The organism is Actinacidiphila sp. bgisy160 (assembly GCF_057707815.1).
This window is the reverse complement of the sequence record NZ_JBYIQW010000057.1, coordinates 1-48,389: the sequence shown is the minus strand read 5'-3', so window position 1 is coordinate 48,389 and position 48,389 is coordinate 1. Positions and strand designations below refer to the sequence as shown.

Below are 48,389 nucleotides of genomic sequence, written 5' to 3'. Positions count from 1 at the left end.
GTTCCGATGGCCGAGACCGGTTGTCTGCGCAGTGACAGCCACGTGGGCACGAGAGCCGCTCCGAAGGCGAGTGCCCCGGTTCCGCAGGTGATCGCGCAGGCCGGCGGTGGTGTGGGACAGCAACTGCTGCCTAGTGGTCATGGATGGTCCTCCCAGGGGTGAGCGGTGCGTCCCGCGCGGTGTCCCGGCCCTGGTTGGACACCTCACTCCTTCTCGGGGACGAGCAGTACGGCGATACGCGTGTGGTGCACCACCGCGTCGGTGACGCGCGGAGAGAGCCAGGCCCCCAGGCGCGTGCGGGAGTGCGGGCCGAGGACGATCAGATCGGCGTCGTACCTGCGTGCGGCGGCGGCGATCGCCCCCGGGACGTCCGACAACAGCGCGTCGACGAGTTCGCCTTCGGCTTCGACGCCGTGCCTGCGCAGGGTCGCCACCGCCTCCTCGAGGACCTTGTGGGCGGTGGCGTCGTCCTCCATGCCGACGACGGTGTCGTAGACGACGTCCGAGGGGTCGACGTGCAGGACGCGGACCGACGCGCCGGTGCGCGCGGCCAGTTCGGTGGCGGTGCGGACGGAAAGGTGGTCGGTGCTGCTGCTGTCGACGGCGACCATGATGCGTCGGAACACGGTAGGACTCCCTGTTCGGCCCGGGCCGGTCAACGACCCTGGGCGGGCTGGACGGATTGGGCGGATCGAGCGGATCGGGTGGCGGTGGCGCCCGCGTGATCGTCGTGCCGCTGGGCGACGTGCGCCCGCTCGCGTTGGGCCAGGGCGACCACGGCAGAGACGGCGAGGAGGATCACCGACAGCCACAGTCCCTTGGCGATGCCGCCCGAGGTGTCCGACATCAGGCCGGAGATCAGCGGGCCGACCGCCTGACCGACGCTGAATGCCACGGTGAGCAGGGCGATGCCGGACGTCCAGGCGTGCGGGGGCAGTGTCCGCCGGGCGATGACGGTCACCGCGGTGGGTCCGGCCATGAAGCTGCCGCCGAAGATCACTGCCGAGATGATCGCCGCTACCTGGCCGTGCCAGAGCAGGACCGGCAGCACCCCGACGAGCACCACGGCGGAAACCGCCGCCGGGGCCAGGCCGCCCTTGAGCCGGCCGATCACGCGGCCCCACACCAGCAAGGTCGCTGCGGCCGAGGCGGCGCCGAGCACGATGAAGAACGCCGCGGTGGACCACGTCCCCAGGCCCTGGCTGTGCAGCAGGGCGATGACGAACGTCATGTACGAGACGTAGCCGGCCCCGAACAGCACGTACCAGGCGAACGTCGGGGTGAGGAACCTCAGGCCGCCACGCTCTTTGCCGGCCGCGGTCGCGGCCGCCGCGGGAACGTGCCGGGACGCCCACGCCGCCGGCCCCGTGGCGAGCAGCGCCAGGACGCCCATGAGCAGCCAGCCGCCCTGCCAGCCGGAGGCGCCCCAGGCGGTCAGCGCCGAGGGCACCACGACACCCGACAGGACGACCCCGATGCCGACTCCGGCCATGTAGGTGCCGACCATCGTGGCCGAGCGGGCCTGCTTTCCGCCGGTGTGGACCCGCGACGCGAGTGCCGATCCGACGACGAAGGTCACCGCGGTGGCCAGGCCGCCGACGAAACGGAAGACGGACAGCGCGGCGAAGCCCCCAGTGGCGGCGGACGCCAGCAGCGCGACTGCGCTGAGCGCCATGCCCCACACGAACACCCTCCGGGCACCGAAGCGCCGCGACCACCAGGCCGCCGTGCCGGCGCCGAGGATGTAACCGAGCGCGTTGGCGGTGTTCATGGCGCCTGCGGCAGCGTAACTCCAGCCCAGCGTTTCGCGCATGGCGGGCAGGAGCAGGGCGTAGGCGAACCGGGTGAAGCCGAGTGCCACCACCGGCCCGGCCGCGAGGCCGAGCGCGATGAGCGGTTCGGGTACCGCTCTGCGGGGCTGGATCGAGGTGTCGGTCATTGCACACTCTCCCGTGTGACGAAGGGGGACGTGGTGCCCGCCGCGGCAGGCGTGCCGTGGGGCGGGGGCGCCGGGGAGCGCCTGATGGGAATGTCAACCGGCCCAGTGCGCGGGCCGATGCCTGCCGGAAGGGACCACTGACCCTCGAATCGGGTCATCGCGGTGCCTGCCCGAACTCCATCCGGGGAGGGGGGGGCGCCCCGGGCAGGGCGGAGCGGACCGCGGCGAAGAGCACGGCGGCGATGAGTGGCGCCGGCGCGTACACCCACAGCCACCCGGTGTCACCCGCGAGGAGCCCGGGACCGAACTGCCGGGCCGGGTTGAAGCTGCCGCCGGCCCATCCTCCGGTGAGCAGGATCAGCACCGTCACGGCCGCGCCCGCCACCAGTGGGACGCGTGGGGCCGGGCCGGGCCGGGCGGCGACATGGGTGACCGCTGCCAGCAGCAGCGCGGTGGCCACGGCCTCCGACAGGAACACCAGGGGAACGGGGACGCCTTGGGCGGCACGGACGGCCGCGAAGTCCGGTCCGGGCCCGGCCAGTGCCCCACCCCACAGCAGCCGGCCCGCGGCCACTCCCGTCACGGAACCGGCCAGTTGCGCCACCGCGTAGGGGGCGAGGTCGCGTCCGGGCAGCGCGCCCATCAGCCAGAAGGCCACCGAGACCGCCGTGTTCATGTGCGCGCCCGAACGTCGCCCGAGCGGGGAGAGGATGAGCAACCCGACGGTGGCACCGCTGACGACGGCGTCCACCACCAAGCGGCCCCCCTGTGACGGCACCGCTTCGGCGAGAGGGCTTCCGGGACCCGCGAGCCACCGGAACAAGGTGGCCATGACGAACAGCAGAACGGCGGTCGCGGCGAACTCCGCGAGCCAGGCTTGCCAGTGCGCGCCTCCCCCGCGGGTGTCGCGGTCGGCGCGGGAGGCCATGCCGTCCTGCGACGTACCCGTGCCGTTGTCCGGCGCCCGTGCGCCCATGCGGTTCCTCCCGGTGATGCGGTGCGGGCGGGGGCGCCCACGGCTTCGCGGCCCGGCAGCGCGCCGACCGCTCGCTCCCACGATCCACCGCGGGATTGCACGGGTGTTGCACACCGCCGACCGCCACCGGGCTGCAACGCGCGTGCAAGCCGGCCGCGAGCCTGGATCCCGGGGCGACGAGCCCCACGGACCGAGCGGCGGCCGCATGCCGGTTTGCCGGCCGTGAGGAGAACCGTGGTGCCGATCTCCGCGACGCGTACGGGGAGTCGGTGATCGTGCGGCGCAAGCCGACCGCGCTGGGCATCGACCACGACGATGTGGCAGCGGTCCTGGAGGCCGAGGGCGTACGGCGGTTCACCGAATCCTGGCCGGACATGGCCAAGACCGTGCGCGCGGAGCTGGAGGAGGCCTGCTGACCGCACCGCGTGTCCCGATGCGTGGGAGGTCTGTCCCATACTCCGGTGGTGCCTGTCGCGGCGCCCGCCGAAGGTGGGGCCGGGTGGTGACGTCCCGCCGCCCGCGTTCGACAGAGAGCCGTCCCATGACTTCCACCACCCGTGCGTTCGACCGGAGGCGGTCCGCGGGCCCGATCCGTCTGCGGTTGATCGGCCCCCTCGACCTCGTGGATCCGGGAGCCGACCGACGCCCCGTGATTCCCCGGGGCCGGGCCTCCCTTCTGCTCGCTTTGCTCGGTGTCCGCCGCAACCGGGTGGTCGCCCTCGCCGAGGTCGTCGACACTCTGTGGCCGCAGGACCCGCCTCCGGCGGCGGAGCAGATCGTCGCCTCGCTGATCAGCCGGCTCCGCAAGATCACCGGTCCCTGCCTGGAACGCGTCGGTTCCGGTTACCGGCTGGACACCAGCGCCTGGCAGGTGGACGTGGACGAGGCCGCCCGTCTCGTGTCCGTGTCCGAACGTCACCTCGGGGCTGGGCAGAGCGCCGTCGCGGACGTCGCCGTACGCCGCGCACTCGAGATGCTGACCGCGGGCCAACCCCTGGAGGAGTTCCCCGCCGAGGAATGGACCGAGGAACTGGTCCGCGCCGTCTACCAGCAGTTGCGCCGCGCCCGCGAGGCCGCGTGGCTCGCCGCCGCGCGGCTCGGCGACCACCGGCGCTGCGCCGAGGTGGCGTGCGCGGCGATCGCTGTCGACCCGTACGACGAACCGGCCTGGAGGGCGCTGATGGCCGCGGAGTACGGCCAGGGCTCGGCCGGTGCCGCGCTGCGCACCTTCGACCGGCTGCGCCGCAGGCTGCGCGCCGACCTGGGCACCGACCCCGATCCGCGGACGGCCGCCCTGCACGAGGCGATGCTGCGCGGCGGCGAGACGATGTGCCTGCTGACCCGGCCCCCGGTCCGGTCCCTGGGCGTGACTGCGCCCCGGGGCCGGCTCGTGGGGCGCGACGCCGAACTGGGCCGACTGGAGCGGGCCTGGCGAGCCGCGCTGGGCGGCCGGCCCGCGGCCCTGGTCGTCCGGGGCGCCTCGGGCATGGGCAAGACCGCACTGATGGCGGCGGTGCGCCGGCATGTGGAGGACCACGGCGCCGTCGCCCTGACGGCCGCGCACCCCATCGCCGGGCAGGCGTCGGAGGCACCCGCTCTCGTGCGCGCCGTACGGGCTCACTGCCTCACCGCCCCGCCGGAGGAGGTACGCGCCGCGGCGGCCGGTCTGGAACGGCCGCTGCGCCGGTTCCTTCCGGAACTGGACGTCCTGCTCGACGGCGGCTGCCACGCCTTCGCCTCGGGCTCCCAGGCGCCGTCCCAGGACGAGGCGAGGCTCGAGGCCGTCGCGTCCTTCGTTCTTCGCATCGCCACCCGACACCCGGTGCTGCTCGCGCTGGACGACGCGCACCATGCCGATCGGGAAAGTATTGAGGCCGTCCGGCGCCTGGCCGGCGCGACGCCGGTGGCCGGCGTGCCCCACCGTCTGATGGTGCTCCTCACCATCGGCGCCGAGCACCGGCCCCCGGGCACGGTTCCGCTGCTCGGGTACCAGGCCGAGCAGCTCAGTCTGGAGCCGCTCCTCGCCGCCGACGTCGGCGAACTGGCCTGCCACCGCGGGTTGCCGAGCACAGCCGCTCACGTCCATCGGCTCACCGGCGGACACCCGGGGCTGGTCACCGAGGCCCTCCGTGCGGCCGCGCGGGGCGCCGACCTCACCGGACGCGGGCGGCTGCCGGTGAGCCTGGTCGAAGCGGCACTGGCCCTGGTGGACCGGGCCGGGCACGCCACCGCCGAGTTCCTCCGCTTCGCCGCGCTCGTCGGATCCCGGTTCCGCCTGCGGGAGGTCCTGGCTGTCAACGCCTTCGACGGCCGGGACGCCGCGGCCCACGTGGACGCCGCCTTGCGGGCCGGGCTGCTGGCGGTCGACGGTGACGATCTTGTCTTCACGGCCCCCGTGGTGCACGCCGCGCTCCGCACGACCGTACCCGCTCCGGTGAGGGCGGCACTGGACCCGTCACGGCAGGGCCGGGGGTGCGCCCGTTGCGGGGCACCGGCGGACCTGCTCGCGGGCTGAACGCGAGCGGGCGCTCGCGGCAGTCCGCCTGCCTCGGGCGCCTCGGGCCGCTCGGGTTCGGACGGTGGGCGCGGCGCGGCGGCCGGGACGTCGCCGCCCGCCGCGATGCCCGGTGGGAGGCGTGCCAGGACCCGGTCCGCCCGGGCCGTCACCTCACGCAGGCACTCGCCGCGGCGATCCGTCGGGCGCAGAGCGCGGTTCCCACGGTCGTACCGCATCGGAGCACCTCGCGGTCCTCGTCGGCGCTGTACCCCGCCTCGTACGCCGTGGCGCCGCCACGCAGCACCACTCGACCGCACCGGGGTCGACGTCCGGCCGCGCGCCGGCCAGTCGCGCGGTGGCGCCGGCTCGGACGGCCGGGCCGCACAGGACGCGCGCGTGGCGTCGTCCACCGCGGTGCGGGCACGACCGCCCTGTCGCGTGCCCGGGCGGCCGCCCGGTCTCGTCCCGCTGTACGGAGCGCCGCCCGCGGATCGCCTCGGTGCCGAGTGCGGCAAAGGGCGGTACCGCCTTCCGGCCGGTACCGCCCTTGACCACGGACCGCCATGGCTGCCCATGCGGCCTCGCGCGCCCTCGTCACGGCGCCGGGTCCTCGTCCAGCAGCCGTGTGAGTCGCGTGAGTCCGAGGACACGGCGCACCGGAGCGGACGCCGCCCCGATGGTGAAGCGGCGTCCCCGGTGGGCGGAGAGGGCCGCCGCCGCGACCAGGGGCCGCAGCCCGGAGCAGTCGATGAACACCAGGTCCCGCAGGTCGACGGTGATGTGCTCGCCCCGGTCCGCGCAGTCCTGCAGGACCGCGTGGACCCGGGGTGCGGCCGCCACGTCGAGCTCGCCGCACACCATCACCAGCGCACGGCCGTCGTCGTCACGCCGCACGGCGATCCCCACTTCCTGCAGTCGCGTGTCCGGCCCGAGTCCGGCGGTGTGCCGCACGGCCTTCGGGGACTGCGTCGGGGAGGGACAGTGCGTGGTGCTCATGGATGGCCTTTCCTGGAGGTCTGACGGTTTCGGCGCGGTGCGCCTACGCGCACCGCTGGACCGTTTCCAGATTCCGGTACGAAAGCATGTGAACCGTCAATCACCAGAGCGAATCACCTCGTAGTCCGCGGGGATGAGACGCCGGTGGGCTCCGCCTTCGGAACGGTGCCGTCCTGTGCGCGAGGGCCAGAACGCCCGGTGTCCCACCAGGGCCGTCAGCGCCGGGATCAGCAGCCACGACGTGACGAAGGTGGCAAGGAGGACGCCCATCGCCACCGGAAGCCCGACGGAGGCGGTGGAGCTGCTGAAGCCGAGGACGCCGAAGCTCGCGGCGAGGATGACGCCCGCGGCGGCGACCGAGGGGCCGGCGTGGGTGACCGCGTAGCGGGCCGCCTCTCGTGGGGTCGCCCCGCGCAGCAGTTCCTCACGGAGCCGGGCGATCATCAGGATGTTGTAGTCGGTGCCGATCGAAGCGACGAAGAGGTAGACGATCAGCGGCACGGTGAAGGTGACACCTGGCTTGTGCTGGAGGTGCTGGAAGAGCAGCACCGCCGAGCCCAGCGTGGCCGCGAAGCCGAGGCCGACGGCCGCCATCAGGTACAGCGGGGCGAGCACCGCCCGCAGCGTGAGCAGCAGGATCAGGCCGATCGCCACGGCCGCGATCGGGATGATCAGCCGCAGGTCGTGGCTGACAACCTTGCCGGTGTCCGCGTACGCCGCGGTGAGACCGCCGAGGGCGACCGAGGTGCCCGGTGGGGCGAGAGCGTGGGCCCTGGGGGCGAGCACCTCCTCGTGCCCGCGCAGCGCCTGGGTACCGGTGGGGTTGACAGTGAGCACCATGTCGATCTGCGCCACCTTCGCGTCGTCGGACACCCTCACGACGCGGGCGTCCCCCACGTCCGGCAGGTGCGTCAGCCGGGCGGCGTACGGTGCGAGCCGGGCAGCGGTGAGCGTGCCCTTCTCGGCGGTCACCATGACCTGCGTCGGGGTCAGCACGCCCTCGGGGAACGCCGACCTCAGCTCGGCGTAGCCCTGGGCGGCATGACTGCCCTTCTGGTACGGCGACAGGTCGTAGTCGGCCTTGTATCCGAAGGCGAACGTGGCCAGCGCGGCCAGCAGGAGCGTCGCCGCTCCGGCCACGGCTGCCGGCGCCCGCGCGACGAGAGCGGCCACCGGCCCTGTCACGCGCGGCGCGGGAGAGCGCCGCCAGGACGGCCTGCGCGCCAGTCGCTTGCCCAGCACCGTGAACAGCGCGGGGACCAGCGTCAGCGACGCGAGGAGCATCACCAGGACGGACACGCCGAGCGCCGGGCCCAGGACCCGGAAGTCCGGCATCTGCGAGGCGAGCAGCGCCACGAAGGACACCGCGACCGCCAGGGCGGAGGACACCACCGCTTCGCCCACCCTGCCCACGCCGCCGGCCATCGCCGGGCGGTGGTCCTGCCCGGTGCGCAGCCGCTCGCGGTAGCGGTGGAGCAGGAAGACGATGTAGTCCGTGCCGACGCCGAAGAGCACCACCGGCAGCAGTTCGGTGGCCGTCTTGCCGATCCCCACTCCGGCGAAGTGGGCGCCGATGGTGAGCAGCCCGGTCACACCGAAGCCGACCAGGGCGATCGTCACCAGGCTCAGTACGGCGATGAGCAGGCTCCTGAACAACGCGATCAGCAGCACGAACACCACTGCGATCATGGCGTACATGACGATGGCGCTCATCCGCGAGTCGTCGGCCGTCGCGGCGGTCTCGCCCGTCAGATGACCTCGCAGTGGGGTGCCCTCGGTCGCCTCGGTGACGTCCCGGTCCAGGTCGGTCGCCGCTTTCTGGGCCGCCTGGTCGTCCGACGGTTCGCCGAACACGGCCTCGGCCAACAACACCCTGTGGTCCGGCGACACCTGTCCGGGACCGGTGTCGACACGGACGGCGGCTGGGCGCGTACGCCGCGCGGCCCTCCGGTCCAGTCGCTCCACAAGGTGCTCGGCGCTCGCCACGTCCGCCCGGGTCAACGGGCGGTCGTCGGCCCTGGTCAGGACCAGGGTGGCCCTGCCGCGGTCGTCTGGCTTGCCGAAGGCCCGGTCGGCGATGCTCTGGGCCCTGGCCGATTCGTACTGGGCGGGCAGGCCGCTGCTCTGACGTGCGTCGTTGGTGTCGTTCCAGTGGTGGGCACCGGCGTAGCCGACGCCCACACCGGTCAGGGCCAGCAGCACCGCCGCCCAGGCAAGGATGACGAGGACGGGCCGCCGGGTGACGGCACCGCCGAGACGGTCGAACACGGAAGTTCCCTTCGCGGGGCTGGTACGGCTCCCGCGCGCCGCAGGAACCACTGTGGTCAAGCCTTCGGCCGACGCACGCCACGACCGTCGGTCGCGGTGCGGAACTCCCCGGTCATCAGCGCGAGGGAGCACGTTGTTCCGCTCGGTCCGAGGGACGAGCACAGACCCCGGCCCGGCACGGCCGCGCTCCTCCGGAGGGATGACAGCACTGCGGATGACAGAGGCCGCGGAACCTCGTGATCGGTGCCGAGGTGGCCCGGACCGGCGCGGACTACGGTGGGTTCATGACCTTCTTCGACGCGATCGCCAGGCGGCGGGTGCCGAGCTCCGTGATCGACACGGTGCTCGCCGTCCTGCTCGTCCTGGGGTCGCTGTCGACGGTGGTCAACACCGTCACGCTCCCGGGCGGTCCCGGCACGGCCCCGCTGGGGATCGCGCTGGCGGTGCTCACGGGACTGCCACTGGTCGTGCACCGGCGGTGGCCGGTCCCGGTGCTGGTGGTCGTCTCACTCGCGGCCGCAGCCCTCCAGGGGATGGCGTACGTACCCCAGCCGGTCGGGGGGCACGGCGTGTCGATCGGTCCCGTCTACCTCGCCGTCGCCGTGACGGTCTTCCTCACCGCGCTGCGGGTCCGCCGGTCGTCCTCGTTCGCGCTGCTGGCCGGGGTCGTCCTGGCGGCCAGCCTCGCGGAGATCGAACTCGACCCGGGGTACCGGCTCTCCGCTGCGGTCACGATGAACGTCCTGCTGGTCGCGGCGTGGGCGCTGGGCGAACTCGCCCGCGCCCGGCGCGCGATCGCCTCCGACATCGTGGAGCGCGCCGCCGCCGCGGAGCGGGAGAAGACCGCCAACGCACGCGCGGCCGTGGCCCAGGAACGCGCCCGCATCGCCCGCGAGCTGCACGACATCGTCGCGCACAACGTGAGCCTGATGATCGTGCAGACCATCGCCGCCGACCGTTTGCTCGACCGCGATCCGGGCAAGGCACACGAGCTGCACACGGGCGTGGAGCAGACCGGCCGGGCCACCGTCGTCGAACTGCGCCGGCTGTTGAACGTCCTGCGCACCGAAGAGGACGAGGAACCCGCGCGACGCCCGCCGCAGCCGCACATCGACGAGATCCCCGGCCTGCTGGCGGCGGTCGGCGACGCCGGACTGCGCGTGCGGTCCACCACCCTGGGCGCCCCGCGCCCACTGCCCGCGGGGACGGAGCTCACGGTCTACCGCATCGTGCAGGAGGCGCTGACCAACACCCTCAAGCACGCCGGCCGCACCCGCGCCGGCGTCACCCTGGACTGGCGGCCGGAAGAACTCGTGGTCACCGTCAGCGACGAGGGGCGCGCGGCGGACGCCGGCCTCGTCGCGACCGCCGCGTCGGCCGACGGCGGTCACGGACTGGTCGGCATGCGCGAACGGGTCTCCGCCGTCGGCGGGCGCTTGGAGACGGGCCCTCGTCCCGGCGGCGGATTCCTCGTCCGCGCCGTCGTACCCGCCCCGCTGAGGGAGGAAGGCTGCGAAGCCGAGGAAGGAACGGTGCGCCATGGGCGCAATTCGCGTACTGCTCGTCGATGACCAGCCGATGATCCGTACCGGGTTCCGGTTCATCCTGGAGGCCGAGCCGGACCTCAATGTCGTCGGCGAGGCGGGCGACGGGGCGAGCGCCGTCGAGGACGCCCGCGCCCTGCAGCCGGACGTCATCCTCATGGACATCCGCATGCCCAGGATGGACGGCGTCAAGGCGACCCGGACGATCGTCGCGGCCGGGCTGCCCACCAAGGTCATCATCCTCACCACGTTCGACCTGGACGAACACGTCGTCGACGCACTGCGCGCCGGCGCCAGTGGCTTCCTCGTCAAGGACGGCCCGGCGGCATCCCTCATCGAAGCCATCCGCGTCGTCGCCTCCGGCGAGGCCGTGATCGCCCCGCGCGTCACGCGACGGCTCCTCGAGCGCTTCGCCCGGCTCGACGACGGCACCGCGGACACCACGCCGCCGAGCCTGGAGCGGCTGACCGGCCGCGAACTGGACGTGCTGAGAGCCCTGACGCGGGGCCTGTCGAACGCCGAGATCGCCACCGAACTGGTGGTCAGCGAGGCCACCGTGAAGACCCACGTCGCACACATCCTGGAGAAGTTCGACCTGCGCGACCGGGTCCAGGCCGTGATCCTCGCCTATGACGCGGGCCTGGTCACCCCCATGGCCGACCGCTGACCGGACCACCCGCCGGGGCCGGTGCCCGTACCCCTCAACGACAGGCCGAGCCCGCGTCCTGCCCACACATCCGGTGCGTGCACGGCCTCGGAATGTGCAGGCAGCACCGCAGCAGCCGGTGCGCCCCCGCGCCGGCCACCGCGCCGGCCACCGCGCCGGCCATCGGGGCGAGCAGATGCGCCCACAACAACCCTGTCCCGTCGGCGAACAGAGCCGGGCCGAACTGCCGCGAGGGGTTCACCGAGGCGCCACTGCGCCCGCTCGGCACGGTGGTGATCAACGCTGTCACGGCCCCGACGGCGTAGGGCGGCAGCCGGCTCCGAGCGGGGCGGGCCAGGAGAAACCCCACGAGCACCACCTCCTCGACGATCTGGAAAGCCCAGTGCCCGGCCTTCGCCCGGCGTCCTCGCCCCCGTCCCGCACCGCTGGCGGTGGCACCTCGTACCGCTGGTCGACCCCACATGCGGCTGTTCGGGGCCAACCCTAGGCTTTGGTTAGGGCATCACGTGAGGCCGGGAGGTGGGCCTGATGGCGACGGTTCTTTTCATCGTGAGCGGTGCGACGTACTGGGTGCTCAAGGACGGCACCAGGTATGCCACCGGGTACTGGGCCGAAGAGTTCGCGGTGCCGTACAAGAAGGTCACGGAAGCCGGGCATGACGTGGTCGTGGCGACGCCGGGAGGTGTCGTCCCGAACGTCGACATGATGAGCCTGCGCCCCTCCATGGCGGGTGGCGAGGAAGGCGCCCTGGAACTCGAGGCGATCATCCGTTCCGCGGAGGTCATGCGGCGTCCGCTGGCGCTGTCGCATGTCCGCCTCGAGGATTACAACGCGGTCTACCTTCCGGGCGGCCACGGCCCGATGGCGGACCTGGCGTGGGATGCCGACGCCGGCCGCCTGCTGTCGGCGCAACTCGCCTCGGGCAAGCCGCTCTTCATCGTCTGTCACGCCCCCGCCTCGTTGCTGGCCACCCGGATCCACGGGGAATCACCCTTCAGGGGTTACCGGGTCACGGGCTTCACCAACGAGGAGGAGGAAGCGGTCGGACTGGCCCCCAAGGCGACGTGGCTGCTTGAGACAGCGCTCAAGGAACAGGTCGGCGTCGACTACAGCCGCGGCCCGATCTGGGAGCCCTACATGGTCGAGGACCGCAACCTCGTCACAGGCCAGAATCCTCACTCCGCCTCGGTGCTGGCCGACCGGCTTCTGGAAGTTCTCAAGTGAAACGACTGCGCGCGGTGCGGCGAGATCGCTGAAGCGAGAAAAGCGGCGCCGTCGTTGTCTCGGTTTGCTCGAGGTCCGACAATCCAGGAGGGCGGGCAGATGGACCCGCGTCACGCACTGGCGCTGTTCGACCTGGATGGCACCCTCGTACGCCGGCGGACGTCCTTCGTCGACGCGGTGACGGCGTTGTGCCTGGAGCACGGCTTCGGCACGGAGATCAGGGCCTGGATGCTCAGTGAACTCGCCGACCGCGCCAATGCCGACGACTTCGTGCGGCTGCGCCACGAGTACGCACTGGACACCGGGGTCGGGCCGTTGTGGGACGAGTTCGTCGACCGGATGGCGGGCGCCGTCACCTGCGACCCCGCGGTTCTCCGAGGACTGGAGCGCCTGCGGGCGGACGACTGGAGCATCGGCATCGTCGCCAACGGGGCCTCCGACGTGCAACGCGCCAAGATCGGCGCGACAGGGCTCGCCGACCTCGTGGACGGAGTGGCGGTCTCGGGCGACATCGACGTCCGCAAGCCCGACACCAGGCTGTTCGCCCTCGCGGCCGGACGCTGCCGCACGCCTCTGTCCGCCGAGGCGTGGATGACGGGCGACAGCCCCACCGCCGATGTCGCCGGCGGGCACCGGGCCGGCATCCGCACCATCTGGGTTCGGGGACGTTCGTGGCCCGAAGGCCTCCCCACCCCGCACCACACCGTCGACGGCGTCACCGACGCCATTGATCTTCTCCTGGCGCGCCAGTAGGCAAGGCCGGTTCGAGCGACAGCGCGACGCGCCGCATTCCTGGCCGGCCCCTCTCCCGGGGGCCGGCCGGGGACACTGGCCTGGAGCACTTCCTTGTTGCGGCTCGCGGTGCCGGCACGGAAATTCAGCCTGATCCGCCGAGCCGGCGTCAGACCGCCGACAGGGCTTGCGTCGGGGGCAGCCGCGAGGCGCGCAGTGCCGGGTAGACGCCCGCCACGGCGCCCACGACGATCGCGCCGGCCAGACCGCTTCCGAGCGCGAGGGGTGGCAGGACCGGCGGCCACGACTGCCACATCGCGTAACCGGCCGTCCCCACGGCGCCCAGCACGGTGCCGCTCAGTCCGCCCAGGACGGACAGCACGACGGATTCCGTCAGGAACTGCCCCCGAATCTGACGGCGGTTGGCGCCCAGGGCACGGCGCAGACCGATCTCGCGGCGTCGTTCCAGGACGGACACGAACATGGTGTTGGCCACTCCGATACCGCCGACCAGCAGGGCGACCCCGGCAAGACCGAGGAACAGGGCGGAGAAGGTGTGCTCGGTGGCGCGCTTGGCGGCCAGGGCGTCGGAGGGCCGGCTGACCTGGACGAGTCCGGGCAGCTCCGGATTGACGGTGGCGGGCAGGACGGCGCGTACGGCCTCGATCCGCGACTCCCGCGCCTTCACGTAGACCACGGTGGGGTGGCCGTCGAAGGCGAGTACGTCGCGTGCGGCGTCCCAGCCGACCAGTACGGAGCTCTCCAGATCGGGCGTGAGCGGCATCGGCCCGAGAACGCCGATCACCGTGAACCGGCGGGTGCCGATCGTCACCAGCGGCTCCCGTCCCGGGGTGACGCGGTCGATGCCCAGTCGCGCCGCGGAGCGCGCGCCCAGGACGGCCGTGGGGAAGCTCTCGGTGGCGTGGTCGAGGAACCGGCCGGATCGGATGGTGCCGCCGACCGTGGTCAGCAGATTGGTCCTGGCGGCCAGCACGCTCAGCCCGATCGAGTCATTGGGGTCGGCCAGGTCGGAACGCCGCACAGTGGTGTGGGTGTTGGCCACCGCGGTGGCGCTGGTGACGGGGCCGATCCGGGCCGCCATGGCGTCGGCGGCCTCCGGAAGAAGTGCCTTCTGTTCGGCGTCGGGCTGCGGCTGCGCGCGGAGCATGTTGGTGCCGAGCGCCGACAGCTCGTCCATGAGGGCCCGCTGGCTGGAGGCGGGGATGCCGGTGACGACGACCAGGGTGGCGATGCCGATCGCGATGCCCAGTGCGGACAGCGCGGCACGGGTCCTTCGGGTGCGCAGGCCGAGCAGGCCGAGCCTCAGGACGTCGAGGGGGGACAGTCTGATCGGTCGGTTCATGCCGGGCTCCAGGCGTCCGCGCGGGTGGCGCTGTCCGAGGCGATCCGGCCGTCGTGCAGTCGGATCCTGCGTGGCAGACGGGCCGCGATGTCCCGGTCGTGGGTGATGACCGCGATGGTGGTGCCTTCCTGGTTCAGCCCGGTGAGCAGGTCGAGTACGGCGCGCCCGTTGGCGCTGTCGAGGGCCCCGGTCGGTTCGTCCGCGAGGACCAGGGCGGGTTCGTTGACCAGTGCGCGGGCGATGGCGACGCGTTGCCGTTCGCCGCCGGACAGTTGCTGAGGGAGGTGGCGGGTGCGGTGCGCGAGGCCGACCCGGGCCAGCGCCTCTTCGGCGCGGGGGCGGCGCAGCCGTCGTGGGACGCCCGCGTAGAGCAGGCCGGTCGCCACGTTCTCCGTCGCGTCGAGGCCGTCGGTGAGGTGGAAGTGCTGGAAGACGAAGCCGAGCAGTCGGGCGCGCAGCGCGGACAGGTTCCGGTCGGACAGTCCGGCGGCGGCGTGTCCGGCGATCTCGACCGTGCCGCTCGTCGGCCGGTCGAGGGTGCCCATGATGTGCAGCAGCGTGGACTTCCCCGAGCCGGAGGGTCCCAGGATGGCGAGGAGTTCGCCTTCCTCGACGGTGAGCGACACCTCGTCCAGGGCGGTGACGTCTCCCGCGTAGGTCTTGGTGACCTCATGGACGACGAGGGCGGGGGCCGGCCCTGCGGTGTTCATGAGGCGGTCACCACCGTCATGCCCTCGCTGAGGCCCGCGCCGCTCACTTCCACCATTCCGTCGGCGAACACCCCTGTGTCCACCGGGATCAGGGAGGCATCGGGGCGCTGCAGTGCGTAGCCGCCTTCGCTCAGGGCGAGGAGCGCGGTGACCGGGACGGCCAGGACGCCCCTGCGGTCGGTCGCGGTGAAGCGGACCTGGACGGAGGCGGAGTCCAGCCCCTTCACGTCGGCGGCGTGCCGCGGCGTGATGGTGACGGCGACCGTGGGAGGTCCTGCCTGCGCGGTCTGGTCATCGGCGGAACCGCCCTGGACGGCGCGTGCGACGGTGGTGACCGTGCCGGGGATCTCCCGGCTGTCGGGCAGGGTGATCACGACGCTCTGCCCCTTGCGGAGGGCGCCGACCTCGGTGGCGTCCACGCTCACGGCCACCGACTTCGCGGTGGTGGTGTACGTCAGCACCTCACCTTCGACCGGGTCGCCCGGGACGGCGGTCACGGTGTTGACCCTCGCCGGTCCCGGCAGGACGAGCGCCCGGCCAGGTGTGAGCGTCCCCGTCGCCTCCTGGCCGGTGTCGCGCTGCCACCGCTTCAGGGCCGCGCTCAGCTCGGGTGTGAACTCGGTGACGCCGGGCGCGGGCGCGCGGCCCGCGGTGTGCCCGGTGCCGTAGCCGAGGGCCCGCAGGTTGTCCGCCAGGACGGTGACGTCCCGCCCGCGCAGCCCCGGCTTGTCCAGCGCTCTGAAGAAGGGGGTGTCGCCGAGGAAGACGGTCACGGGCTGGTCGTTCACCCAGTACAGGGGCTTGCCCCGGACGGCCTTCGCGCCGGGCGCCGGCAGCTTGGTGAGCACTCCGGAGCCCGTGCCCTTGAGGGTGCGCGGCGGGCCGTAGCCGAGCGTGCCGGGCAGGGTCCTGTCGGTGGACAGGTCGGTCCTGATGACCTTGACGGTGTCGAGCCGGATCGGGTGTTCCGGCGCGGTCTGCGGGCCGCCCTGCCGCGCGCTCCAGGCCGCGGTGGCCCCTCCGGCGCCGCCCGCGGTCAGGAGAACGGCCAGGGCCACGGTGAGCCGGCGCCGACGCCGCCTCGGGAGGCGGTGATCAGCGGTTCTTGTCACCGAAGGCCTCCATCGTGCAGCTCTTGTCGGCCTTGGTCTGTTCGGTGTCGCTCATCGTGGGCTGGCCGTCGTAGGTCCAGCCGGAGTTGTCGGGCAGGGCGACGACCTTGAGTCCGCGGTCGTTCAGGCACGTGATGTAGGCGCGGTAGTCGTCGTCGTAGTGCGGGTTGGAGTCGCGCCGCAACTCCGATGGCTGGAGGGGTAGTTTGCCCGCGCACGTCTTCCGGGCGGCCTTGGCGGTGGGGCTGTTGTCGTGCTGGTCGACGGAGTAGGGGCCGCGGGCCAGGATCATCTTGTGACCGTGGTCCTTCAGGCAGGCGGCGTAGGCGTTCCAGTAGCGGTCGCGCTCGGCGTCGGAGCTGTCCAGGCGCAACTGCGGACGGCCCTGCTCGCTGTCGGCCGGGGGCGCGGCGGACGGAGATCGCGGCGCGGCCGAGGGGGTGCCGGTCGCCACGGAGGCCACGTCGCCCTCCCCGGACTGCTTGCCGGACGCCGCGCCGGTGCCCCCGGCGGAGCCGCCGCAGCCGGTGAGCAGGACGGCACAGAAGACCGCGGCGGCCGTGCCGAGCACGCGGTACGGAGGGTACGGATGGGTCATGCCGCCTGATCATGGCCGGTGAATGTCGGAAACCTGTCAGGAAGCGGTCGGCCTCCCGTGGTCCTGCGCGGGCGGCCCGCCGAAGCCGCAAATACGCCACTTGGCGTACTTATACTCCCGGCCATGAGCGCACACATACTGGTGGCCGAGGACGACGAGAAGCAGGCACAGCTGCTGCGGGTGTACCTCGAGCACGAGGGGCACTCGGTCACCGTCGTCCACGACGGCCGCGCCGCACTGGAGGAGCTGCGCCGCGACCCACCGCACCTGCTCGTACTGGACGTGATGATGCCGAAGGTCGACGGGCTCGACGTCTGCCGCATCCTGCGCCGCGAATCCGAGCTGCCGGTGCTGATGCTGACCGCCCGCTGCACCGAGGACGACCTCCTGCTCGGCCTGGACCTGGGCGCCGACGACTACATGTCGAAGCCGTACAGCCCGCGGGAGCTGACCGCCCGGGTGCGCACCCTGCTGCGCCGCACCCGGCCCTCCGGACCGCCCGCCCCGGAACCCGACCCGACGCTGACCGTCGGCGGACTGCGCATCGACCCCGCCCGGCACGAGGTGATCTGCGACGGCACCACCGTGGACTGCACCCCAGGGGAGTTCCGGCTGCTGGAGACGCTCGCCGCCCAGCCGGGCCGGGTCTTCACCCGCGAGCAGATCCTCGGGCAGCTCCATGGCACGGGGCGCTACTTCACCGTGCGGACGGTGGACACCCACGTCATGAACCTCCGCCGGAAGATCGAGGCCGATCCCGCCCGTCCGGTGCGGCTGCTCACCGTGTACGGGGTCGGCTACGTCCTGTCCGACTCCGCATGAGCCGCCGCTTCCCCAGCAGCCTGGTGGTGCGGCTGCTCGCGCTGTCGGTGCTGGTCTCCGTGTGCTCGATCGCCGCCACCGCCTGGCTCGCGGTCCGTACGACCACCCGGGCGATCCGGCAGGAGCAGGGCCAGGCCATCTCCGAGGACGCCCGGATCTACGAAGCCCTCCTGGGCCGGGCCGCCACGCACACCGACTGGCGGGGTGTGCAGCCTCTGGTGGACCGCCTCGCCCGCGAGACCGGGCACCGCGTCGTCCTCACCACGCAGGATCGCCGGCCGATCGCCGACTCCGCCGACGCAGCCGGGGCCGGCCACCGGACCCCGCTGCCGGACCGGGCGTCGGCGACCGTGGACCCGCTCGCCGTCGACGCCGGCGTCTCGCGAACCAGGAGCGACGACCGCATCGACTCCCGTGCCGCCGGCCCCTTCCGTCTGACCCGGGCGGAACGGACACGGCTGACCGCCCTCGCGCAGCGCCGCGTCACCTGCCTTCGCAGCCTCGGCCTGCCCGCCGCCGTCACCACGGCTCCCGGCGGACGGCCGCACGTGGACTCGCCGGGCTACACCGGCGACCGCTGCGCCGACGAGGTACTGGACCGGCCCACCCGCAGCGAGTCCCGTGCGCTCGCCCGGCTCGACGCCCTGGTCGACGCGTGCCTCGGCCGGCGGGGCAGCGGACCCGTACAACTCGCCCTGGATCTGACATGGAGGGCCACCGCAACCCGCGACCCCGTGAACGAGGCGCTGGTCTCCTCCTGCCTGGACAGCGCACGCCGCGAGCAACTCGCCCCGTACGTGGCCCCGGCCGCGCTGCTCTTCATCGGCTCCCCGGACAACGCCGCCGCCGCGTCCCCGTTCGATCTCTCCGCGCCCAACCGGCTCCGCATGGCCGGGGTTGTGGGAAGCGTGCTCCTGCTGACCGTCGCGGTCACCACCGGCCTGGGTCTGCAGCTGGTCAGGCCACTGCGCGCCCTCACGGCGGCCGCCCAGCGCGTGAAGGCGGGCGACGTCGCCGCTCGCGTACAGGTGACCGGCAGGGACGAGATCGGGCGCCTCGCGGAGGTGTTCAACGAGATGTCACAGCAGCGAGCCAGGCTCGAACGGCTGCGCACCGAGATGGTGGGCGACATCGCCCACGAGCTCCGCACGCCACTGAGCAACATCCGCGGCTGGCTCGAAGCCGCCGACGACGGCGTCGTCCCGGCCGACGGCGCGCTCGTCGGCTCGCTGCTGGAAGAGGCACTGCTCCTTCAGCACATCGTCGACGACCTCCAGGACCTCGCGGCCTCCGACGCCGGAGCGTTGCGCCTGCACAAGGTGCCGTGCGACGTCGGGGAACTCCTCCAGCAGGTCGCCACCGCCCACGGCGGACGCGCCGACCACGCCGGCGTCGCCCTGTCCGTGGACATCGCCGACGGCATCGGCAGCGTCGTCGCCGACCCCGTACGCCTGCGCCAGGCCGTCGCCAATCTCGTGTCCAACGCCGTCCGCCATACCCCGCCCGGCGGCGCGGTCACGGTCACGGCACGCCGGGAGGACGACGCCGTCGTCATCGCCGTCGCCGACACGGGCGGCGGCATCCGGCCGGAGGAGCTGCCCCGGGTGTTCGACCGCTTCTGGCGTGCCGAGAAGTCCCGCAGCCGCAGCACGGGCGGCAGCGGTCTCGGCCTCGCCATCGTCCGCAATCTCGCGCACGCCCACGGAGGCACCGTCACCGCCGAGAGTTCCTATGGTGAGGGGGCTTTGTTCACCCTGCGGCTGCCCGGCGAAGGGCAGGGCCGGGAACAGGCGTCGTCGCGTCGCGGAGCACCGCGCTCAGGCGGGGTCTGAGCCCGGGGCGCAGGCGGGGCCTGAACCCGGGCCGGCTCCGTGAACGCGCCAGGCGCCGACTTCATCCGCGTCCGAAAGTGACGCGACCCCGGCCCATGCCGAAAGGGCGGCGCCCCCTCGGTTCGAGGGGGCACCGCCGTTGGGGATCAGCCTGCCCTGGTGGCGGCGCCGTGGAGGGGGCCGTGGCCGTCCCGGAGCGCGCGTGGTGGTGTCCGGGACGCATGTCCTGGACACCACCACAAATGCCGTGCGGTGCCGTGTGTCAGCGGTGGCTGTGAGGATTGGCCGGGTTCTGGGCGCTGACGTCGCCCTCGTAGACCAGCGCGGTGCGGTGGTTGTACTGGATCGTGTACATCTTCCTGGCGCCGAAGACGACCTTGCCGTCGCTCTTGAAGTAGTCGTCGGTCAGCGCCGGCGGCGCGGTGGCGACGTACGCCTGGCCGGACGGGATGTCGTACATGCTCAGCGGGGCCTGGGTCGAGGCGCCGTAGCCGGCCGGGTACTCAGAGGCGTCCGGGTAGCTGGAGCCGTACACCTTCACCGGCGGGGTGTCGGAGGTCCTGCCGCTCTTGACGATGGTCACGCCGTGGGCGGGGATCGTGTTCCGGCCCTTCGGGTTGTGGAACCACACCTTGCTGCCGCTGAACCAGATCGCGGTCCAGGCGCCCTGCTTGCCGGCGACGACGAACTGCTGGCCGGCCTGGGCGGTGCTGCCCCAGTCGTTGATCCGGGTGGTCCCGGCGGCGCCGGGGTGGATGGACTGTTCACCGAAGAGCGGCGCGGTGTCGCTCGGCGCGGTGCGCAGGTAGACGAAGTTGGCGGGCTGCTCGAGGTCCGTGCAGGCAGGGGTGGCGCCGGTCGGGTCGTCGGACGGGCAGATCCGGACGGTCTGCCGGTTGTCCGCGAAGCCAGGAGCGATGGTGACGACGCTGCCGGCCCTCCCGACGCCGTGCTTGCCGGTCAGCGGGGCGCCGACCAGGGCCATGAAGTGCTCCCAGTCCCAGGACGGTCCCGGGTCCCAGTGCATGCCCGACACCGTGGCGGACGTCGGACCGACAACGTTGTCGTGGCCGATGAGGTGCTGCCGGTCGAGCGGGATGCCGAAGCGCTCGGCCAGGTACTTCACCAGCTCCGCGGTCGCCTCGTACTGGGCCTCGGTGTACCAGGTCGCCCCGTGCGCGGCGTAGCCCTCATGCTCGATGCCGATGGAGTGCATGTTGGTCGAGTAGTTGCCCGCGTGGAACGCCAGGTCCTTCGTGGGGACCATCTGCGTGACCGCGCCGTCGGCGGACCGCATCACGTAGTGCGCGGAACTCCCGCCCGGGGTCTGGAACGTGGCTATCGCCGACTCGTACGAGGACTCGGTGTCGTGGATGACGATCGAGTCGATCCGGATCCCGTTGGCCGGACGGTCGGAGACCTGGCCGTTGGACGGGGCGGCCGGTACGAAGGTGCAGTCCACGGTGTCCGGGCACTCGGTGCCGGCCGTCGCCGCCGAGGTCAGGCGCAGTCGGTCCAGCTGGCCGGTGGCCGGCTTCACTCCCGTCGCGGCCGTCAGCGCCACACGCTGTCCGTCGGCGGTGGTGCGCTTCACGCCCTTCTTCAGCGTGGCGTAGACCCGGTCGGCGAACGCCCGGGCACCCTGCCGATGCGTGGACTGGCTGTAGCGGGCCACCGCGCCGTACCAGTCGTCCGGATCCGCGGACGCCTCACCGCCGGTCGCCTCCTGATACGACGCCAGCAGTGCGGCCCCGCCACGGATGTTGGCCTTCGGGTCGGTACGCAGGTCCTCCGCGGACAGGCCGGTGAGCTTCGCCGCCGCCTGGAGCGTGTGCAGCGCCGGGTCCGCGGCGAGTCCGGACACGTCCGCCCGGCCGGCCATGCCCGCGTCGCCGGCGGAGAGCATCGACGGCGTGACGTCCGTCAGATGCATCGGCCCGTAGCCGCCGTCCGTGCTGTGCTCCCCGGCATGCGCGTCCCATGCCGACTCCTGGTACGCCACCGCCAGCAGCAGTTGCTCAGGTACGTCGAACTCCGCCGCCGCGGCCGCGAAGTCGGCCTGCCGCGTCGATGCGCCGGAGGGCCTCTCGCCCGTCGCCTGCGCCACCACCGGCACCGCCACCGCACCGGCCAGCGCCAGTGCAGAGGCCGCGAGCAGCAGCGGCCGACGCCGTCCGGCGTGCCGCCGGCGAGCCGTTCTCTGTGTCGTCATCAATTGTTCCCGAGTGTGTCTGAGGCGGTCATGTCGCCTCGTGGGCGGCCTGACTGACACGGCATGAGCGTTCTGCGAGGCGCTCCGGAACCTCTACGGAGGTGTGCCTGCCGCCAATCGACCTGAGGACGGTCGGTGACGCTAGCAGAGAGGGCCGGACGGCATCAAAAGAAGTCGGCGCCAATGGGAGGATACTCGAAGGTTGTGAACGTGGCGTGGAAGTCCGCCATTTCGAGCCGCGCTCTCCGTCGCCGACTCCGGCGTCATGGCACAGGAATCACAAAATGTGGCACTGGCATTCCAAGCGCGGTCACGTCCGCAGCCGGGCCCTCGCCCGCCTGCCCCGCCGGCGGACCGGCCAGGCAGCCGCATCGCCCATAACGCGCGCCCCGGATCAGGGAATCACCCTGATTTCGGGTCCAGTCCGAATTCCACCTGAACATCGAAGAGACTCCGGCCGTCGATGCACCACGCACGCCCCATTGCCCTCGCGGCATCAAGTGCGCTCATTCCGGTGCGGCCGGGTGAACAGGCCGTCGGACCACACACGCGGCCCGATCCGGTACGCAGTGGCCGCGGCCGCCGGGACAGGCTCTCCGAGGGTCAGCACGCGGTGTACGTCTCCACACGCCAGGATCCGCGCCACCCTCCTTGGAGGTATCGCGGCAAAGCCGCGTCGCGCCCGGGCGGTGCTGGAGACGGTCGCAGCGACCCGGCCGACGGTGTCCAACCAACGACGGGCGGGTGGCAGTTCAGTGCGCCTCCACCCAACGGTGCCGTACGGCGTGGCCGCCCAGTTGCATCCGGGTCCGGACTCCGGCCATGTCCATGAGGTGACGCAGGCGTCGGTGCAGCGTGCGCGGTGACAGTCCCAGTTGCGTCGCGGCCGTCTGGTCGGTCAGTCCGGCGAGCAGCAGTGCGAGGATCCTTCGGTCGAGGTCGGTCGGGCCTTCCGCACCCGGCCCGACAGCGCTTTCCGCCTCTCCACCGGTGGCCGGCAGTTCGAGCGGACGGGCTGTGCGCCAGACCGTCTCGAACAGTGCGTCCAGCGCCGCCAGCAAGCCGCTGCGGTGCAGCAGCACAGCCCCTGGCTCTCCGGCGGGCGTGACCGCGAGCGGGACCAGGCCGAGGTCCGCGTCGGCCAGCACGAGTTTCATCGGCAACTGGTCGGCGACACGAAGTTGCACCCCATTGCGCAGTGCGTCGATCGCGTCGTTGATGATGCCCGGCTCCGCCAGCACGGCCCGGTCGAGCACCGCCCGGAATTCCACGCCGCGGCCGATGGCCTCGGGTTCGGCGGTGTTCTGGTCGGGGGGCACGGCGACGAACGGCGCGGTGATGAAGGTGCGGATCTGCGTGCGGGCCGCCTGCTGCACCTGCAGGAAACGATGGCGTATGGCATCGAGGCCCGTGACGACTTCGATCAGATCATTGATGCCGCGGCCGCTCATCGCCGCCCGGTGTTCCTCGGTCAGGGTCACGAGTGCCTGTTCGGCCCTGCGCAGCCCGTCCCGCTGCCGGGTGATGAGTGCCCCGAGCGCCATGGCCGGCGGCGCGGCGGTGAACCGGCCGTCGGCCGACTCGATCACCAGCCCCCACCCCACCAGGCGGGACAGCGCCTTGGCAACGTCGGTCCGCGCCAAAGCGAGCAGATCCGACAGCACGGTCACGGTGGAGTCGGGCCGTCCGAGCAGCACCCGGTAGACGCGCTCCTCGCCTGGTTCCATGCCCAGAACATCCAGCATCGGCGACTGGCTCCCTTCCGCTTGCCGCAGCGGGGAGAGTATGCGCCATGGCGGCAGGGGCTGAATAGTTCCTGCTGGGAGCAGGTGCGACGGGGAAGGCCCCGGGGAGTCCTCTCCCCGGGGCCCGACACTGCGGCTCATCGCAGGCCGTACGCCCGGATGATCTCGTTCTTGACGCCGAAGCCGCCGTCCGTCTCGGCGCTCGCGCGGATCGAGAGGAAACCGCCGGGTTTCTTCGCCGTGCGGAACGAACCCGTCCAGTAGCCGTCAGTGCCCTTGGTCAGGTTCACCTTCCGCCAGGTGGCGCCGTCGTCGTAGGACACGTCCAGCCGCACCGCGGTGACGTTGCCGGGCACTGTGCCGGAGTCCATCGACACCGGCTTGAGCGCGATCCGCCGGTTTGCATGGGCCTCGACGTCGCCGTGCAGGTCCGTCTCCGTCTTGTACTCCAGGTTCAGGACGGGGAACCGCTCGAAGAAGTCCGAGTCGACGGTGTCGGACATGAAGGTCCACTCGGTGTGGGTGCGTGTCGACAGGCGGAAGACGTCGGCGGGCCGCTCCGCGTCGAGGACGGCGCGGTAGGGCAGGTTGCCCGCCGGCACCTCCACCCACTGCATGTCCGTACTGCGCGGGTTCTCGTGGATCAGCGTATCGCCCTGGAAGATCCGCAGGCGGGTCGGCGTCTCCCCCCACGGCAGGTAGCCGCCGAGCCGCATGTTGTCGCTGGAGGAGGCCCATGCCTGCACGTTCCACGTCATGTAGTTCTGCCAGCGGGAGTTGTACACGCCGAAGGACTCGCCCTGGCCGGGCCTGGCCACCGGAGCGAACCAGTCCAGGCGGGTGGTGCTGCCCTTTGCGTAGGTGTTGTCGCCCGACACCATCGCCCACGGCAGGTTTCCGTCGACGCCCTGGGTGTGGAACTCCCGCCAGACCTGGCCCGGGGTCACCCATTCGGTCCGGGTGCCGGGATGCCACTCGAGCTCGGGGAGGTTGAACGACGGGTTGAGGGTGAAGTCGGACCGGTAGCCCTCCGCGGAACCGCCGCCCGTGGCCGCGTAGTAGCGGGCGTCGATCCGGGCGAGATCGGCCTTGGCCGGCTTGTAGACCAGGGCCCGGTCCGGCACCCGGCCGGGGTAGTCCCGGGTCAGGTCGTAGACGAACGGTGTGTACCGGGTCTGCTTCACCGTCAGCCTGACGTGGCCGGCCTTGGCCAGTGACACGAGGGTCCTGCCCGCGTCGCGGTGCACGGTGGCGACCGGAATGGGGCACTCGCCGACGTCCTCCACCAGGCCGCCCGCACCGTCGTTGACCACGATCAGCGCCTTCGCCCCGGCAGCGGCCGCGGCCGCGGCGCGCTCGTCGGACGCGACTTCGTCACTGCGCTCGACGACGGCCACCTTGCCCTCGGCGCCGGCCTTGGCGTAGTCGGCTGCCGCGCCCTTGCCCGCGTAGACCGCGGTCAGCCGGTCCGTGCCGGTGCCCAGGGTGCTGCCGGCCTGCACCAGCGTGTCGAAGCGGAGGCGGCCGCCCATCGCGCTCAGGCCGAGCAGCGGCTCGCCCTTGCGCCAGCGGGTGACCATCGTGAACTCGCCCTGCGTCATTGGCTTCGTGGGGGCGATGTAGACGTCGTCGTACGTCTGCGGCAGTACATAGGCCTGGCGGTAGTCCATGAACGCGTCGAAGCCGGTGTAGTGGACGTTGAAGTCGACCTTGCGCTGGCGGTCCTCGGTGCGCTGCGGCGCCTCGGTCCGCAGCAGGTGTGCCTTGCTCGCGTCCAGGACCACGTCCGCGGAGGCGTCCTTGAGCACGGTCTCCGGGGCGACCAGCACGGCCAGGCCCGAGCGGTCCGGCTTCTCGCCGGGCACGGGGAGGTGCGCCGCGACGGTGTACAGGCCGGGTGCCATGCGCATGGTGGTCGAGCCGTCCACGTAGACCGACCACGGCCAGAGGTCGCCGGCCAGGTTGATCGCGACCCAGCCGGCGGCGGGCTTGCCGTCCCGCCCGACCAGTTCGATGTTCAGGTCGTAGCGCTCGTCCTCCTTCAGCAGTGCGAGGGAGGTGCGGGTCACCGGCTGCCCGGTGGTCGCGTCGGTGCCCGTCACGTAGCCGACGTGGCGTCCGGCCGGGGCGGTTCGCGGGTCACCGGTCACCGGGACGGCTGCGGTACCGCCCGCCGGGACGGTCACCGTGGTGACGCCCAGTGTGAACGGGCCGTCGGCGTCGGTGAGCGCCAGATTCAGCGTGACGTCGGCGGTACCGGTGTTGGCGAAGGTCAGGTCCTTCGTGACGGCGACGTCGCTCGGCTCGTGCGGCCATGTGTGGTTGCCGAAGAAGAGCGATCCAGTGCCGCGAACCGTTGCCCGGACGGCGGCGGCGACGTCGACACGACCGGTGCCGACCTCGTACGGCGAGTACTGGTCGGCCAGGCCTTTCGCGGTGCTCATCAGGTGTTCCTTGAGCTGCGAGCCGGTCCAGTCCGGGTGTCGCTGGGCCAGGACGGCCGCCGCGCCGGCCACGTGCGGGGTGGCCATCGAAGTGCCGCTGAGGGTGCGGTAGAGGCCCTCACCGCCGTCGGTCATCCTCTGCGAGCGGGCCGCGGTGATGTCCACGCCGGGCGCCGCGATGTCCGGCTTCATGCCGCCGGAGTGGGCCAGCGGGCCGGTGCTGGAGAAGTCCGCGAGCTGGTCCTGCTTGTCGGTGGCGGCCACGGTCAGCGCCGAGCCAGCTGCCCCCGGGGCGGATATGCTCTCCGGCCCCGCGTTGCCGGCGGCGATGACGAACAGCGTGCCGTATTGCGCGGAGAGCGCGTCGACCATCTGCGACATCGGGTCGCTGCCGTCCGTCGCGTACGAGTCGCCGAGGCTCATGTTGACGACGGCCGCGCCGGATTCGGCGGCCCATTGCATGCCGGCCATGACCCAGGAGTCCTGGCCGTAGCCCTCCTCGCCACCGAGCACCTTGCCGACGATCAGGTCGGCTCCCGGGGCGACGCCCTTGTAGTCGCCGTCGGAGGCGGCGCCCGATCCGACGATCGTGCCGGCCACGTGCGTGCCATGTCCGTTGACGTCGGTGACGGTCTCACCCGGCACGAAGCTGGCCGCGTCGTCGACCCTGCCGGCCAGGTCGGGGTGGCCGACGTCGATGCCGGTATCGAGCACCGCGACCTTGACGCCCTTGCCGGTGAACCCGGCCGCCCAGGCCTCGGGCGCGCCGATCAGCGGCACGCTCTCCTTGAGTTCGGTCTTCACACGGCCGTCGAGCCAGAGCTTCGACACTCCCGCGCCCAACCTCGTGCCGCCCCGCGGGGCGAGGCTGGTCCAGAAGGCGCGGGTCTGCCGCTTCTCGGTGCTGAGCGCGGCACCGCGGATGCCCCTGAGCCTGCGCGTCAGCTTGCTGCCGCGGGGAGCCGTCGGCTCGGTGGCGGCGCGGGACTTCGCCTGGTCGTATGTCGCGATGAGCGGTACGGCCTTGGACTTCGTGTCGTCGTAGCCCATTGCGATGAGGTCGGTGACGTTGAACAGCCGCCGGTCCAGCTTCCCGGCGCCCAGCAGCGGCATGACCTCGTCCGGAACGACGAACAGGTCACCCCTGATCTTCCGGAGCTGCACGCCCCCGACGGCACCGTCCGGCCGGTCGACGTCGGCGGTCTGCTTGCCGTCGGCCATCGTGGTCACCGTGACGACGTCACCGGTGACCAGGGTGACCCTGTGGGTCGCCGAGGGCCCGGCGGGGATGGGTGGTTGGTTGGGAGCGGCTTGTGCGGGCACCTGCAGTGCGGTGAGACCCGTGGCCAGTAGCGGCACCGCCATGGCGGCCCAGAGCAGTCGCCGGCGCCGGAGGACGGAAAGTGGTGAGGGGGAGAACATGCCATGGATCTATAGGCCCGCGACGGCGGGGTGAAGGCCTGCCGACGACAAGTTATTGCCATGGCAATGACTTGCCTGCACGCGGGATGGGCGGGCCCCTTGCCGTGGTCCCGCCGGAAGCCGACCCGCCTGGCGCGGCGGAACCACCACCGCTGCCGGAGCGCGACGTGGCAGGCTGGTGGGCATGTGCGGCCGCTATGTCTCGACCCGACGTCCCGAGGACCTGGTGCAGCAGTTCCGGGTCACCGAGTGGAACCCTGAAACCCTTGTGGCACCCAACTGGAACGTTGCCCCCACGAACAGCGTGTGGTCGGTCGTGGAGGGCGTCGACCGGGAGACCGGCGCACTGGAGCGGCAACTGCGACCGCTGCAGTGGGGCCTGGTCCCGTCCTGGGCCAAGGATCCGGCGATCGGCGCCAAGATGATCAATGCCCGGATGGAGACGGTCCACGAGAAGCCCGCCTACCGCCGCGCCTTCTCCAAGCGTCGCTGTCTACTGCCGGCCGACGGCTTCTACGAGTGGGTCGCCGTCCCGGCCACCGAGGACAGGAAGGCGTACAAGCAGCCCTACTTCATCAGTCCGGAGGGCAGTGACGAGGGCATGGCCTTCGCGGGCCTGTACGAGTGGTGGCGGAACAAGGATGTCGCCGGCGACGACGACCCGGGCGCCTGGCTGGCCACGTGCACGATCATCACCACCGACGCCACCGACGCCGCCGGGCGGGTCCACCCCCGCATGCCGCTGACCATCGCGTCCGCCGACTACGACGCCTGGCTCGACCCCGAACACCAGGACCCCGACGAACTCCGCGCCCTCCTGACCGCGCCGGCCGACGGCCACCTGGCCGCCCGCCCCGTGAGCACGGCGGTCAACAGCGTTCGCAACAACGGACCCCACCTGCTGGACGCCCCAGCCTGACGAGGCCGCGCCGCTCCCCCGGGAGGAGGCGTGTCGTGCCGGCCGTCATGGCGTTCGTTCCGGCGAGTTCCTGGCGGTCGACTCGCCAATCGGTCACACGATGCGCCCGGGGGGGCTGCCTCCTTCGGGCCAGTTCCGGTCGCATGACCCGCGGCAGCACCGGGGGCGTTGGGCAACCACGACAGTGTCATTGAATTGCCGAGTGGGCATCCGTCCCTCGTTCCGACCGCCGAAAGGCGGCCACACATCTTGCCTCACGCCCGGCAATGCGCCCGCAGCCCGTCGCAACCGCACTGTTGATCCTGGCCCTTCCAGACAGTGTGATACGTTCATCCGGCATCGAGCACGAGGGGTACGCCGCGCACGGCGCCCAGTGGTACACCGAGGCGCAGTACCAAGCGACGGCCGACCCAGTGCGGTACTTGGCCGAGTGGTACGACATTCCGCTGAACCGTCAGCACGTCACGGCCATGGCAACGTTATGGCGCCGGCCGAAGCCGGGAGCGGCCGGCTGGACGTCGCGGCGGCAGCACGGGCCGGGGTCTTCGCGTCGGCGACCGCCTACGCGGCCCAGTACAAGGGCGGCGCCCTCCAGCGCCCGGTGACCTACACCAACGTCACCGACGCGCCGGTCGCGCTCACGCTGTCCGTCGACGCGGCGCACGCCCCGTCCGGGATGTTCCGCCTGTCGGCCTCCCACGTGGTCGTCCCCGCGCACGGCAGCGCCGACGTCACGGTGACCATCGACGGCTCCGACGGCACCGCCAAGAACCACTACTCGGGCCAGTTGCTCGCGACGGACGAGTCCGGCCAGGCCGTGGCGCACACCGCCGTCTCCCTCGGCTTCGCGACGATGCACAAGCTGACCCTGACGTTCAAGGACTTCGAGGGCAATCCCACGTCCGGCGAGGTCCAGATACTCAGGGCGGGCGACAAGAACCCCTTCGTGATTCCGGTCGGCCCCTCCGGCACCGAGGAGATCTTCCTGCCCGACGACGTGTACTCGGCGCTCTCCTACCAGGAGGTCCAGGGCGTCCACGGTCCCCATTCCAGGGGTCTGGCCTTGCTCGGCGACCCTGACGTGCTCCTGGACCGTGACACCACCGTCACGTTCGACGCGTCCAAGGCCGAGCGCATCGGCATGAGCACCCCGCAGCGCAGCGACGTGACGTTCCAGAAGCTGGGCTACAACCGTGTCATGAACGGCGTCAGGTCGGGTCTGTCCGCGGACAGTGTGTACTACGACAGCATCTGGGCGCAGCCGACCACACACGAGGTCACGCACGGGGACTTCCAGCTGACCGCCCGTTGGCGCGGCGAGAAGCCGGCGCTCGCGGTCTCCACCGGCACGACCGAGTACCCGGGCATCCTGCGTCAGGAGGGCATCACGCCGCTGGCCAGGGGCACCTACAAGTTGCCGCTGGTCTTCGCCGGCCAGGGTTCGGGGGCGGACTACGCCCAACTCGACGCACGCGGCAAGGCCGTGGTCGTCCGCCACAACGACGACGTCAGCGACATCGACCAGGCGGCCAACGCGATCGCCGCGGGCGCGAGACTCATGCTGGTCGTGGAGAACGGCTACGGCCGCCCGCTGCGCTCCTACGCGCCGCTGGGCCGGCGTCCGGTCGCGCTTGACGTCGGCCTGCTCGGTACCGAGGAGGGCGAGAAGCTGATCCGGCAGGTCAAGGACGGCGAGGCCAGGATCACCGTGGACTCCGAGACCGCGAGCCCGTACGTGTACGACCTCGCGCACGTCTGGCACAACGAGATCCCGTCGAAGATGACGGTCAAGGGCGACACGAAGAACCTGGCCAGGATCGACGTCACCTTCGCGAGCCCGAAGCCGGACGCTCCCGGCGGCGAGTTCCGCTTCGAATGGCTCGACGGCGTCGACTGGACCGCCGGTCCCGTCATGCCGGAGCCCTCGCACGGGAAGCGCACCGACTGGGTGTCCACCACCGGTGTCCGCTGGCACCAGGAGGCGTTCGCCGAGTCCATCGGGTTCGAGGAGGGAGCCAGGACCGCCTACCGGGCCGGCAGCAGGCAGTCCGAGGAATGGTTCAAGCCGATCCAACGGCCCTTCCTGAACGACACCTTCTTCAACAACCTCCCGCCCACCCGCAACGGCGACCGTCTGTACGTCGACATCCCGGCCTGGGGCAGCCGCGACCACGTCGGGTGGAACCAGGACCCGGCCGGCACCCAGCAGCAGACCCTGTACCAAGGCACCACCCAGTTGGGCCAGGGGAACTTCACCAACGTCTGGGGTGACGCGCCGAGCGCCGGCAGGCTGCCGTACAGGCTGGTCGTCACCAGTGAGCGCGACGTGGCCTACACTCCGTACTCCTCGCGCACGCGTACCGAGTGGGACTTCACGTCGGAGGCGCCGACCGACGCCGCCACCGTGGTGCTGCCGCTGGTGCAGCTCGACTACGCAATCGCCACGGACGCGGCGGGACGCGCGGGGCGGCACGACACCCTGTCCGTCACCGCCGCCCACCTGTCGCGCGCCGGCCTCGCCGGCGAGCTCGGCGCGGTCGGCCTTGAGCTGTCCTACGACGACGGCCGGACCTGGCACAAGGCCGCCTGCGGCAGCGACGGGCGGTTCCGCCTGGACGCCCCTGACAAGGCGTCCTTCGTGTCGCTGCGGGCGAGCGCCAAGGACTCGGCGGGCAACGCGGTGCACCAGACGGTGATCCGGGCCTTCGGCCTGCGCTGAGGCGCGGCCGTTCACGGCAGCCGCAACGGGTGCGGCCGGTCCGTCCGCGGTGGAACGACCACCGCGGACGGACCGCGCACACGTCCGTCACCGCCGCCCACCTGTCGCGCGCCGGCCTCGCCGGCGAGCTCGGCGCAGTCGTGGCGCTATGTGGCGGTCGGCTGCACGCGGGGCCGCAGGCGTTCACCTTGGGGCCCGTACATGATCAGGTATTCGACTGGTGCGCCGAGGCCGGCGTTGGCGACTCCATGAGGGGTGCGCGTGTCGAACTCGGCGACCTCTCCGGCGGTCAGGACGAGGTCATGGTCGCCGAGTGCCAGCCACAGCCGCCCGGACAGCACGCAGAGCCATTCGTATCCTTCGTGCGACGCCTGGCGCGGCCGTGGGGGCAGGTCGTCGATGGCCGGCAGGACGTGCTTGTGCGCGTGCAGCCCCCCGACATAGCGGGTCAGTGGCAGTACCGCCTTGTCGTCCGCCGCACGCGGCACCGGGCGGGACGGAGCAGGTGCCGGGGCCCGCGCGGTGCCCGCCAGCGCGTCCAGGGGGACGCCGTACACCTTCGCAAGGCGCAGCAACAGTTCCAGATTCGGTTTGCGCAGGCCCTTCTCGACCCGTGACAGCGTGCTGGAGGCGATCCCGGTGGCCCGGCCGACCTCGGAGAGGGTGTGTCCACGTTGCTCGCGCGCGGCGCGCAGGCGCGGCCCCATGGCGGCCAGGACCGCGGCGACGTCGTCCGCCATTCCGCTTCACCTCTCTCGCTGATCGCCCCTGACCTGCCATTTTGCCAGTTTGTCAACGCGGCTCGCATCCCCGCCCGGCCGCAGCGCATGATCGACGGGTACCGAGGTCCATGGGGAACCCGAGGGGAAGCCATGCATCAGCCCACGCCGTCCGGCGAACCGCGCCACCACACCGTCGACGCGCCTGCCGGACGGCTGCACCTGGTCGAGCAGGGCAGCGGGCCGCTGGTCCTGCTCGTCCACGGCTTCCCCGAGTCCTGGTACTCCTGGCGCCACCAACTCCCGGCGCTGGCAGCGGCGGGATACCGGGCGGTGGCACCGGACGTGCGCGGCTACGGCCGCTCCTCCAAGCCGACGGAGACCAGCGAGTACCGCATGCGCGCCCTGGTGGAGGACAACGTCGCCCTGGTGCACGCCCTGGGCGAGGAGAAAGCGGTAATCATCGGGCACGACTGGGGCTCGAACATCGCCGCCACGTCCGCCCTGCTGCACCCCGAGGTCTTCCGCGCCGTGGGCCTGCTCAGCGTCCCCTACGCCCCGCCCGGCGGGCCGCGCCCCAGCGACGTCTTCGCGCGGATGGGCGGAGACCAGGAGTTCTACGTCTCCTACTTCCAGCAGCCGGGCCGTGCCGAGGCCGAGATCGAGCCCGACGTCCGGGGCTGGCTCGCGGGCTTCTACGCCGCCCTGTCCGCCGACACCATGCCGGCCCAGGGACAGCCCGACCCGCACTTCGTCAGCGGCGGCGGAACCCTGCGCGACCGCTTCCCCACCGACCGGCTCCCGTCCTGGCTCACCGAGGCCGACCTCGACCACTACGCAGGGGAGTTCGAGCGCACCGGCCTCACGGGAGCACTCAACCGCTACCGGAACATGGACCGCGACTGGGAGGACCTCGCCGAGTTCCACGGATCCCCGTTGACCCAGCCGTCCCTTTTCATCGGCGGCACCCTGGACGCCTCCACCACCTGGTTGTCCGACGCGATCGACGCCTACCCGGCCACCCTGCCCGGCCTGGTCTCCTCGCACCTCCTGGACGGCTGCGGCCACTGGATCCAGCAGGAACGGCCCCAAGAGGTCAACAACCTGCTGATCACCTGGCTCGCGGCACTGCCTCAGCCGGCACAGAGCCGGATCGTTGCGGCCGCGCCTTCGCCTGCCTGAGGTCCGGGGGCGGAGCCGCCCGTCAACAGCGCGTCAGCCGGCCGTCGCGCGGGCACCGGGAGCCGTCGCGGCAGTCGGACGGGGCTGACGCTGGGCTCGCGCGGCGTGCTCGAGCGCTTCGGCGCGGACGCCGCACCGGGATCAGCGGCGTCCATGTGGGTCTCGGAGATGCCCGACGACCCGGTGGGCTGGCTGGCCGGGCACGGCTGGGAGGCCGACAGCCATACCCTTCGCGAGCGCGCTGCCGCCTACGGCCGCCCGATCAGCACCCCGCCGCAGCGCGAGGAGCGGCCCGGCGGGGTCATCTCGGCGGTCCGCCGGTAGAGCGCTTCCGGTTCGGCGGTGAACGATACGGTCCCTCGCCCGCCGCCCGGGATGCCCCTCAAGACGCCGGGGCCCGCCAGGGACTGTGCCTCGGCGTGGGAGCTTCGGGAGAGGAAGCCGCTTCGCCGGCCGTTGCCTTGCTCGGCCCCGTTTCAGCCGGCCTTGTCCGGGTCGAAGCCGTACCGGCGTTCGCGGACCGCAGCCACGGCCTTGGCGACCCGGGCGTCGAAGGCGTCAAGCTCTTCCGCCTCGGCCATGTCGGGAACGAAAACACGCCGGTCGCATGGGACGCCCGCTCGCCAGATCCGTTCGATGGCCCGGGTCGCGGTGATGTCGGTCAACGGGTCGCCGGACACGAGCACGAGGTCCGCGCGCCGGCCGGCTGCGACGAGACCGCGGTCGGCGAGCAAAAACACTCGTGCCGGAGCCGCGGTCGCGGCGTTCAGCGCCTGTGCGGGCGTGATGCCGCAGCGACCGAGCAGTTCCAGCTCCCGGTGGAGACTCGCCCCGAACGCCGTTCCCGGGCTGGGGGCGTCGGTGCCGGCCAGGATCGTGACGCCCGCGTCGACCAGACGACAGGCATTCTTCTCGGCACGGGCATAGGGCGGCAATCGCTGCCCACGCCGCCCTGGTGCACCGGAGGCCAGCCGCCGCACCTGTGCGTCCCCGAGTTTTCCGACCAGTCGCGGGTCTGCGACCACGGCGGCCCCGCCCGGTTCGCCCAAAAGGTTCTCGAGGGTTGCCAGCGTCGGGCCGACCGCGATCCCGGCCTCGGCCACCCGCTCGGCCAGGGCTCTGTCCAGTTCGCCGTCCACGGGCACATGCGCGATGACGTCGACGCCCGCAGACACGACCTGGCGCATCCCGGCCACGGAATTGACGTGCGCGACGACCACGAGCCCGCGACCATGGGCAGCCTGGGTCAGCGCGGCGATCGTCTCCAGATCCAACGACGGCGTCGCCCACGGACCCGCTGCGCCCGAGGGTCCGAAGATCTTCACATAGTCCGAGCCTTCGGCGACCCGTTCCGCGACGAACTGCTCGGCCTGTTCGGGGCCGGTCAAGGTCGGGAACGGGTCGTACATCATCGAAGGATGCCCGCCCGGCGCAGTGGCGCCGATCCCCGCAGAACGCACATCGGCCACGTCCGACCGGGCGCCGGCCTGTTCCTTGGCCACGGCCATCGCGCCGGCCTGGCTGAACATGTCCAGTGCCGTGGTCACACCGAAGGTGAGCCCCTGCGCCAGGGCGCCGGGCACGAGGTGGATGTGCGAGTCGATCAGCCCCGGCAGGATGGTGCCGCCTTCCGCGTCGATCACCACGTCGCCGCCTCGGGCAGTGGGACCGGTGGCGCAGTCGGTGATGATGCCGTCGGCGAACCGGACCGACGTCCAGTCCCGCAGCCGGGTGCCGTCAAAGACTTTTGCGTTGACGATCGCCGTTGCCTTGGGCACGAGGCCCCTCCCGAACGAATACACTTGATGGTCAGGGGCGGGACGGTACAACGTCACGCGAGGTCAGGCCAATGCGCGCCTCCCGGCCGGGGAGGGGCTCCCCGTCCATGGCGCCAGGGGTCGCACCCGCGCGCGGCACCGGCGACTTCACGTGGACGGGGCCCCGAACGTGGCCACGATCAGGGCCATTTCCGTGGAGTTCATGGTCCCGCCCTTCGCGTCCGTGGCACCGACGTTCATCACCATCGTGCGGGACAGGTCGCGGGTGGCGGCGATCACGCTGGTGTAGCCGTACCGGCTGCCCGTCTTGCCCCAGACCTCGCGGCCGCCGAGATCGATCCTGGACAGCCCCGCGCTGTAGGAGGCCGGGGCGCCCGAGCCGTACTCGCGCACCGACGCCCCGGGCAGGGTGAACATCTCCTCCAGTTGCGTACGGGGCACCACGCGACCGGTGAACAGCGCCCGCAGGAACCGTTCCAAGTCGGCGGTGGTGGAGATGATGTCGCCCGCCGCGTAGCCCTCCGTCTGGCCCCATATCGTCACGTCGCGGAGTTCGGTCGTGCCATCGGGGCGCGGAAAGGCCTGGTATCCGTGGTTATGGGGGCCCTTGATGCGCGGGTCGGTGCCGGGGTAGGAGGTGTTCTGAAGCCGCAGCGGCCTCAGGACGCGCCGGCTGACCTCCTCGGCGTAGGCATGGCCGGTGATTTTCTCGATCAGCAGTCCGAGCACGGTGTAGTTGATGTTGAGGTAGTGCTGCTGGGTGCCGGGCGCGAACTCGGGTGTCTTCGCGGTCGCGTTCCCGACCATGTTCTCGGGCCGGTAGACATCGAACCGGTGGGCGTAGGCCTCCTCGACGGTGTCGCCCGGCATGTCGGCCGCCGGGATGCCGCTCGTGTGGTTGAGCAACTGCCGTACGGTGACGGCCCCGTACTCCGCGGGTATCAGTGCCGGCAGGTAGTGACGTGCGGGCGCGCCCAGGTCCACCTTTCGCTCGGCGGCGAGCTGGAGAACGACCGCTGCCGTGAACACTTTGGTCACCGAGCCGGCCCGGAAGCGGGCCTGTGGATCGGCCGGGCGTCCGCTGTCCAGGTCGTGCACGCCCGCGCTGCCGCGCCAGGTGCCGTCTGTGCCGCCGACACGTACGAGCGCGGCGGTGGTGTCGGAGTCGGGCAGGGAGCCGAGCGCCGCGCACAACGCCTCGGTGTCGAGCCCGCCCGGGTGTGCGGCGCAGCTGTACGAGGACGGCGACGGGGGCGCGGTGGCCACCGCCGCCTGGGCCGTGGGGAGGGCCACGGTACTCAGGGCGAGGAGCGCGGCAAGGGCGGTACGGGTCCGGGCGTTCATCTCTTATCTCCTGACGACGGGAAACGGCGCGAGCCGTTGCCTGCCATCCTGTTGGATCACAGCCCCCGAGTGGATCACCCGCGCGAGCGGTCTTGGTGCGGAGGCCGGCTCGCCCGTGCGGGGGAGGAGGCGGGCCCGCCTCCCCCAGGCGAGGGATCGCGTGACGGCAGTCCGGCTGCGGCCGGTGCCCCCGTGGTCACGAGTCCGGTCTCGTACGCGCAGATGACGGCCTGGATGCGATCCCTGAGCCCCAGCTTCGCCAGCACGTTGCCGACATGGGTCTTCACGGTGTGCTCGCTGACTGTCAGCGCCGCCGCGATCTCGGCGTTGGACAGTCCCCGGGCGAGATGCAGCAGGGTCTCGCGTTCGCGGGCGGTCAGCACGTCGAGCAGATCCGGCACCGGCGCCCGGGCCGGGCCGGGCCGGCGCCTGTATTCCTCGACCAGTCGGCGCGCGACCGAGGGGGCGAGCAGGGAATCGCCCTCGGCCACCACCCGCACCGCGTGGACCAGGTCGTCGCGCCTGACGTCCTTGAGGAGAAAGCCGCTCGCCCCCGCGTGCAGCGCCTCGTACACGTACTCGTCGGAGTCGAAGGTGGTGAGCATGATCGTTCGGCAGTCGGTCGCCGTACTGATGGCCCGGCACGCCTCGATCCCGTCCGTGTCCGGCATTCTGACGTCGAGGAGCGCCACGTCCGCGCCGTGGAGCCGCGCGGCCTCGGCCGCCTCGGCGCCGTCAGCCGCCTCGGCCACCACCTCGATGCCGGGTTGGGCGTCGAGGATCATGGCGAAGCCGCTGCGCACCAGTTCCTGGTCGTCGGCCACCACCACCCGAATGGTCACCCGTCCACCTCCATGAAGTCATCAGCCAGCGGAAGCCGCACTCTCACCCGGAATCCCCTGCCGTCCGGGCCGGGGCCCGTCTCGGCGGTCCCGCCGTGCGCCGCGGCCCGCTCGTGCAGCCCGATCAGTCCGTGCCCCGTGCACCCGCCCGGCCGGCTGCCGGTGCCGACCGCGGCCCCCCTGCCGTTGTCGGTGACCGTGACCTCCACGGTCTCGACGCCCAGTTCCACGCGCACACTCGCGGATTCCGCGGACGCGTGCCTGACCACGTTGGTCAGCGACTCCTGCACGATCCGGTAGACGGTCGCCTCGGTGGCCGGCGGCAAGGACCCCGGAAGGCCCACGGCCACGTAATCGACGGCGAGGCCGCCCGAGGCCACCTGTTCCACGAGCAGCGGAAGATCGGCCAGAGCGGGCAGGGGTTTGCGGAGCGCGGGTTCGGGGGCCTTCATTTCCTGCCTGAGCACTCCGAGCATCCTGCGCAGCTGTGCCATCGCGTCACGCCCCGTCTCGGAGATGGCCTCGAACGCCGCCTCGGCACGCTCCGGCGCCGTACGGACCGTGACGGGGCCGGCCTCCGCCTGCACCACCATCAAGCTCACCGCGTGCGAGAGGATGTCGTGCATCTCCCGTGCGATCCGGGCCCGTTCAGCCGCCGCCGCCTGCTCTCCCTCGATGCGGTTCGCCCGTTCCAGCTGGGTTGCCCGGTCCTCCAGGGCAGCCGTGTAGGCCTTCCGGGTGTGCGTGAGGCGGCCGAACCCGTACGCCGCGCCGAAGAGGAACAACGAGAACAACAGCTCCCTGGCCTCACCGGAGTTGAGCGCCACCGACGGGAAGATCAGCGCCAGCGTCCCCGCGCCCACGGGGATGCGCCACCTGGCCGGGGTCAGCTCGGCGACGGTGTAGAGCGCCACCAGAGCGTTGTACGGCAGGGGCTGCCCCGGCCCGTCGAGCGTGAACCGGTAGAGCATTTGCGCGGCAAGGACCGCGGCGAGCACGGTCACAGGCGCCCGGCGACGCCACAGCAGGGGCACCACACCGAGCGTCGTGAGACCGTACGACGCCCAGGTGGCGGGCGGCAGTGACGGCGCGCGCGGCACGACGAACGGAATGGTCTCGGCTGCCAGCACGAGCAGCATCAGCCCCGCGTCCACCGTCCAGGAGTTGGTGAGCGGCTGACGGAAACGGGAGGCGAAGCGCCTCAGGTGGTCGGCCGGCATCAGGGTTTTCTGGCGACCAGGCCGAACTGCGCCACCTCCGGACCCTGTTCGGCCTGTCGGTCGGGACGCCGCCGCTCACCGCTCGCCGTGCCCTCGCTCAACTCTGCCAATCCGCACCCCCTGCACCGTGAGTCTCGCTCCTGACCTTGCCAGGCTCCGGCCCGGTACGTCGACTCTGCCCGGTGCCGATCGCGGGTGGGCAGTCATCTCCCCGCCCTTGAACTCGCGAAGGAGCTCGGCTCCCATGGCTCGGGCGGCTCTTCCCGGGGCATCAGCGGGAAAGGCCGATGCGCCGGGAGATCATGGGCCTCGGCTTGGCCGGAGTAGGCACCCGCGGCGGAATACTTCTCCAGCCGGTCGGCGGCGGTGCCGCTCCACTGTGCTCGCCCACCTTGCAGCGGCCGCCTTGGCCTGGTCGGTCCACGTGCACGCGGATCCAGCGCAGGCCGCCCCGGACACGGACCGCGACGCACCCCGGATGCTCGCGCTGCTTGCCGCCGATGTGGTCCACGTCCTCTGCCTCGACGTCCCCGAGATCGCCCTCCCTCTGGTCCTGGTGACGCGGCTCCAGGTGTCCCCGGTGGGGCCGGCAGCCGTCTTCGTGGCCAAAACGGTCCTCATGTCCCGCTTTGCCCGGCGGACCGTGCCGGCACTCTCCGGCGTGGTGCCGGCCGCGTCCTGCCTCGGTTTCCTCGCGGCCACCTCACTGGGACACGGCTGGGGTATCCCGGCCATCGCCGCGGTATCCGTGATCTGCACGATCGGCGAGATCATCTAGACAGGCAGCGCCACCGCGCTCGTCACCGCACTCGCCCCGGCCCATGCCCTCGGACGCGCCCTCGCCCGCTTCCAGCTCTCCACGGGCTTCGCCCTCGCCCTCTCCCCGGCGGTCGTCACCACGCTCGCACCACACGGCCCGGCCGCCCTCCGGGGTGGCCTGGCCGCCGCGACGCTCCTGTCCGCCTCCGCTGTTGCCACCGAGAAGGGAGGAGGAACGCGGCAGCGCAGGATCCGGCTCGGATGGCCCGTCGCCGCCGACGAGCGCCGCGACGGGACCGGACGGCCACACCGTGAGGGAGGACGTTGTGAGGCTTCGCGGGCCCGGTCCCGGCGTCCGAGCCGATGGCGACATTGGCGCCGTGCTTGTGCAGGTTGCCGTAGACGTCCAGGACGGATGGCACGCGTTCCGGCACTGCCGTCTTGCGTGCCTTCGGAGCCAGGCGCGGCCCGGCAGGAGGCGGAACACCCCTGGGGCCGGTGTGCCGGCCAAGGGATCCGGTACCGGCGGTCCAGGTCGCCCTTACGGCGCTACCGGCGGCTCCTCGCCGCGGCGGTGGCGCGGTAGGGGGCGAGGAACGTGGTGAGCGCCGCCAGCAGTTCCTGCGGGGCCTCCTCGGCAACCCAGTGGCCGCTGCCCGGGATGACCAGGGACTGCACGTCGTCGGCCGCGAGCCTCATGGTGGTCGCCACACCCTCTCCGACGCTTCGCGCTCCACCGATCGCGAGGACGGGGATGGTCAGGTGTCGCTTCACACGGTCGGCGTTCTGCGTGAACGTGGTGTCGAGGGCGCGGTACCAGCCGAAGCTGCCGCTCAGGGCGTGACGGTGGGAGGTGAGGGATTCGATGTAGTACCGGATGGCGTGGTCGGGCAGCTTTCGCGCGGCCTTGGTGTCGAGCTGCCAGCCGAAGTAGACGTCTTCCCGGCCCGCGACCAGGAGTTCGTTGACGTCGTCGAGCCGGTTGAAGGGGAAGTGCCAGAGCATGTTGTTGGCCTGGGCCGGGCCGAGCAGCGGCGGTGAGGGCGTCACGCCGGGAATGACGGCTTCCGCGACGGCGAGACGGTCGACGCGGTGAGGGTGGTCGGCTGCGAGCGCGTAGCCGATCGGCATGCCGGTGTCATGGCCGACGACCGCGAACCGCTCGTGACCGAGGGCGTCCATCAGCGCGGCCAGATCCGCCGCGAGGGTGGCGGTGTCGTAACCGTCGCGGGGCTTGTCGGTCAGCCCGATGCCACGCTGGTCCACGGCGATGACCGTGTGGTTCCGCGCCAGCGCCGGCATGACCATGCGCCAGGCGTACCAGTTCTGCGGCCAGCCGTGTATCAGGAGCAGGGGCGGCCCGTCGCCGCCGACGACGGCGTGCTGACGTATGCCACCGGCCTGGATGAGCCGGCTGGTGAACGTCCGACGAAACCCTGCGGGCAGCCCGGGGACACCGGACACGGAGCCGAAGCCCTTCGGCATCTGCCCGGGAGCGGCCGTGGCGGGCGGAGCGGAGAGACCGGTGAGCGCCAGACCCGCAGCGACGGCTGCCGCGCCGCCGACGAAAGCGCGGCGGGAAACCGGGCGCCGCGCCTGGGCCGGGTGCGATGACGGCATGCCGGGACGGTCCTGGCCGGGCGGTTCGACAGGGGAGGTGTTCATGCTCGGTTCCTTTCGCAATGTTGATCAAACGGCGCAGCGGTGCCGGGCGCCTGGAGGCGAGGCGTGCGCGAACTGGTGGATTCGCGGGTTCGCGGGGCCTGGAGACGGGGTGCGACCCGTGGCCGATGCCATGAGGTTGCGCCTACGTGAGCCACCTTGCAGCAATAAGAGCATATGCTCCTACTTTGGGAAGGGCAACGCGGTGCGCTCTGGATCATCCTGGAGGAAGGCCCCGGCGCCGCACGGCACGAAAGGCGCGCCTCCCCTTTACCCTTCCACAATAGGAGCATATGCTCTTAAATGAGAGACGGCACGCCGAGGCCACCCGAAGAGAGCGGTCAGCGCGCAACTCAGCACCTTCCCCGGCTCCACGCCCCCTGAGGCCAGTCCCCGTGCCTGCCGAGCTCCGCCTCCGATCATCGCAACCGCCGATGGATCGCCGACCCCGCATCGCGAGAAGGAACACATCATGACCCTTGTGAAGGCAGCAGCCGTCCAGATCAGCCCCGTGCTCTACAGCCGTGCGGGCACGCTCGCCAAGGTGGCGGAGAAGATCCGGGAGCTGGGACAGAAGGGTGTCCGGTTCGCGGTCTTCCCGGAGACCGTTGTCCCTTACTACCCCTACTTCTCCTTCGTGCAGCCGCCCTACATCATGGCCAAGGAGCACCTGCGGCTGATGGAGGAGGCGGTGACCGTGCCCTCCGCCGACACCGCCGCGATCGGCACGGCGGCCCGCGAAGCCGGCGTGGTCGTCTCGATCGGTGTCAACGAGCGTGATGGTGGCTCCCTTTACAACACACAACTGCTGTTCGACGCCGACGGCACGCTGCTCCAGCGCCGCCGCAAGATCACGCCGACGTACCACGAGCGCATGGTCTGGGGCCAGGGCGACGGCTCCGGGCTGCGTGCCGTGGACAGCGCCGTCGGTCGCGTCGGCCAGCTCGCCTGCTGGGAGCACTACCAGCCGCTCGCCCGCTACGCCCTGATCGCCGACGGTGAGCAGATCCACGCCGCCATGTTCCCCGGCGCGTTCGGGGGTCCGCAGTTCGCCGGGCAGATGGAGGTCGCCATCCGCCAGCACGCCCTTGAATCAGCCGCCTTCGTGGTCAACGCCACCGCCTGGCTCGACGCCGACCAGCAGGCCCAGCTCGCGGCGGACACCGGCGCCCCGGCCGGCGTGTTCTCCCAAGGGTTCTTCACCGCCATCGTCGACCCCGAAGGCGGCATCATCGGCGAGCCGCTCACCTCCGGTGAGGGAGAGGTGATCGCCGACCTGGACCTCACGCTGATCGACCGGCGCAAGCGCCTGATGGACGCCCGGGGACACTACAGCCGTCCTGAATTCCTCAATCTGCAGATCGACCGCACACCCACCGCCCCGCTGCTCGACCGCAGCACCCAAACGCCGGTCCAGCCCGTCCACATGCCCGACGACGGCCTGCACTCCGAAGCCTGAGGCCATGCCGCGTCAGGAGGCGTTGCCCCTGGGGGGCACACCTCCTGCCCGGCGCCACGGTACGTCGGGACCGGCCGGCCTCGAGGTGTCACACGCGCGCAAGCCCAGGAATCGGACCGTTTGTGTGGTTTTCACGTGGGCAGGCGTGGGGTGCCCTCACGAAACGGAGGAGAACCATGGCGACAGGTGAGACAGGATTCAAGGACGTCGCTTACGACCTGGTGTCGGTCCAGTACCACTCATTGAAGGCTGGACATGACTACGGGCAGTACGTCCGGGACGCGAAGAACGCCGGGGAAACCGAGATCGCGGACTTCTTCCAGGACGTGATGCGGGAGGACTCCGAGCGCGCCGCTCGCTGCCACGACTTCCTGACGGAACTGGCGGAGAAGGGCGACATCGGACCGGCCGCGTCCTGACCGACCCCCTCACGCACCTCTGCAGCCGAGGACGGGCCCCTGCGACGTCGCGGGGGCCGACCCCGGTGACCATCCCCGGCTCACGAGCCGCCGCCCGGGCGGACAACCCCTACGTCTGAACCCCGGCTGGAGCGCCGCGCTCGCCGCGCCAGGAGCAAGAACCGGGTGGCGATGCCGGCCGGAAAGCCCAAGCAGGACAGCGCCCCCCGCGGGATGCGTGGTCAGCTCATCGCACCCAGCCGGGCGAGCCGCTTGATGGGCGGACCTCGGGCGGCCCCGCCGTGGACAGGGCGGTGAACGCCGGCGGGGCCGCGCGAGGCGCCCGCCCGGTCCTCACCACGTAACCGGACGGGCTGCTGTGGGGCTTACGGGCTGCGCTCCGCGTGGGCGGGTCGGGAGGCGGAGGAGCCTGGTCGGGGCACGTGCTCCTGATCACCGTCCCGGGCCGCCTGTCTGCGGGGAGCTGCGGAAGCCGCCTCCGCGGTTTGCGGTCATGCCCTGGCTTCGGTCGAGGCGGCTGCCGGGACGCATCGACGCCGCGGCAAGCGCGAGCATGAGGCCGATCACGCCGACGATCACGTTGTTGGCGATGGTGCGGGTTGTGCTGACGTCGCCGGCGACGCACCAGGGCGAGATGATCACCCAGAGCGCGATGATGGCGGATGCCCAGGCCTTGGAATGGGTGCGGTCGAAGCCTCGCCCGACGCCACCCATGAACAGCGCGTAGGCAATGCCCGCGATGAGTGTGCTGACCGTGATCGACGACAGGCCGTTGAAACCCACGATCCACGGTGAAGCGGCCAGGTACGTGCCGGTGACCAAGCCCATGGCTTCCGTCGCCTGGCCCCGGTTGGTAGCGGTCGCCCGCTCGTACTCGTCCCGAAGTTCCAGCAGATCAGGATGCTGCTCGATACCAGGTCGCGTATGAGTCATCCAGACCATCTCCCGTCAGACATTTGCCTGGTAGCGGCTACCCGCGGTCGTCGAACGGCCGCGATCGGGGCCGAGTGGGGAGGGGCCCCGATCAAGGGCGCCGATCACCGAGGGGCGAGGGCCCTTCGGGGAGCCACCGTACGGGCAGGGTTGCGGCGCTCCACGAGGTCGCCTTACCGCTCGTGAGTCGCCGAAACCCGCGTGGCTGTGATCCTCATGTCGCGTCCGACTCCGGCGGCGCGACGATACCCACGCGCAGCGGACCAGGCCGTCGAGCCGGCCGACGAGCATGCTGCTGTCGAGCCCGCCCACGCTGGGGCCCGGGCCTTGTGGAAATCGCACCCGGTCGGGCGGACACTTGCGGCGGCTCCTCCAGTCAGCGAAGGACGCAGACGGGGCGGCAGTCGTCGAAGGTGCGCCCGCTTTCGGCACTCGCCGAGGTTCCCCACCGCGCCGCCCGCTGCGGTGGGAACCTCTTGGGCCGACCCAGAGCTGCGAGCCGTGCTGGAGCACGCCCCCGCTTGGGCGACGTAGGCAGACGCGGGGGCCGCAGGACAGGATGCGGGGGAAGCCTGGTGGGAGCACGCTGGACAACGCGAGTCGGGTGGTCGTCCCACCGGCGACGAGCGGTGGCCGACGCGCGGGAGGGCTCTGGGAGTGGCCCTCCGGTGATCCTGCGGCGCGTCGGCCGCGAGAGCGGCAGGACCAGGAATACGCTCACACCGTTGTCTACGGCCACCTCTGCGGACACGGCCCAAGGGCCTCGCTGGCGACGCGGGGCCCTTCTTCATACGGTGGGCGGTGCCGCTCGAGGTCCGGCGATGACGGGGCGCTGTGACCGGGCGGCATTCCCAACGGCGCACGGCGGGCCACCGCTACGGCGACAGCACCTTCGGCACATGCCGGCGAGCAGCGGACCCACGCCGGACCCACCAGCGCGGGCTGCCGGAGTGAGGCCGACGCGCGCGCTGACACGACGGGCGGCCTCGTGGCGGACCTGCCGCGGCCGAGGTACGTGCGAAGAGAGCGAATTGCACTTCGGGTCGTGGAGCTCACGCGGCAGGAGATCGTCCGAGACCTCGCGACGGACGTTCACCGGCGTGAGTCCGCGGATGCTCCGCCGCCAACGAGATCGAGGTGCGTCAGCGGCGGTCGGGACGAGCAGCAACCCCGGGAGTCTGCACCGCGAGCGTCAGCGGACGACGTCAAAGACGTTCTTCTGCAGGCCGTTCGCGTAGACCTCGTGCTCGACCAGCTTCAGCTTCTGCGTGTCCTTGTCCGTCGCGCTGAACAGGCGCTTGCCCGCACCGAGCAGCAGCGGGAAGACCAGCAGGTGGTAGCGGTCGATCAGACCCGCGTCCGAGAGGCTCTGGTTCAGGGACGCGCTGCCGTGGACGATGATCGGCCCGCCCTCGGTCCGCTTCAGAGCCGCGACCTCGTCGAGCGAGCGCAGGATCGTGGTTTCGCCCCAGTTCGACACCAAGTCGTCTTCGGCAAGAGCGGTCGAGACGACGTACTTCGGCATGGTCTTGTACTCGGCGAACTCCACCATGTCCGGCCACACGGGGCTGAACGCCTCGTAGCTGACCCGGCCCATCAGGATCGCGGCCGCCTCGCTCTGCTCGCGCCCCTTGATCTCGTATGCCTCGGGCACGAACTCGACGTCCTTGAAGGTCCAACCGGAGTTCCGGTAACCGGGTTCGCCACCCGGGGCCTCCATGACTCCGTCGAGGGAAATGAAGGCGGTGCTGATCAGAGTGCGCATCACGGCTCCTTGGTCTCTCATGTCGGGTGTTCGATCGCTTGGTGCCCATTCAGCCACCCTCGGGCGGCAGTTCGCCACAGGCCGGGTCGACTTCTCAACCTCGATCCCGGTGTGTTCCCAGGATCCAACCGACAAAAAATTTTGTCAAGGCAAATCGAGTTGTCGGTTTGCCTCGACCGGGACACGTCTCGCAACGCCTCGTTACCGCGCCGGGCCCGGTGCGCCAGCCGACACGAGCTCTGATCGCGGTTCCCGGCGTCAGGATGGCTCCCGCTTCGTCCGCGTCCTCTGTGTCGGCACGCTGCTGGAGGACGTCAGTACTCTCCGTGTCGGTACGTGTCCAGGCCACGCAGACCTCCTCCGTGGGGGTCAGCGGAAGGCGCCCGGGTCGAGCCGGCACGCAGCCGATCACTGACCCGTTGTCGCAGCCGGCCAGATCACATAGGGTCCCCCACGTGAACACCGGAACGGCGCAGAGCCACGCACGGATTGGCCACCCGGTGGACGGCTGACCGCACCCTGGGTGCGGAAAAGGCACCCGACTTCGGCACGCGGACCTCCCAGTGCTCCCGCACCACGAGTCCCGTTTTCCGTGCCGAACGACAGCGAGGCCAGCCACATGCCAGTCACGTTCAATCACACCATCATCGCCGCCAAGGACCGAAACGACTCGGCTCGTTTCTTCCGCGAGCTGCTGGAACTTCCCGAAGCACCCTCCTGGGGCCCGTTCACCAACATCCAGCTCACCGACGGCGTACTGCTTCAGTTCGCCGAACCGCCGGTGGAGATCCAGATGCAGCATTACGCGTTCCTGATCGACGACGAGCTGTTCGACCGCGCGTACCAGCGGCTGTGCGATCGCGGCATCGAGCACTGGGCCGATCCGCAGATGCGGCGTTCAGGCGAGATCAACTACGAACACGGCGGTCGAGGAGTGTACTTCAAGGATCCCGCCGGTCACGCGATCGAGCTGATCACCCGCCCGTACCTGTAACCGTCGCTGTGCCTGGCCGGGCACCTGGAACACGGCGGCCGGCCAGGCAACCACCGTGCCCGGACTCTCATCCGGGCTCGGCAGCACGTCCAGGAAGCGATTGGGCCGCCCCGGAGAGGGTGGCCTGCGGACGGTTCAGCGGCCCACTCCGGCTCCGCGAAGTCGTCACCGCAGTTCCTCATGAACTCGTCGTGGAGCACTCGCGTCCAGACGGCGAACGGCGACTACACCCTGTCACCGGACGTCAGAGATCCGTCCACGGGTGGACACGGAAGTAAGCGTAGAGGCAGGCCCTTTCAGAGCCCTTCGCCAGGCACACGTCGAGGGTGCGACCAGGGATGCCGAGGGCTGCCGCATCCGGTACCGCTGACGGCCTGACGTCGCCGGGGATGTCCTGCAGATGCGAGCCGGGTGGGCGAAGCCGATGCTGGAAACAGGGGGTGCCTTCCCACGGCGCACCCTTCCCATGAACGACAGGTCGCAGCGGGGGCCCGGGCGCCCACGCCAGGGAGTACGAAACGATCGACGAGATGCCTCCGGGCAGGCCCACGTGCATCCGCTGCCGCAATGGACCCGACTGCCGTGACCGCAGGCACCTTCGGCCTGGAGCCCGCGCCGGCTGGGCGGGCGAAGGAGAGACAATGACGGGCAACACTCAGCTCACGGCCAGGGACATCATGTCCGGCGGTGTCCAGTGCGTCGGCGCGCATCAGTCGCTTCGGCAAGCGGCAAGGATGATGCGCGACCTGAACGTCGGATGCCTGCCCATTTGCGGGGACGACAACAGGCTCACGGGTATGATCACCGATCGCGACATCGTCGTCCAGTGCGACGCGGAGGGCATCGACCCCGCAACGGTACAAGCGGGAACTCTTGCCGGTGACCTGCAATGGATCGACGCGGACGCCGGTGCCGACGAGGCACTGCACGTGATGGAGCAGCATCAGATCAAGCGCCTGCCCGTGATCGACACGAAGCAGGGTCACCAACTGGTCGGCATGATCAGTGAGGCCGACCTCGCACGCAATCTGACGGATACTCAGATAGCGGAGTTCGTGACCCGGGTGTACGTCAGCACCTGACCGGGTGGGCCTGGGCCGCGGACGGGGCGGCCGTCTTCCTGAGCTCTGACGTCCATGCCGGCCGGGCAGGCCTGCACGCCCGTCGCGATGAGCGCCACGCCGCATCGGGGCGGATGCTTCGGGGGCGTGTCACCTGCCTCGGCGGTTCGCGCGTCGGCGCGTGGACGGCGCCGCCCACGGTCAGGCGCGGGCCGCCGCGGATGCCAGTCGTGCCGATGGCGGTAGCGGCGCGAGGTGATGGCAGGCCTCGAGCGCCTGGATCACCAGGCTCGCAAAGCGGCGGGGCCATGACCTGGCGGGATCGTTGGTGCCTTGCGTCCTTCGACAGACTGAACCCGAACGGTCGGGTGGTGGCCGTGGGTGCTGTCGCGGGCCGGCCGCCCGCGGACTTCGGCACGAAGATCATGGCGGCGTTCCGGAAGTCGCTGTCCTTCGCCGCCTTCAGCGCGGCTGCCCCCCAGGCCGACCTGCGTGCCGTACGCAGCGAGCAGTTCCCGCAGCCGGTGAGATCGCAACGGTGGCACATGAGGTGCTGCCGCTGGACCAAGCCCTGCCGGCGCACCAGAAGATGGCCACGGGTGAGGTCTTCGGCAGGCTCGTGCTGACGCCGTAGCCGGCGGCCGCGGACCGCCTCGCTCTCCTGAGCCGTCCGGAATCACGGGCGTGCCCCTCCCGGCCGCGTACGGTGGACGAGGAATCCACACGGGGGGCCGAGGCCCCTGACGTCCTTGGCCGAGCCGGTGACGTTCCGCACGACATCCGGCACCGTCTGCGGTTACCCCCCAGGGCCGCGTTGCGGGTGTCCCGCGGTCTCCGGTTCGCGTTGCTGCGGATATCCCACAGTTCCCACCCAGTGGCAGCCATCGGTCGACATGCGGATTTTACGGTGGATTCAGAAAGGGCTGCCGGAAAACGCCGGCCAGACGTGCCAGGCGAGCCCAGGCAGCCCGTTCCGGAGGGCATCGTGATCGAAGCATTCTGCACAGACATCCAACCACCCGCCGAGAGGGCCGAGTACTGGGGGGACGCCGTGCGCAGGGCGTTCACCCGGCTGGAGATCCGCACCCAGGGTGCGGCAGGGCTCCACGGGGAGATCCGCCGGGCGTGCGTGGCCGGCGTCCAGGTCGGCTCCCTCGAAGCGAGCCCGCAGCAACTGGCGCGCACTGCGCCCCTCATCGCCGCCGACGGCGACGCCTCACTGCTCGTGAGCCTGCAGCACACCGGCGGCAGCATCGCGGTCCAGGACGGCCGGGAGACACTGGTGGCCGCCGGCCAGCTCGTCATCCTCGACAGCCGAAGGCCCTACGCCCTGGCCTTCACCGGCCCGGTGCGACAGCACCTGGCCACGGTCCCGCGGCAGATGCTGGACCTCCCCGACTCGCTCCTGCGCCAGGCCACCGGCCGCACGTACTCCCGCCGCGGGATCGGCGGGATCCTGGCGTCCTATGTGAACAGTCTCGTCACCGTGACGGACCACTGCGTCTGCGCGA

Annotated in this window: 36 protein-coding genes and 4 pseudogenes; 19 read left to right on the top strand and 21 right to left on the bottom strand. The window is 71.4% G+C overall.

The genetic code is table 11. The features are described from left to right. Window positions 1-203: 203 nt before the first annotated feature. From AC3EUJ_RS31095 to AC3EUJ_RS31085, 3 genes are all read right to left on the bottom strand, one after another. Window positions 204-626 (bottom strand): universal stress protein, encoded by a 423-nt coding sequence (locus AC3EUJ_RS31095; RefSeq protein ID WP_431967250.1) that lies wholly within the window; start codon window positions 624-626, stop codon window positions 204-206. Between the two features lie 29 nt (window positions 627-655). Further along, entirely contained in the window at window positions 656-1,939 is a 1,284-nt protein-coding gene (locus AC3EUJ_RS31090) for a YbfB/YjiJ family MFS transporter (RefSeq protein WP_431967248.1), read from the bottom strand. Window positions 1,940-2,093: 154 nt separating this feature from the next. Then, window positions 2,094-2,915, bottom strand: coding sequence for an MIP/aquaporin family protein (locus AC3EUJ_RS31085; RefSeq protein WP_431967246.1), 822 nt, complete (start codon window positions 2,913-2,915; stop codon window positions 2,094-2,096). 275 nt (window positions 2,916-3,190) lie between these two features. Between AC3EUJ_RS31085 and AC3EUJ_RS31080 the strand changes: the two genes are divergently transcribed. After that, window positions 3,191-3,331: a hypothetical protein gene (locus AC3EUJ_RS31080; RefSeq protein ID WP_431967245.1), complete on the top strand. Its 141-nt coding sequence runs from the start codon at window positions 3,191-3,193 to the stop codon at window positions 3,329-3,331. 125 nt (window positions 3,332-3,456) lie between these two features. Beyond that, window positions 3,457-5,430, top strand: coding sequence for an ATP-binding protein (locus AC3EUJ_RS31075; RefSeq protein WP_431967243.1), 1,974 nt, complete (start codon window positions 3,457-3,459; stop codon window positions 5,428-5,430). 576 nt (window positions 5,431-6,006) lie between these two features. Here the strand turns inward: AC3EUJ_RS31075 and AC3EUJ_RS31070 are convergent. After that, entirely contained in the window at window positions 6,007-6,408 is a 402-nt protein-coding gene (locus AC3EUJ_RS31070; protein WP_431967241.1) for an STAS domain-containing protein, read from the bottom strand. Between the two features lie 96 nt (window positions 6,409-6,504). Further along, window positions 6,505-8,676, bottom strand: coding sequence for an MMPL family transporter (locus tag AC3EUJ_RS31065; RefSeq protein ID WP_431967239.1), 2,172 nt, complete (start codon window positions 8,674-8,676; stop codon window positions 6,505-6,507). A gap of 284 nt (window positions 8,677-8,960) precedes the next feature. Here AC3EUJ_RS31065 and AC3EUJ_RS31060 point away from each other — a divergent pair, with 284 nt between their 5' ends. Then, the gene (locus AC3EUJ_RS31060) at window positions 8,961-10,247 is read left to right on the top strand and encodes a sensor histidine kinase (RefSeq protein ID WP_431967237.1); all 1,287 of its coding nucleotides are present in this window, start codon (window positions 8,961-8,963) and stop codon (window positions 10,245-10,247) included. Then, the gene (locus AC3EUJ_RS31055; RefSeq protein ID WP_431967235.1) at window positions 10,216-10,887 is read left to right on the top strand and encodes a response regulator; all 672 of its coding nucleotides are present in this window, start codon (window positions 10,216-10,218) and stop codon (window positions 10,885-10,887) included. Before AC3EUJ_RS31060 ends, AC3EUJ_RS31055 begins: the two co-directional genes overlap by 32 nt. A 34-nt stretch (window positions 10,888-10,921) precedes the next feature. Here AC3EUJ_RS31055 and AC3EUJ_RS31050 read toward each other — a convergent pair whose 3' ends face one another. Beyond that, entirely contained in the window at window positions 10,922-11,350 is a 429-nt protein-coding gene (locus AC3EUJ_RS31050) for an aquaporin (protein WP_488180980.1), read from the bottom strand. A gap of 65 nt (window positions 11,351-11,415) precedes the next feature. Between AC3EUJ_RS31050 and AC3EUJ_RS31045 the strand changes: the two genes are divergently transcribed. Continuing rightward, complete coding sequence (locus AC3EUJ_RS31045) at window positions 11,416-12,111, top strand: type 1 glutamine amidotransferase domain-containing protein (RefSeq protein ID WP_431967231.1); 696 nt, start codon at window positions 11,416-11,418, stop codon at window positions 12,109-12,111. Window positions 12,112-12,210: 99 nt separating this feature from the next. Further along, a complete protein-coding gene (locus tag AC3EUJ_RS31040; RefSeq protein ID WP_431967229.1) occupies window positions 12,211-12,864 on the top strand; it encodes an HAD family hydrolase in 654 nt (217 codons plus the stop codon). 148 nt (window positions 12,865-13,012) lie between these two features. Here AC3EUJ_RS31040 and AC3EUJ_RS31035 read toward each other — a convergent pair whose 3' ends face one another. Genes AC3EUJ_RS31035 through AC3EUJ_RS31020 form a run of 4 tightly spaced genes read right to left on the bottom strand, consistent with a single transcriptional unit; the run spans window position 13,013 to window position 16,626 of the window. Further along, window positions 13,013-14,206, bottom strand: coding sequence for an ABC transporter permease (locus AC3EUJ_RS31035; RefSeq protein ID WP_431967227.1), 1,194 nt, complete (start codon window positions 14,204-14,206; stop codon window positions 13,013-13,015). Continuing rightward, on the bottom strand, window positions 14,203-14,916 hold the full coding sequence (locus AC3EUJ_RS31030; RefSeq protein ID WP_431967225.1) for an ABC transporter ATP-binding protein: 714 nt from the start codon (window positions 14,914-14,916) through the stop codon (window positions 14,203-14,205). The genes AC3EUJ_RS31035 and AC3EUJ_RS31030 overlap by 4 nt, the downstream gene beginning before the upstream one ends. Then, window positions 14,913-16,028, bottom strand: a complete 1,116-nt coding sequence (locus tag AC3EUJ_RS31025; protein WP_431967223.1) for a hypothetical protein — start codon at window positions 16,026-16,028, stop codon at window positions 14,913-14,915. The genes AC3EUJ_RS31030 and AC3EUJ_RS31025 overlap by 4 nt, the downstream gene beginning before the upstream one ends. After that, complete coding sequence (locus AC3EUJ_RS31020; RefSeq protein ID WP_431967221.1) at window positions 16,012-16,626, bottom strand: hypothetical protein; 615 nt, start codon at window positions 16,624-16,626, stop codon at window positions 16,012-16,014. Before AC3EUJ_RS31020 ends, AC3EUJ_RS31025 begins: the two co-directional genes overlap by 17 nt. Window positions 16,627-16,749: 123 nt before the next feature. On the opposite strand from AC3EUJ_RS31020, the gene AC3EUJ_RS31015 reads away from it, so the two are divergent. Both AC3EUJ_RS31015 and AC3EUJ_RS31010 read left to right on the top strand, forming a co-directional pair. Beyond that, the gene (locus AC3EUJ_RS31015) at window positions 16,750-17,448 is read left to right on the top strand and encodes a response regulator transcription factor (protein WP_431967219.1); all 699 of its coding nucleotides are present in this window, start codon (window positions 16,750-16,752) and stop codon (window positions 17,446-17,448) included. Further along, window positions 17,445-19,280 (top strand): sensor histidine kinase, encoded by a 1,836-nt coding sequence (locus tag AC3EUJ_RS31010; protein WP_431967217.1) that lies wholly within the window; start codon window positions 17,445-17,447, stop codon window positions 19,278-19,280. The genes AC3EUJ_RS31015 and AC3EUJ_RS31010 overlap by 4 nt, the downstream gene beginning before the upstream one ends. 262 nt (window positions 19,281-19,542) lie before the next feature. On the opposite strand, the gene AC3EUJ_RS31005 is transcribed toward AC3EUJ_RS31010, so the two are convergent. The 3 genes from AC3EUJ_RS31005 to AC3EUJ_RS30995 all read right to left on the bottom strand — a co-directional run bounded on the left by AC3EUJ_RS31005 (window position 19,543) and on the right by AC3EUJ_RS30995 (window position 27,103). Then, complete coding sequence (locus AC3EUJ_RS31005) at window positions 19,543-21,492, bottom strand: N-acetylmuramoyl-L-alanine amidase (RefSeq protein WP_431967215.1); 1,950 nt, start codon at window positions 21,490-21,492, stop codon at window positions 19,543-19,545. Window positions 21,493-22,244: 752 nt separating this feature from the next. Continuing rightward, window positions 22,245-23,237, bottom strand: coding sequence for a transcriptional regulator TrmB (locus tag AC3EUJ_RS31000; protein ID WP_431967213.1), 993 nt, complete (start codon window positions 23,235-23,237; stop codon window positions 22,245-22,247). 137 nt (window positions 23,238-23,374) lie between these two features. Further along, window positions 23,375-27,103, bottom strand: a complete 3,729-nt coding sequence (locus AC3EUJ_RS30995) for a S8 family serine peptidase (protein ID WP_431967211.1) — start codon at window positions 27,101-27,103, stop codon at window positions 23,375-23,377. 184 nt (window positions 27,104-27,287) lie between these two features. On the opposite strand from AC3EUJ_RS30995, the gene AC3EUJ_RS30990 reads away from it, so the two are divergent. Both AC3EUJ_RS30990 and AC3EUJ_RS30985 read left to right on the top strand, forming a co-directional pair. Continuing rightward, window positions 27,288-28,022 (top strand): SOS response-associated peptidase, encoded by a 735-nt coding sequence (locus AC3EUJ_RS30990; RefSeq protein ID WP_431967209.1) that lies wholly within the window; start codon window positions 27,288-27,290, stop codon window positions 28,020-28,022. 323 nt (window positions 28,023-28,345) lie between these two features. After that, window positions 28,346-30,741 (top strand): annotated as a pseudogene (locus AC3EUJ_RS30985) (N-acetylmuramoyl-L-alanine amidase); the annotation flags it as partial. A gap of 146 nt (window positions 30,742-30,887) precedes the next feature. Here AC3EUJ_RS30985 and AC3EUJ_RS30980 read toward each other — a convergent pair. Continuing rightward, the gene (locus AC3EUJ_RS30980) at window positions 30,888-31,481 is read right to left on the bottom strand and encodes a helix-turn-helix domain-containing protein (protein ID WP_431967207.1); all 594 of its coding nucleotides are present in this window, start codon (window positions 31,479-31,481) and stop codon (window positions 30,888-30,890) included. A 132-nt stretch (window positions 31,482-31,613) separates the two neighbouring features. Here AC3EUJ_RS30980 and AC3EUJ_RS30975 point away from each other — a divergent pair, with 132 nt between their 5' ends. Continuing rightward, complete coding sequence (locus tag AC3EUJ_RS30975) at window positions 31,614-32,642, top strand: alpha/beta fold hydrolase (RefSeq protein ID WP_431967205.1); 1,029 nt, start codon at window positions 31,614-31,616, stop codon at window positions 32,640-32,642. A 60-nt stretch (window positions 32,643-32,702) separates the two neighbouring features. Continuing rightward, window positions 32,703-32,966, top strand: a pseudogene (locus tag AC3EUJ_RS30970) (SAM-dependent methyltransferase); the annotation flags it as partial. A 152-nt stretch (window positions 32,967-33,118) separates the two neighbouring features. Here AC3EUJ_RS30970 and AC3EUJ_RS30965 read toward each other — a convergent pair. From AC3EUJ_RS30965 to AC3EUJ_RS30950, 4 genes are all read right to left on the bottom strand, one after another. Next, window positions 33,119-34,420, bottom strand: coding sequence for an amidohydrolase family protein (locus AC3EUJ_RS30965; protein WP_431967203.1), 1,302 nt, complete (start codon window positions 34,418-34,420; stop codon window positions 33,119-33,121). A 147-nt stretch (window positions 34,421-34,567) separates the two neighbouring features. After that, the gene (locus tag AC3EUJ_RS30960) at window positions 34,568-35,764 is read right to left on the bottom strand and encodes a serine hydrolase domain-containing protein (RefSeq protein ID WP_431967201.1); all 1,197 of its coding nucleotides are present in this window, start codon (window positions 35,762-35,764) and stop codon (window positions 34,568-34,570) included. Between the two features lie 74 nt (window positions 35,765-35,838). Further along, window positions 35,839-36,606 (bottom strand): response regulator, encoded by a 768-nt coding sequence (locus tag AC3EUJ_RS30955; RefSeq protein ID WP_431967199.1) that lies wholly within the window; start codon window positions 36,604-36,606, stop codon window positions 35,839-35,841. Further along, window positions 36,603-37,826, bottom strand: coding sequence for a sensor histidine kinase (locus tag AC3EUJ_RS30950; protein ID WP_431967197.1), 1,224 nt, complete (start codon window positions 37,824-37,826; stop codon window positions 36,603-36,605). Before AC3EUJ_RS30950 ends, AC3EUJ_RS30955 begins: the two co-directional genes overlap by 4 nt. A gap of 376 nt (window positions 37,827-38,202) precedes the next feature. Between AC3EUJ_RS30950 and AC3EUJ_RS30945 the strand changes: the two are divergent. Then, a pseudogene (locus tag AC3EUJ_RS30945) lies at window positions 38,203-38,826 on the top strand (MFS transporter); the annotation flags it as partial. Window positions 38,827-39,134: 308 nt separating this feature from the next. Here the strand turns inward: AC3EUJ_RS30945 and AC3EUJ_RS30940 are convergent. Continuing rightward, window positions 39,135-40,250, bottom strand: coding sequence for an alpha/beta fold hydrolase (locus AC3EUJ_RS30940; RefSeq protein ID WP_431967195.1), 1,116 nt, complete (start codon window positions 40,248-40,250; stop codon window positions 39,135-39,137). A 469-nt stretch (window positions 40,251-40,719) separates the two neighbouring features. Here AC3EUJ_RS30940 and AC3EUJ_RS30935 point away from each other — a divergent pair, with 469 nt between their 5' ends. Continuing rightward, window positions 40,720-41,706, top strand: a complete 987-nt coding sequence (locus AC3EUJ_RS30935) for a nitrilase-related carbon-nitrogen hydrolase (RefSeq protein ID WP_431967193.1) — start codon at window positions 40,720-40,722, stop codon at window positions 41,704-41,706. 176 nt (window positions 41,707-41,882) lie between these two features. After that, window positions 41,883-42,125: an acyl carrier protein gene (locus AC3EUJ_RS30930; RefSeq protein ID WP_089228957.1), complete on the top strand. Its 243-nt coding sequence runs from the start codon at window positions 41,883-41,885 to the stop codon at window positions 42,123-42,125. A gap of 432 nt (window positions 42,126-42,557) precedes the next feature. Here the strand turns inward: AC3EUJ_RS30930 and AC3EUJ_RS30925 are convergent, their stop codons facing one another. Then, window positions 42,558-43,058: an SPW repeat protein gene (locus AC3EUJ_RS30925; protein ID WP_431967191.1), complete on the bottom strand. Its 501-nt coding sequence runs from the start codon at window positions 43,056-43,058 to the stop codon at window positions 42,558-42,560. 1,192 nt (window positions 43,059-44,250) lie between these two features. Next, window positions 44,251-44,823, bottom strand: coding sequence for a dihydrofolate reductase family protein (locus AC3EUJ_RS30920; RefSeq protein ID WP_431967189.1), 573 nt, complete (start codon window positions 44,821-44,823; stop codon window positions 44,251-44,253). A 619-nt stretch (window positions 44,824-45,442) separates the two neighbouring features. Between AC3EUJ_RS30920 and AC3EUJ_RS30915 the strand changes: the two genes are divergently transcribed. The 4 genes and pseudogenes from AC3EUJ_RS30915 to AC3EUJ_RS30900 all read left to right on the top strand — a co-directional run. Continuing rightward, window positions 45,443-45,817, top strand: coding sequence for a VOC family protein (locus tag AC3EUJ_RS30915; protein WP_431967252.1), 375 nt, complete (start codon window positions 45,443-45,445; stop codon window positions 45,815-45,817). A gap of 641 nt (window positions 45,818-46,458) precedes the next feature. Next, window positions 46,459-46,899: a CBS domain-containing protein gene (locus tag AC3EUJ_RS30910; RefSeq protein ID WP_431967187.1), complete on the top strand. Its 441-nt coding sequence runs from the start codon at window positions 46,459-46,461 to the stop codon at window positions 46,897-46,899. Window positions 46,900-47,219: 320 nt separating this feature from the next. Continuing rightward, a pseudogene (locus tag AC3EUJ_RS30905) lies at window positions 47,220-47,512 on the top strand (zinc-binding dehydrogenase); the annotation flags it as partial. Window positions 47,513-47,863: 351 nt separating this feature from the next. Beyond that, window positions 47,864-48,389: cupin domain-containing protein (locus AC3EUJ_RS30900; protein ID WP_431967185.1), on the top strand; the 526-nt coding region annotated here is incomplete at its 3' end.

Bases quoted from the DNA above. Each gene is read 5' to 3' on its own strand.
- AC3EUJ_RS31090 (WP_431967248.1), bottom strand. From the start codon at position 1,939: ATGACCGACACCTCGATCCAGCCCCGCAGAGCGGTACCCGAACCGCTC.
- AC3EUJ_RS31085 (WP_431967246.1), bottom strand. From the start codon at position 2,915: ATGGGCGCACGGGCGCCGGACAACGGCACGGGTACGTCGCAGGACGGC.
- AC3EUJ_RS31075 (WP_431967243.1), top strand. From the start codon at position 3,457: ATGACTTCCACCACCCGTGCGTTCGACCGGAGGCGGTCCGCGGGCCCG.
- AC3EUJ_RS31070 (WP_431967241.1), bottom strand. From the start codon at position 6,408: ATGAGCACCACGCACTGTCCCTCCCCGACGCAGTCCCCGAAGGCCGTG.
- AC3EUJ_RS31060 (WP_431967237.1), top strand. From the start codon at position 8,961: ATGACCTTCTTCGACGCGATCGCCAGGCGGCGGGTGCCGAGCTCCGTG.
- AC3EUJ_RS31055 (WP_431967235.1), top strand. From the start codon at position 10,216: ATGGGCGCAATTCGCGTACTGCTCGTCGATGACCAGCCGATGATCCGT.
- AC3EUJ_RS31050 (WP_488180980.1), bottom strand. From the start codon at position 11,350: ATGTGGGGTCGACCAGCGGTACGAGGTGCCACCGCCAGCGGTGCGGGA.
- AC3EUJ_RS31045 (WP_431967231.1), top strand. From the start codon at position 11,416: ATGGCGACGGTTCTTTTCATCGTGAGCGGTGCGACGTACTGGGTGCTC.
- AC3EUJ_RS31040 (WP_431967229.1), top strand. From the start codon at position 12,211: ATGGACCCGCGTCACGCACTGGCGCTGTTCGACCTGGATGGCACCCTC.
- AC3EUJ_RS31035 (WP_431967227.1), bottom strand. From the start codon at position 14,206: ATGAACCGACCGATCAGACTGTCCCCCCTCGACGTCCTGAGGCTCGGC.
- AC3EUJ_RS31030 (WP_431967225.1), bottom strand. From the start codon at position 14,916: ATGAACACCGCAGGGCCGGCCCCCGCCCTCGTCGTCCATGAGGTCACC.
- AC3EUJ_RS31020 (WP_431967221.1), bottom strand. From the start codon at position 16,626: ATGACCCATCCGTACCCTCCGTACCGCGTGCTCGGCACGGCCGCCGCG.
- AC3EUJ_RS31015 (WP_431967219.1), top strand. From the start codon at position 16,750: ATGAGCGCACACATACTGGTGGCCGAGGACGACGAGAAGCAGGCACAG.
- AC3EUJ_RS31010 (WP_431967217.1), top strand. From the start codon at position 17,445: ATGAGCCGCCGCTTCCCCAGCAGCCTGGTGGTGCGGCTGCTCGCGCTG.
- AC3EUJ_RS31005 (WP_431967215.1), bottom strand. From the start codon at position 21,492: ATGACGACACAGAGAACGGCTCGCCGGCGGCACGCCGGACGGCGTCGG.
- AC3EUJ_RS31000 (WP_431967213.1), bottom strand. From the start codon at position 23,237: ATGCTGGATGTTCTGGGCATGGAACCAGGCGAGGAGCGCGTCTACCGG.
- AC3EUJ_RS30995 (WP_431967211.1), bottom strand. From the start codon at position 27,103: ATGTTCTCCCCCTCACCACTTTCCGTCCTCCGGCGCCGGCGACTGCTC.
- AC3EUJ_RS30990 (WP_431967209.1), top strand. From the start codon at position 27,288: ATGTGCGGCCGCTATGTCTCGACCCGACGTCCCGAGGACCTGGTGCAG.
- AC3EUJ_RS30980 (WP_431967207.1), bottom strand. From the start codon at position 31,481: ATGGCGGACGACGTCGCCGCGGTCCTGGCCGCCATGGGGCCGCGCCTG.
- AC3EUJ_RS30975 (WP_431967205.1), top strand. From the start codon at position 31,614: ATGCATCAGCCCACGCCGTCCGGCGAACCGCGCCACCACACCGTCGAC.
- AC3EUJ_RS30960 (WP_431967201.1), bottom strand. From the start codon at position 35,764: ATGAACGCCCGGACCCGTACCGCCCTTGCCGCGCTCCTCGCCCTGAGT.
- AC3EUJ_RS30950 (WP_431967197.1), bottom strand. From the start codon at position 37,826: ATGCCGGCCGACCACCTGAGGCGCTTCGCCTCCCGTTTCCGTCAGCCG.
- AC3EUJ_RS30940 (WP_431967195.1), bottom strand. From the start codon at position 40,250: ATGAACACCTCCCCTGTCGAACCGCCCGGCCAGGACCGTCCCGGCATG.
- AC3EUJ_RS30935 (WP_431967193.1), top strand. From the start codon at position 40,720: ATGACCCTTGTGAAGGCAGCAGCCGTCCAGATCAGCCCCGTGCTCTAC.
- AC3EUJ_RS30930 (WP_089228957.1), top strand. From the start codon at position 41,883: ATGGCGACAGGTGAGACAGGATTCAAGGACGTCGCTTACGACCTGGTG.
- AC3EUJ_RS30925 (WP_431967191.1), bottom strand. From the start codon at position 43,058: ATGACTCATACGCGACCTGGTATCGAGCAGCATCCTGATCTGCTGGAA.
- AC3EUJ_RS30920 (WP_431967189.1), bottom strand. From the start codon at position 44,823: ATGCGCACTCTGATCAGCACCGCCTTCATTTCCCTCGACGGAGTCATG.
- AC3EUJ_RS30915 (WP_431967252.1), top strand. From the start codon at position 45,443: ATGCCAGTCACGTTCAATCACACCATCATCGCCGCCAAGGACCGAAAC.
- AC3EUJ_RS30910 (WP_431967187.1), top strand. From the start codon at position 46,459: ATGACGGGCAACACTCAGCTCACGGCCAGGGACATCATGTCCGGCGGT.